At 58.7% G+C, this 41,192-nt stretch carries 41 protein-coding genes and 12 pseudogenes; 29 read left to right on the forward strand and 24 right to left on the reverse strand.

Annotated features, from left to right (window positions below; translation table 11 throughout):
• Positions 1-366 precede the first annotated feature (366 nt).
• Positions 367-786, forward strand: a complete 420-nt coding sequence (locus tag HGP14_RS36530) for a hypothetical protein (protein WP_312862211.1) — start codon at positions 367-369, stop codon at positions 784-786.
• A 98-nt stretch (positions 787-884) separates the two neighbouring features.
• Here the strand turns inward: HGP14_RS36530 and HGP14_RS36535 are convergent.
• The 7 genes and pseudogenes from HGP14_RS36535 to HGP14_RS28605 all read right to left on the reverse strand — a co-directional run.
• Positions 885-1,202: pseudogene (locus tag HGP14_RS36535) on the reverse strand (ISL3 family transposase); the annotation flags it as partial.
• Between the two features lie 98 nt (positions 1,203-1,300).
• Entirely contained in the window at positions 1,301-1,432 is a 132-nt protein-coding gene (locus HGP14_RS36540) for a hypothetical protein (RefSeq protein ID WP_312862209.1), read from the reverse strand.
• A 244-nt stretch (positions 1,433-1,676) separates the two neighbouring features.
• A pseudogene (gene istB, locus HGP14_RS28590) lies at positions 1,677-2,224 on the reverse strand (IS21-like element helper ATPase IstB); the annotation flags it as partial.
• A gap of 355 nt (positions 2,225-2,579) precedes the next feature.
• Complete coding sequence (locus HGP14_RS36325; protein WP_281408131.1) at positions 2,580-2,702, reverse strand: hypothetical protein; 123 nt, start codon at positions 2,700-2,702, stop codon at positions 2,580-2,582.
• Positions 2,703-2,758: 56 nt separating this feature from the next.
• Positions 2,759-3,097: pseudogene (locus HGP14_RS36790) on the reverse strand (hypothetical protein).
• 788 nt (positions 3,098-3,885) lie between these two features.
• Positions 3,886-4,041: a Thivi_2564 family membrane protein gene (locus HGP14_RS28600; RefSeq protein ID WP_168833197.1), complete on the reverse strand. Its 156-nt coding sequence runs from the start codon at positions 4,039-4,041 to the stop codon at positions 3,886-3,888.
• A 300-nt stretch (positions 4,042-4,341) separates the two neighbouring features.
• Positions 4,342-4,851 carry a hypothetical protein gene (locus tag HGP14_RS28605; RefSeq protein ID WP_168833250.1) on the reverse strand — a complete coding sequence of 170 codons (510 nt, stop codon included), beginning with the start codon at positions 4,849-4,851 and terminating at the stop codon, positions 4,342-4,344.
• Between the two features lie 626 nt (positions 4,852-5,477).
• Between HGP14_RS28605 and HGP14_RS28610 the strand changes: the two genes are divergently transcribed.
• The 3 genes from HGP14_RS28610 (at position 5,478) to HGP14_RS28620 (ending at position 6,214) form a co-directional block, all read left to right on the forward strand.
• Entirely contained in the window at positions 5,478-5,624 is a 147-nt protein-coding gene (locus HGP14_RS28610; RefSeq protein WP_168833251.1) for a hypothetical protein, read from the forward strand.
• Between the two features lie 97 nt (positions 5,625-5,721).
• Positions 5,722-5,979 carry a hypothetical protein gene (locus tag HGP14_RS28615; RefSeq protein ID WP_168833252.1) on the forward strand — a complete coding sequence of 86 codons (258 nt, stop codon included), beginning with the start codon at positions 5,722-5,724 and terminating at the stop codon, positions 5,977-5,979.
• 70 nt (positions 5,980-6,049) lie between these two features.
• Positions 6,050-6,214 (forward strand): DUF1488 family protein, encoded by a 165-nt coding sequence (locus HGP14_RS28620; protein WP_168833253.1) that lies wholly within the window; start codon positions 6,050-6,052, stop codon positions 6,212-6,214.
• Here the strand turns inward: HGP14_RS28620 and HGP14_RS28625 are convergent.
• Both HGP14_RS28625 and HGP14_RS28630 read right to left on the reverse strand, forming a co-directional pair.
• Positions 6,157-6,486 (reverse strand): annotated as a pseudogene (locus HGP14_RS28625) (transposase family protein); the annotation flags it as partial. The gene HGP14_RS28620 and the pseudogene HGP14_RS28625 overlap by 58 nt on opposite strands.
• A 2-nt stretch (positions 6,487-6,488) precedes the next feature.
• Entirely contained in the window at positions 6,489-6,860 is a 372-nt protein-coding gene (locus tag HGP14_RS28630; RefSeq protein ID WP_168833254.1) for a hypothetical protein, read from the reverse strand.
• 935 nt (positions 6,861-7,795) lie between these two features.
• Here HGP14_RS28630 and HGP14_RS28635 point away from each other — a divergent pair.
• Positions 7,796-8,146 carry a DUF3307 domain-containing protein gene (locus HGP14_RS28635; protein WP_205927386.1) on the forward strand — a complete coding sequence of 117 codons (351 nt, stop codon included), beginning with the start codon at positions 7,796-7,798 and terminating at the stop codon, positions 8,144-8,146.
• A gap of 181 nt (positions 8,147-8,327) precedes the next feature.
• On the opposite strand, the gene HGP14_RS28640 is transcribed toward HGP14_RS28635, so the two are convergent.
• Positions 8,328-8,528: a hypothetical protein gene (locus tag HGP14_RS28640; protein ID WP_168833255.1), complete on the reverse strand. Its 201-nt coding sequence runs from the start codon at positions 8,526-8,528 to the stop codon at positions 8,328-8,330.
• A 123-nt stretch (positions 8,529-8,651) separates the two neighbouring features.
• On the opposite strand from HGP14_RS28640, the gene gp10 reads away from it, so the two are divergent.
• The 6 genes and pseudogenes from gp10 (at position 8,652) to HGP14_RS28665 (ending at position 11,058) form a co-directional block, all read left to right on the forward strand.
• Positions 8,652-8,993 carry a capsid staple protein gene (gp10, locus tag HGP14_RS28645; protein WP_168833256.1) on the forward strand — a complete coding sequence of 114 codons (342 nt, stop codon included), beginning with the start codon at positions 8,652-8,654 and terminating at the stop codon, positions 8,991-8,993.
• Between the two features lie 14 nt (positions 8,994-9,007).
• Positions 9,008-9,073 (forward strand): annotated as a pseudogene (locus tag HGP14_RS35810) (terminase small subunit); the annotation flags it as partial.
• A 71-nt stretch (positions 9,074-9,144) separates the two neighbouring features.
• Complete coding sequence (locus HGP14_RS28655; RefSeq protein WP_246704635.1) at positions 9,145-9,765, forward strand: glycoside hydrolase family 108 protein; 621 nt, start codon at positions 9,145-9,147, stop codon at positions 9,763-9,765.
• Positions 9,762-9,938, forward strand: a complete 177-nt coding sequence (locus HGP14_RS35815; protein WP_246704636.1) for a hypothetical protein — start codon at positions 9,762-9,764, stop codon at positions 9,936-9,938. Before HGP14_RS28655 ends, HGP14_RS35815 begins: the two co-directional genes overlap by 4 nt.
• Positions 9,919-10,200, forward strand: a complete 282-nt coding sequence (locus HGP14_RS28660) for a hypothetical protein (protein ID WP_168833257.1) — start codon at positions 9,919-9,921, stop codon at positions 10,198-10,200. The genes HGP14_RS35815 and HGP14_RS28660 overlap by 20 nt, the downstream gene beginning before the upstream one ends.
• Before the next feature lie 231 nt (positions 10,201-10,431).
• Positions 10,432-11,058, forward strand: a complete 627-nt coding sequence (locus HGP14_RS28665; protein ID WP_168833258.1) for a hypothetical protein — start codon at positions 10,432-10,434, stop codon at positions 11,056-11,058.
• A 1,427-nt stretch (positions 11,059-12,485) separates the two neighbouring features.
• Here the strand turns inward: HGP14_RS28665 and HGP14_RS35820 are convergent.
• Positions 12,486-12,622, reverse strand: a pseudogene (locus HGP14_RS35820) (thermonuclease family protein); the annotation flags it as partial.
• A gap of 457 nt (positions 12,623-13,079) precedes the next feature.
• On the opposite strand from HGP14_RS35820, the pseudogene HGP14_RS28670 reads away from it, so the two are divergent.
• From HGP14_RS28670 to HGP14_RS28725, 13 genes and pseudogenes are all read left to right on the forward strand, one after another.
• A pseudogene (locus HGP14_RS28670) lies at positions 13,080-14,584 on the forward strand (transposase).
• A 126-nt stretch (positions 14,585-14,710) separates the two neighbouring features.
• Positions 14,711-14,998, forward strand: a complete 288-nt coding sequence (locus HGP14_RS28675) for a group II intron maturase-specific domain-containing protein (protein ID WP_246704641.1) — start codon at positions 14,711-14,713, stop codon at positions 14,996-14,998.
• A 38-nt stretch (positions 14,999-15,036) separates the two neighbouring features.
• A complete protein-coding gene (locus HGP14_RS28680; RefSeq protein ID WP_168833259.1) occupies positions 15,037-15,522 on the forward strand; it encodes a DDE-type integrase/transposase/recombinase in 486 nt (161 codons plus the stop codon).
• 307 nt (positions 15,523-15,829) lie between these two features.
• Positions 15,830-15,988: pseudogene (locus HGP14_RS36795) on the forward strand (GntR family transcriptional regulator); the annotation flags it as partial.
• Positions 15,989-15,997: 9 nt separating this feature from the next.
• Positions 15,998-16,435: a GntR family transcriptional regulator gene (locus tag HGP14_RS28685; RefSeq protein ID WP_312862210.1), complete on the forward strand. Its 438-nt coding sequence runs from the start codon at positions 15,998-16,000 to the stop codon at positions 16,433-16,435.
• A gap of 59 nt (positions 16,436-16,494) precedes the next feature.
• Positions 16,495-17,229 (forward strand): ABC transporter ATP-binding protein, encoded by a 735-nt coding sequence (locus tag HGP14_RS28690; protein WP_205927392.1) that lies wholly within the window; start codon positions 16,495-16,497, stop codon positions 17,227-17,229.
• An 8-nt stretch (positions 17,230-17,237) separates the two neighbouring features.
• A complete protein-coding gene (locus tag HGP14_RS28695) occupies positions 17,238-18,008 on the forward strand; it encodes an ABC transporter permease (protein WP_168833262.1) in 771 nt (256 codons plus the stop codon).
• Between the two features lie 19 nt (positions 18,009-18,027).
• Positions 18,028-18,930, forward strand: a complete 903-nt coding sequence (locus tag HGP14_RS28700) for a polysaccharide deacetylase family protein (RefSeq protein WP_168833263.1) — start codon at positions 18,028-18,030, stop codon at positions 18,928-18,930.
• A 51-nt stretch (positions 18,931-18,981) separates the two neighbouring features.
• The gene (locus HGP14_RS28705; RefSeq protein ID WP_168833264.1) at positions 18,982-20,016 is read left to right on the forward strand and encodes an ABC transporter substrate-binding protein; all 1,035 of its coding nucleotides are present in this window, start codon (positions 18,982-18,984) and stop codon (positions 20,014-20,016) included.
• A 189-nt stretch (positions 20,017-20,205) separates the two neighbouring features.
• The gene (locus HGP14_RS28710) at positions 20,206-21,102 is read left to right on the forward strand and encodes a polysaccharide deacetylase family protein (RefSeq protein WP_168833265.1); all 897 of its coding nucleotides are present in this window, start codon (positions 20,206-20,208) and stop codon (positions 21,100-21,102) included.
• Between the two features lie 9 nt (positions 21,103-21,111).
• Complete coding sequence (locus HGP14_RS28715) at positions 21,112-22,101, forward strand: asparaginase (RefSeq protein ID WP_168833266.1); 990 nt, start codon at positions 21,112-21,114, stop codon at positions 22,099-22,101.
• Between the two features lie 161 nt (positions 22,102-22,262).
• A complete protein-coding gene (locus tag HGP14_RS28720; RefSeq protein WP_168833267.1) occupies positions 22,263-23,471 on the forward strand; it encodes an LVIVD repeat-containing protein in 1,209 nt (402 codons plus the stop codon).
• Complete coding sequence (locus HGP14_RS28725; protein ID WP_168833268.1) at positions 23,471-24,535, forward strand: GTP-binding protein; 1,065 nt, start codon at positions 23,471-23,473, stop codon at positions 24,533-24,535. Before HGP14_RS28720 ends, HGP14_RS28725 begins: the two co-directional genes overlap by 1 nt.
• A gap of 3 nt (positions 24,536-24,538) precedes the next feature.
• Here the strand turns inward: HGP14_RS28725 and HGP14_RS28730 are convergent, their stop codons facing one another.
• The 10 genes and pseudogenes from HGP14_RS28730 to HGP14_RS28775 all read right to left on the reverse strand — a co-directional run bounded on the left by HGP14_RS28730 (position 24,539) and on the right by HGP14_RS28775 (position 36,150).
• Complete coding sequence (locus tag HGP14_RS28730; RefSeq protein WP_168833269.1) at positions 24,539-25,225, reverse strand: hypothetical protein; 687 nt, start codon at positions 25,223-25,225, stop codon at positions 24,539-24,541.
• Between the two features lie 258 nt (positions 25,226-25,483).
• A pseudogene (locus HGP14_RS28735) lies at positions 25,484-26,460 on the reverse strand (IS5 family transposase).
• A gap of 371 nt (positions 26,461-26,831) precedes the next feature.
• Positions 26,832-28,043 carry a M20/M25/M40 family metallo-hydrolase gene (locus HGP14_RS28740; RefSeq protein ID WP_168833270.1) on the reverse strand — a complete coding sequence of 404 codons (1,212 nt, stop codon included), beginning with the start codon at positions 28,041-28,043 and terminating at the stop codon, positions 26,832-26,834.
• 129 nt (positions 28,044-28,172) lie between these two features.
• Entirely contained in the window at positions 28,173-29,597 is a 1,425-nt protein-coding gene (locus HGP14_RS28745; RefSeq protein ID WP_168833271.1) for an amidohydrolase, read from the reverse strand.
• Positions 29,598-29,648: 51 nt separating this feature from the next.
• On the reverse strand, positions 29,649-30,524 hold the full coding sequence (locus HGP14_RS28750) for an alpha/beta hydrolase (RefSeq protein ID WP_168833272.1): 876 nt from the start codon (positions 30,522-30,524) through the stop codon (positions 29,649-29,651).
• A gap of 7 nt (positions 30,525-30,531) precedes the next feature.
• Complete coding sequence (locus HGP14_RS28755; protein WP_168833273.1) at positions 30,532-31,572, reverse strand: ABC transporter ATP-binding protein; 1,041 nt, start codon at positions 31,570-31,572, stop codon at positions 30,532-30,534.
• On the reverse strand, positions 31,569-32,567 hold the full coding sequence (locus tag HGP14_RS28760) for an ABC transporter ATP-binding protein (protein WP_168833274.1): 999 nt from the start codon (positions 32,565-32,567) through the stop codon (positions 31,569-31,571). Before HGP14_RS28760 ends, HGP14_RS28755 begins: the two co-directional genes overlap by 4 nt.
• Entirely contained in the window at positions 32,564-33,484 is a 921-nt protein-coding gene (locus tag HGP14_RS28765) for an ABC transporter permease (RefSeq protein WP_168833275.1), read from the reverse strand. Before HGP14_RS28765 ends, HGP14_RS28760 begins: the two co-directional genes overlap by 4 nt.
• Positions 33,481-34,458, reverse strand: a complete 978-nt coding sequence (locus tag HGP14_RS28770; RefSeq protein ID WP_168833276.1) for an ABC transporter permease — start codon at positions 34,456-34,458, stop codon at positions 33,481-33,483. The genes HGP14_RS28765 and HGP14_RS28770 overlap by 4 nt, the downstream gene beginning before the upstream one ends.
• A 72-nt stretch (positions 34,459-34,530) precedes the next feature.
• Positions 34,531-36,150, reverse strand: coding sequence for an ABC transporter substrate-binding protein (locus HGP14_RS28775; RefSeq protein ID WP_205927388.1), 1,620 nt, complete (start codon positions 36,148-36,150; stop codon positions 34,531-34,533).
• Between the two features lie 122 nt (positions 36,151-36,272).
• Between HGP14_RS28775 and HGP14_RS28780 the strand changes: the two genes are divergently transcribed.
• Positions 36,273-37,130 (forward strand): MurR/RpiR family transcriptional regulator, encoded by an 858-nt coding sequence (locus tag HGP14_RS28780; RefSeq protein WP_168833277.1) that lies wholly within the window; start codon positions 36,273-36,275, stop codon positions 37,128-37,130.
• Between the two features lie 330 nt (positions 37,131-37,460).
• On the opposite strand, the pseudogene HGP14_RS28785 reads toward HGP14_RS28780, so the two are convergent.
• Both HGP14_RS28785 and HGP14_RS28790 read right to left on the reverse strand, forming a co-directional pair.
• A pseudogene (locus HGP14_RS28785) lies at positions 37,461-38,120 on the reverse strand (ATP-dependent DNA ligase); the annotation flags it as partial.
• A gap of 83 nt (positions 38,121-38,203) precedes the next feature.
• Entirely contained in the window at positions 38,204-38,677 is a 474-nt protein-coding gene (locus HGP14_RS28790; RefSeq protein ID WP_168833279.1) for a hypothetical protein, read from the reverse strand.
• A gap of 193 nt (positions 38,678-38,870) precedes the next feature.
• On the opposite strand from HGP14_RS28790, the gene HGP14_RS35825 reads away from it, so the two are divergent.
• Positions 38,871-39,302 (forward strand): hypothetical protein, encoded by a 432-nt coding sequence (locus tag HGP14_RS35825; protein WP_246704637.1) that lies wholly within the window; start codon positions 38,871-38,873, stop codon positions 39,300-39,302.
• Between the two features lie 17 nt (positions 39,303-39,319).
• Here HGP14_RS35825 and HGP14_RS28800 read toward each other — a convergent pair whose 3' ends face one another.
• Positions 39,320-40,369, reverse strand: coding sequence for an IS110 family transposase (locus HGP14_RS28800; protein WP_168833280.1), 1,050 nt, complete (start codon positions 40,367-40,369; stop codon positions 39,320-39,322).
• Between the two features lie 51 nt (positions 40,370-40,420).
• Here HGP14_RS28800 and HGP14_RS36800 point away from each other — a divergent pair.
• The 3 genes and pseudogenes from HGP14_RS36800 to HGP14_RS28810 form a co-directional block, all read left to right on the forward strand.
• Positions 40,421-40,729, forward strand: a pseudogene (locus tag HGP14_RS36800) (hypothetical protein); the annotation flags it as partial.
• Positions 40,730-40,746: 17 nt separating this feature from the next.
• Positions 40,747-40,950, forward strand: a pseudogene (locus HGP14_RS28805) (ATP-binding protein); the annotation flags it as partial.
• A 133-nt stretch (positions 40,951-41,083) separates the two neighbouring features.
• The coding region (locus HGP14_RS28810; protein ID WP_168833281.1) for a transposase at positions 41,084-41,192 on the forward strand (109 nt) is incomplete at its 3' end.

The raw sequence follows: 41,192 nt of genomic DNA on the forward strand, positions 1-41,192 counted from the left end.
AGCCGAGTTTTACCGCTTCGATTTAGAGCGGCGCCGGGAAAAGCTGCAGTTTGGTGACGTAGTCATGTGTTTGAACCGCGGTTCGTCATCAAGGCTGTCGTAGGGCCTGACGTACCGACCGCATTCAGCGCAAGGGTAGACTGAACCACGTCGGTAAAGAGCGTCATTGATGTGACAATCCTCAAGCCGGCCCCTCAGGTTTCGCGGCTTTGCCATGACGATCTTCGCCATCCATCCCTCCATTGGTGACCCATGCCAGTCCTAAAAACGCACTGCATAATCAGTTTGTTCAGGCTGCAGGCCAGAGGCAAGAGGGCGTAGTGCAATGGCCGGAGATCGCCGAGGTCGAGGAAGACTGGAAAATGGATGCTAAGCCAGCAGGCCGATGCTGATGCCAACGCGAAGGCGCTCGATGCCAAGCTCAAGCAGGACGCTTTCGCCCGCGATACGCAGATCAAGGGCCAGCTTGCCGATCATGACGCCGAGATGCGGACGTACGAGGCATCGGAAAAGGTCCGGGCGATCCTGCTGGAAAGCCAACAGCGCGCCAAAACGCGCGCTCAGGAGATGCAACTTCGCGAGCTCGATATCCGCAAGAAGCAGTTGGAAGTCGAGAAGATGGACGGCCAGATCGATGCTCAGGCGCAGAAGCGAACAAGCTTGCGGCTATGGCCAGTTTGCCTCACGATTTGCCTGATTGAGATCCCCTTTTTCGACAGTTCCAGGATAACCTTATTCGTCTCCTGGCAACGCAGATATCCCTCGTACTGCAGCCTTTCGGCATAGGTCAGAAGCTTGGGATCTACTATATTGCTGCCCACCGTCCGTCTGATCTGGCGCATAGCCTTGCTAACAGCATCGAGAAACGCTCGGCTCGAGTTTTCCATGAGGTGCCAACGGTCTGCAACTTGGTCAGCATGCGGCAAAGCCTTGGCGATCGCCTCGCCATATCCGCCGCCTCGATCGCGAGCGACGATTGATATAGACGGGCGCTCGGCGAGCCAAGCCCGAGAAGTATCCAGCGCGCAATCCGGCAACAGAGTGACGGGTCTGCGGCGCTCCAGGTCGCAAACAATCGTTCCGTAGGTTTGGCCGCGCCGAAAGGCAAAATCATCGATGCCGATGACAGTCAGTTCGTCACTCCGTTGGACGACACGCCGACGAACCACCCGCAACAGCGTATCGTTACTAACCGGCATCATAAGGCGGTTGGCGAAAGCTGCCGCTGGCCTGCCGCCTAGTGCGAGGCCAAGATGATGGATTATCGTCTCGAGTCTCTGCGTGCGCCGGCCGTAACGAGCTAAGACGCCATCATCAAATTGCTCGCAGAAAATGCGTCGCCGCACAGAACACCATCACACCAGAACCGACGCGCGAGGATAGTCAGTTCCACACGCCGACCACCGAGCGGCAGGTCCGCTGGTCGACGCACATATCGGCTTTGAACTCTTCGGCCTTGTCGCCCGCAGTCTGGACAAAGACAAAAAGGCCGACGCGATCGCAACTGGATTTGAACGTTCGCTCCGACAACTTTGACCGCATCTACTGCAAAGCCGTCTGGCGCGAGGTTCGCGTGCTGAAATCAATGGCACCTCCACTGATCCTCCAATGAATCAGCGAAAGCGTCATCTTCAACAGCAGCAAATGTGAGTCAGAGCCGAGAATTGACCCGCCTCTTAGGTATGTTTCGGGTCGGTGGTGGTGGTCAAGTTTTTGCTTTTCTCCTTTGCGGTTTTGGGTTCGTGCGCTGAGCTGTTTTTGAAGCGGAAGCTATCGTTTCCGGTTTCGAGGATGTGTGGCAGTGATGGGTAAGCCGGTCGAGCAAGGCGGTGGTCATCTTGGCGTCGCCGAAGACGCTTGCCCATTCGCTGAAGCTCAAGTTGGTGGTGATGATGACGCCGGTGCGCCCGTAGAGTTTGCTCAGTAGATGGAAGATCAATGCACCGCCTGATGCGCTGAATGGCAGGTATCCGAGTTCGTCGAGGATGACGAGATCGGAGTGGACCAGACGGCTGGCGATCTGGCCGGAGCGACCTTGGGCTTTCTCCTGCTCGAGCGCGTTGACCAGTTCGACGGTCGAGAAGAACCGAACCCGCTTATGGTGATGCTCGATGGCCTGCACGCCGATCGCGGTGGCAACATGCGTCTTGCCCGTTCCAGGGCCGCCGACCAGGACGATATTGTTGGCCTCGTTGAGAAAGTCGCAGCGATGACCCTGCTCTAGCACGCGCGTTATTCCTTCGGCCAGATTCTTCATATCGTCGGCGAGCGCCGTCAGGAGGAAAGCAAACGGTGCGGCCACAACAGAGACCACCAGCACCGTCATAGCTGCGGCGGCAGCCGCCCGGTTGCCTCCCACAGCACGTTCACATCGGCGGTAGATAGGCCATGTCGAGAAACAAATCACTGCGGCCCACATTATTGCCGACAGGAAGGGTCAAAGGACGAGAGCCAGGGCGATTTTATGCGCCTGAGCTAATGTCGGGATAACTTACCAGCTTTATTCAGCGGCGCGGCACCCCGAACGTCATCCAGCATGTCTCCAGCTTCATGAAGCGGATGCACGCATGATCAGACAGCTAAAGGATGCTTCCGAACAGGACCGAATAGACAATCACGGCAATCGCCAGCGTGAAGGCAAGCGATACGAACAGGCGCGTGAAATCGTACGTGTAGAAGCGAGCGGGAATGAGGCTTTTCATAGCGACCTCCTAATTCTTCGTTCTGGTTGATCTAACTACGCGGCATCCGCTGCGCTTCAGGATAGTGAGCGACTGCAACTCATGCTGACCTTGCCGAGGACGTCCACTGGAACTTGAATAGCGGCTATAATGCTGCTACCAGTTCGTCACGCTTCGCACGGTGGTCGTAGCCTTAAAACTTGCAAGGTCGGCGCTGCTGGAAGTAGCCATTCGCCGGCCGCAGTTCAACAGACGCCCGTACGCGCATCCACTCTGGCCGTCTCTGCGGCCAGAGTGCCGGTAGTGGTGGTGGTAATCCATCCAGCATTGAAACGTATGATCGGTGCGGCGATAAGCCCAACGACTAGACCAATCGCGTAGGGCTTTGTCCGTTCATGAATTTGATCGAGTGCCATTATTTTATTCCCTCTAATCAGGTTGATTATTGGGATCGTGGCGGGCCCGCGCTCGGACCAGGAAGCCAATGGGAGTCCGGATCTTTATACTGCGCTTTAAAAGACCCGATGTAAACAATCGCATAAACGTTCATTCAAAGAGGTATTCAAGTAATGATCATTGTACTGTTGGACCGAAATTAAACGTTCAATTGTCATCGATGTATATAAATGCCGAATACAAACGGCGAACATGTTTTCTGCAAACAGTTTTTCAACAATAAATCGTAGTAAAAACGGATTACTGATATGCAAAGATATGATCTTTTTTGAGGCAAGCTTGGCTTTTTGCTTCATCAGAGGCGGTATACCGTCAAACTCACCAGTTTCGATTCCGCATCTCCAAGTGCACGGCCGCGCCGCGCCACGGCGTTCCTGTCCAGTTCTTACGAGGGCGTCAGGGATACAGGCGGAAAGCGCGCGCCCACTGGCCCCTGACATGGCCGCCGTGTCTGGACGTTGTCAACCGCGAAGGCTGGGGCGCGCCCACTGGCGACGCCGTGCCGATCGAGATCCAGAAGGCCCGGCTGAGATCGCTTTGCGTGTTGGAGTGTCCTCCATGAACCAGGACTTCCTCGCCTCCGGTCAGCTGAAGCGCGAGAAGGTCGGGCAGCTGGAGGTGGAATACCTGTACGTCAATACGTCGGCTGAGTCCGGCCGGTCCTCTTGATCGTGCAGGACATCACTGGCCCGCTGTTGCGCGCGCCGGTGCCGAGAATAGCCGGGTGGGGAGCGCATAACGGGTAGGACTAGAAGACTGCTAGGTATCTGAGCAGAAAAACGATGCCGGCGATGATCACGATGGCTTGGACGATCTGCCGGGTGCGGGCGTCGAGCGGAAGACGGTTGATGAGATAAAGAGCCAGCACGATCACGAGGAAGATGATCAGAACAGACAAGCCCACCGGCCCCAAGCTCCTTCGTCATGGCGCATAATCGCACTGGTTTAATTATGGGCATCGGTTGAGAAGGAAAGCGCTACGGCGAAAATTCCCTCTACTCCCGTCTGCAAGGCACGGCGGAACGTCTGACCGCCAAGTTAAAGCGAGTCACCTCCCGATTCTGAAGTGGTGAAGTGGCAGGCCCGATCTCCTCGACTGACCGGCATTCCCGTTGTCGCCTCATAGCAAAGCGCGGCGGCAGTCCAATAGGGGAGCGGTCGCCAGTCGTCAATAATCGTAGCCGGCCTTCTGGGCGGCCTCTGATCACAGATATCCACCGTCTTCGTGCTTGAAACGATCGATCTGGTTCTGTGCCTTGAAGTAGGCCTCTCTCCAAAGCGTGAAGTGCACAGGATCATTCTTGGGATTGTAAGGGTTGTCCCCTAGGTACTTGCCAGTCCTGGGCGCCAGCGACCCCGAATGTCTGGCCTGCCAGTGGCTTGTTTTGCTTTCGTCGGGGATTGTGGAAATACCCTCGCGCCGCAGTACCGTACGACGGAGTTCTGCCGGAAGACCTTGGACTGCAAAGCGAGGAAGCGCGGCGGCCAAAGCGGCGGCCTCTTTGTTAGGCTTGCCGAAGTGTCGATCAAGCTGGATGGTAAGGTCGGCGGGAGCCGTCATTCCCTCTCTAAAGAGGCGGATCATCAGCTTGGTTGCGAGGTTGAAGCGCCGGGGCTGCGTAATATCGTCCGTAGAGCCGGCATCGTTCAAAACGCCATACAGCATGTTCATGTTGTCGTCAGTCAGATTTTGGGTGGAAACTTCGGAAGACACGATGTCCTCCTTCCGGTCGAGGCTAGGGTCTGGCGGCCCTCAAACAGCAGCGCCCGTAATGATGACTGCTGGAGGCGGTACCATGCGCCTTCGTAGGTAGCAAAGCAAACGGTATCTTTCGAAGATGCTAAGACGCACCCCGCGCTAATCGCTTGCGTCATGTGCTCCCACCAAATGGCGCGGCACATCTGATCCAGAGGACTTCGGGGCCAGCCAAGGGAAAGGAAGAGACAAAAGTAGGTTCGCCACACGGTCCCAATACCTAAGCTCAAACTTCCGCTAATGTTCCGGTTCAAGTAACGCACCGTGTGCCGCCTAGTCGAGAAGGCGGAACAGCGCCGCCAGACTGCCGATTACGCTGGCAATCGCCCAAGCATAGCCAGTCCCATCAGCAGCCACATTCCCCAGCCAGGCTGCCGCGGCTCTCCCTGATCTTCCGGCCTCACGCGCTGACTTCCCTTCTTTAAGTGATCGCCCTTTTCGCCTCTCCGACAGCTCGGGAAACGCAGGGGGCACATTGCAATTGTTCTGTTGGTACACCACTTGTAAGCTATCGGCAGCTTCTGAAACGGGCGCTGCCGGGTGCGGACGCCAATAGCGTTCCAGCCCCAACAAAGGAGGACGACATGTCTTCCGCCTCCATTATGTACTCCAAGGACAATCTGATGCGAGCCGCTCTTCGGTTTCGCTACATGGACTTTCTCGTCAAATCAACACCAGCACTGAGTCTGGCGTTCATTCTCTATGTCACGCTCAAGGGTGTCTTCTGGTAGCGCAGCCATTTTGGATCTGCCCACGGCAACAGCCTCGGCTGGTGCCGTGGCTGTCGATAGACCCGCAAAATCACCTCACGCTGGAATCACATTCAAGATGGAACGGACCACAGAAACTGAAATAACATTCGCCCGTCCCTTCGCTCTCAGTTCGTTGATGGTTCCCCTTGAAGCGGGGACGTACCGCCTGATTGTTGAGGAGGAAGAGATCGAGGGCCTGTCGTTTTCCGCCTTCCGGAGAACCAACACCCAACTTGAGATACCGGCCATTACGACAGGCGTGGGCACCAGGCAGCGCCTGCGAGTTTCTATGCAGGAAATCGAAGCGGCTCTGGCGAAGGATGCCGAGCTCTAATGACCGATCGCTGACCGCTGCGATCTCGTCGGCATCGCGTGTTTACGACAAGAAGATTGAGAGTTCTCTCATGGCAATTGAATTTCACAACGGAGCCAGAAGCTATGACGAGATCTCCAGACGAGTTCGCTTCCTCGGCCATGACGGCATGTTCGAAATTCGCTTCTTCGTGGATATCGACGTATTGGCTAAAGGACCGGGCGAGACGGCGACCCTCCTTGTCCTGCGGGCGTAGGGCGAGGCTATCACCGGGACCGGGTCGGTGAATGTTTGCCGTTTGCACTGCCGATACGTGCAACGCCAGCGGCTTAACTGAAGCTTTACCGTCACTTCATTGCCTTGGATCGGCAGGTCCTGGAGACTGCGGTACGACCAGCCGTGCCGACTTCTGCTCTGATGTCGGCAATCTGGGCATATGCCCGAGGATGGTCCGCAAGCAGACACAACACAATCACCATCGTCGGATCGATACGGCGCATTGGCCCGGTCCCGAAGTGGATCGGGCACCATCACAGCCAGCCGCGAGAGATCGGAGGCGGGTTTTCTATCGCGAGGCTTTTTCGCCAACCAGCAGCGCGAGCTTCTGCCTCGGAGCAGAACCAACGCTCGCCGTATTGGGGTGAGATCTTGGTCTCAGCGTAAAACTTCTGGCCGGGAACGTGGTAGATGCGCTCGCCACTGTTGATGCTAACATTGCCCTTGATGTCGCAGGCGCCGCCCAGGTTCATCGTTGGGGCGAGGGAGTTGATCACGTCGACACCGACGTATCCAAGCAAGCCGGCGCCGATGATCGCCAGATAGAACGACTGCATCGTGAAGAGCGGCAATGCCTGCTTCTTCGTCTGGTATCGATGCGGCGGAAACGAACGGTGTGTCGGCATGGGGTGACGATGCTCTTTCGCCTTAAAGATGCAAGGTGAAGTTGAGCTACAGGTAAAGTGCCGGTTGGCGAAATCGCTAAAAGGCAATCAGTTCACGCCGCATAGCAATACGAGGGGAAGCCGACGCGCCCCGCCCATAGAGAACGCTGATGCATGCACCAGCGCCGTCGGCCAGGCCGGGAGGGTAGCCCGGCACCAATTCGAGGCCAACTTTATAGCAAACCGGCCTTTCGCTATAGGGTGGCGCATCAGATTATAGTTTGCAGCCCGTCAGCACCCGGTGGCGGGCTTTTCATTTGGAGAGCGACCCGCTTCAGTTTGGAGCTGGTGTAGTTGGTGCGGGGTTAGCCGGCGGTGTGGTCTCAGTAGAAGCGGGGGGCGAGCCCGGAGCTGTTGCGGTCCCACTTGGTCGCTCGCGTCCGAAAAGCACCACCAAAGCTACTATGATGATGATAACAACGACGATTCCAATGATCATGTTTCGATTCATGACTTGGTCCTCCAAAAGTTACGCGTCCGAGGCCTATTGGACAGGTAGTTGTTAGCATCTGATTGTCCATAGGCGTTCTCGATCCCGTATCTGGGTGAACCAGCCATTTCTGAATGGAGCGGAGACTCCGATTTGTCCGAGGTCAGCTCGGAAGCTGCGAGCTTAATCGCTCAGGTGTGGCGCTTAGGTCTGATCAGCGCCTCCAGATCGCCGCCGCTGACGATAGGTTCCGGCATTTGCCCGGAGTGCACGAAGACCTCGATGGCTTGGAGGTCAGCTCGTAAGCTTGCCCGGCGGCTACGCGTTCTCGGTCGCGACCAACGTCCTTCTTATCGTCTGCCATTGCGTCCTCCTCCATTGGAGCGGAGGAACGCACGACACGTGGAATTAGTTCAGGCAGGCAAGCCCGCGCCGCCGCTCCGGAGTTAGCCATTCAGGAGAGATCATGGAAAGCATTCTGACGCTGGCGCTCATGCTCCTCGCAGTGCATTGGCTGCTCGACTACCCGCTGCAGGGTGACTTCCTCTCCAAGGCCAAACAATCAGGCCCGCTGCGCGTTTATCACCTGATCGCACATTCCGGTATTCAAGGCGCCGGCGTAGGGCTGGTCACCGGCAATGTGTGGATCGGGTTAGCGGAATGGCTGGCTCACACGATCATCGGCGAGGCAAAGGTGCAGGGCAGGACGACGTTCGCCCAGGATCAAGCCTTACACATCGCCAGGAAGGCCGTCTGGCTCGCCTACCTCCTCCTGTCCGCAACGCATGGATCGTCTATCTCGCCTTGGTGGCGTTGATGTTCTTCATGAGCTCGCTGCCTATGTGGTGGCAGCTATGACTCCCCGTGCAGAACGCGCGATCCTCGCGCTTCTCTGTGCTGTTGCTGGCGCCTGTCTCGTCTATGCCGTGTGGTCCATTTGGTAGAAAATTCATATCGCGAAATGCGACGGCCTCACCGGCCAGTAGAAATGATTTTGCTCAGGAGGCCCAGTAGAGTTTGCGCGCTCGCCAAGCGTCTTTCATCTTCTCTAGGATTTCAGCTTCGGTTCGATGCGGAAACTGAGTGTGTAGGGCTGCAGCCATGGCTAAGATATCGACGTTATTGTTTTTTTCGACCTTAGCCTTATCGGCAGCGCCATTGATTTGATCCGCCAACAGCGCGTCTTCGTCTTTGCTCATTCCATCCTCCTAAGATCACCCATGCCAGTCCTGACAAACGCAGGCATGAGCGTTTCGCCCAAACGGTTGCGAAAGGCAAGACGGCAACAAGGAGGCTGGATAACTCCAACAAGGGATAACACCATGGCAACGATGGTCGACCTCGCGCGCACTGCGGCAGAGAAGAAGGAAGAACTCGACCGCTGGGAGAAGGGGCCGACCGAATCCGATCGTCCGGACTATGCCTACGGCCTCACGCTGTTCCTCGATTACACGACCCTCAAGAAGATGAGTCTCACCGATCGCGACTTCGACAGCGGACAGCCGGTCACCATCATGGCCCACGCGATGATCACCGAGGACCGGATCGAAATCGTCAACGGCGAAAAGAGACACTCGATCTCGCTGCAGGTCCAGAAGATGGCCCTTGAGCAGGAGACGAAGGACGTGGCCGATAAGTTCTACGCCGAAAAGGCATCGGCTTGATATCGAGGTCTGGCATGCTCGGTGTAAAGCAGCTTCGTTTTGTCGAAGAGTATCTGATTGATCTCAATGCCACCCAGGCTGCGATCCGCGCCGGGTATAGCGCAAAGACCGCATCCGAAACAGGCATCGCGCCTGTTAGCGAATGTCAAGGTTGCAGAGGCCAACTGGCGCATGGACTTCGTCGCGTGACCCCGCAAACGAATTCGCACGCTCTCTCGCCAAGGTGCTTATCATCCAAGGCGGCTATTCCAACAATCCGAAGGACCCCGGCGGCGCGACGATGAAAGGTGTGACGCAGGGTGTCTATGACGAGTATCGCCGCACGCACGGCCTACCCCTCATGCCGGTAAAGAACATCAGCAATTCCGAACTGGAGGCAATCCACCGCAAAAAGTACTGGGACGAGATCAAGGGCGACAAGCTGGCGCCCGGTGTCTCGTATGTCGTCTTCGACGGTTCGGTGAACTCCGGTGTTGCTCAGTCCGTCAAATGGCTACAGCGCGCGCTTCAGGCGATGGGACTTTATCAAGGTCTCATCGACGGCATTCTCGGGCAGGGGACGCTTCTGGCACTCGGTGGCGTCAACGACAATGACAGCCTGATTGCGCGCATCCTCGACCGCCGTCTGGCATTGCTCAAGGCGCTGAAGACATGGAAGCGTTCGGCAGGGGCTGGACGGCCCGCGTCAACGGCGTGCGCGCTGTCGGGCAGGCCTGGGCAACCGGCTCCGTTGGCCCTGAGATCGAGCTGCAGCAGGCCCAGGATCAATTGACGCTCAGCACCAGCAGCGAGTTCATCGGCAAGCTTGTCGCGGGGCTCATCATCGCCAGCGCCGTGTTGACGATCGGCGGCCTTGCCTATCGCTGGTATGCGAAGCGCAAGAGAGATGAGCTGCAGGATGCTCTCGATCTGAAGGTGGCGGTCAATGCTCAAGCTGCTGCCTGAATGGCTCAAGATCGGCGCGGGAGCGGCCTTGGGCGCCGCGCTGGTCGTCTATCCCGCAATCCTCATTGGGCGCTCTGAGGGACGCCAACAGGCCGCAACCGTCGCACTGGAAGCCGCGGTCAAACGCTTTGCCGAAAAAGGAAAGATCAATGGTCAAGTCTCTTCTCTTGATGCTGCCGCTCTGTGCAATGATTTCGGGCTGCCAGACCGCGACAAAGCCGACTGCATGCGCCGGGTTCGAGAAGCTTCAGCCAAGCCTTGAAACGTCGGTCCTCATCCTCAAGACGGATCGGCCGTTTGCCAACCAGGTGGCGTCACACAATCGCTTCGGCGCCTCTCAGGGCTGCTGGTAGCAAGGGCCCGGCCTCCTCGTCAGGCCGAGCCCTCCTGTTGCCGCCTCAAAGCTTGCTGAGCACGGCGGCGGCGAAATAGTCGATCGGCTTTCGCCGGTCAAGCACGCATAGAGCATTGAAGGGCAGGGGCGGCGGATGACATGAACAACAATGATGCACACCGAGTTTATACGGATGCAGTGACAGCCCAGCTCGACGAGCGGGTGACCGATCTCGGACGCCGGCAGACCGATCTTGAACCGGAGATGCGGGCTGGGTTCAAGGGGATCGATGCCGCCGTAACGGCGCTGGCGAACGAGACGAGAGCATCGATCGCAGCTCTGTCGACGAACCTGGCAGAGCGGAACAAGCCGCAATGGCAGGCCCTCGGCGTGGCGCTGACGTTCGCGGCGATGCTCGGCGGCCTTGCTTATCTCCCAATCCGGGAGGCAACCAGCGACCTGAAGCGATCCGTCGGGATCCTCGCAGAGAAGATGGTGACGCAGAGCGAGCTTGAATGGCGCACACAGCGAAGCGCCGAGGATCGCGCCAGGACGGACGGCAGCGTTAAGGAGCTTCGTGATGCTGAGGTACCGAGGGAAGAGCTCGACCGCGTCTTCGCCAGCTATGATCAGCGGTTCACCGACCAGCAACGGCAGCTCGACGACGTCAAGCAGGCGCAGGGCAACGTCTACGGTGCGAGGGCTATCCTTTTGGACCTTCGGGAGTGGATCGATCGTATCGAGCGTCAGCGGCTATCTGCGGGGCAGACAGGCCCGTCGCAATGAAACGTAGAAAGGCGACCAGGGGGCTCGTCCAAAAATGGCGAGCCTCGTCCAGAAATGGCGAGCCCCTGGTCTAATGGCGGCCGCGGATATTGGGTAACGTGGCCGTCACGGCGCTGTGCTTTGGGGGGGGCTCCAGCGCGGCAAACTAAAGCTCCGGGGAGCCTGATCGTCAATAATCAATTAGGGTTAAGCCAGTCGTTATCGGCGGATCGAAGGGCCCGCTCCTACGGAAAAGCGAGCCCTTGCCGCGCCTCCTGTATCCCTTGCCATTCAGCGCGGAATTGACCACACGGCACCAGGGAAGAGGGCTGCGGCTCCAACATCACTGGCGACTAGGTAAGGAAGACTACCGCGCGGCCATATTGATAACGGGTTTCCTCAGCGAGCGTTCCGGTCCGCTACCGTACAGTCACAGAAAAAGCCCCGCCGAAGCAGGGCAGTTCTCATCAGCATTCAGGGATCGCGCAACCGATCCCAACGCAGGAAACGAATAAGGACCCCCCAGGTTCCAGCCCGACCATTCGATCAAAAAGAAGCCCCGCCGAAACGGGGCAGTTTGACGAAGAAGGATCGCGCGACTTTCCAGTAAGGGCAAAGGAAGGGTCTATCAGCGAACCACGCCCCGCGATCCCAACAGCTAGAACACCGAAAGCATTCACAAGGTTCCGGTGCGGTAGCGTACCGATCGCAATCGGCTCATATGACGTTGAACAGCGCGGCCAAGCTCCCGGTGACTTCGGCAAATAGCTCGCCTTACTCAGGCGGTGGGCCGTCATTCCCCCGGCTGCCAAGCCGAGCCTCACGTAACCTCGCGGTCTTGGCTTCGCGTTGAAGGCGTTCCGTTTCGAGGATGGTTTTGGCAACTTTATTTGTTGCTTCCAGCCTCGCTTGTTGCTCGCTTGCAGATCGGCTACCCAACTGTTCCTCCGTTGCAACTGGTATCATCCCGCGATTGGGGGATGCTGTGTTAACGGGCTGCTTAAAAACTTAGCCCTGCGCGGACCTGCTTCAAGCATCGGTCCGTTGCCGTACGGTGGCAGCCCGCCTCAAGACTCTGGGATACACCAGTCGTTTCGATGCCCGGGCCGCCACTTTCGAGCGAAGCCTTCCCGCAACAGCGTCTTGCCGATCTCTTGCGTGGGCATAGCCTATGTTATGGAGACCGCACGACGTTGAAAGTTCGTTGTCGGATTTTCCGATAGTGACGCCGCCGGTACCGCGATTACGCCTTTTCGCATGAGTGGCTTTTTAGCCTCACGCATAAACCATTCGTTGAGACCAGCAATTTTAAACTGCTTCCATTTCAAAGATGGATTTCATCATGCCTGATTTGTTTCGATACATCGTTTTCATCGGCTTTATCGCATTGGGTTTCGGGTGTGCCCTGGTCACTTACTGGCTTTCTTCCCGGCGGTGACATACGCTCACGCCAGCTTCCGTTCCTTGATGCACTTCGCGTGCGATCCGATCTCCGGTGTATCAATGCCCGAGACGAACGGAACACCTTCCCCCAGCGATCGCATATCGGCAGGCATTTCACCGTATCGCCGTCCACGGCAATCATGGACGCGCATACCAGCAGTCCGGATATCACTGCATCCCCCATGGAGCGAGCGACAAACTGCCGCTCCTGTAATCTTCAGCATCGCTACTATCTTTTGGCAATGTCCAAAAGTTCTGTCCACGTTGCCCTTTACGTTGTCAGTTTGGTCCTCGCTCTGACCGCGCTGGCTCTCGCTTTGAGAATGGGACACACGCCGTCGTCGATCCCGATTTAGAGACGGTCACCTGTTAGAGCGATGCGGCGGCAGCCCGCGATAATTCAACGGCTGATGCTTCCGGCAATACCAGAGCGTGATTGCCTTGCTCTCCTCGAAGCAGTAGCAGCCCCATTCCGTGCCGGCGCGTGCGCGGCGACAATCACGATGAGACGCGCATTGCCTCGCCTGAAATGTTCCTGAACTGTTTGTTGTTGCCTCATTTGATTTGCTCCCGGTCGACAGAAACCGGAAGCGAATCAAATGAGGCAGATCAGCATGGCGACGAGAAGGGAACTTGCAGGAGCAGTAGGGGAGCGATACCGCAGTGGGAATCGGAGCGAGAAGTCACGGATACTCGATGAATTTGTGGCGACCAGCGGCCTTCACCGCAAGCATGTGATGCGTCTGTTGCGCAACGATTGTGGATCGCGTGATCCTGCACGTCGTCGACCGCGGATCTATGACACAGCAGTTCGTGAGGCGCTGGTGGTACTGTGGGAGGCGTCGGACCGGATTTGCGGCAAGCGGCTGAAACCTCTGTTGCCAATATTGATCGAGGCGATGGAACGTCACGGTCAACTCGATCTTGCTGCGGAAGTTCGAGAACCGTTGTTGGCGATGAGCGCGGCGACGATCGACCGGGCACTGCGCGACGTGCGTGAAGCGGCCGGTGGTCGCAGGCGCCGCAGAACAGCCTCCTCCTCAGCGCTTCGCCGCAGCATCCCAATCCGGACCTTCTCGGACTGGCAGGACCCTCCGCCTGGCTTCGTCGAGGCGGATCTCGTTGCCCACAGTGGACCAATGGCGAGGGGCAGTTTTATCCAGACGCTCGTGCTCACCGATATTGCCTCCGGTTGGACTGAGTGCGCTCCGCTGCTGGTCCGGGAACAAAACTTGCTGAGCGAGGTGTTGACGGAACTGCGTCGTCTTCTGCCGTTCCCGCTCCTGGGATTCGACACGGATAATGACAGCGTGTTATGAACGAGACGATCCGCGACTACTGTCTGAACGCCGGGATTGTGTTCACCCGCTGCCGACCATATCGCAAGAATGACCAGGCTTTCGTTGAACAGAAGAACGGCGCGGTGGTGCGGCGCATTGTCGGCTATCGCCGCTTCGAGGGGGTGCAAGCTGCGGCGTGTCTGGCTGCGCTCTACCGAACGGTGCGGCTCTTCGTTAATTTCTTTCAGCCCTCCTTCAAATTGAAAGAAAAGTACCGTGACGGCGCGCGCGTGAAGAAACGCTACCATCCTGCGGCTACTCCCTGCCAGAGATTGCTGGATCATCCGGAAACGCCGGAGGCAGTGCGGGCCGATCTGCGTGCTATGAGCGCGTCTCTCAATCCGATCAAACTCCTGCAAGAAATACGGCTTGCCCAGCAGCGCCTCGCTGACCTTGCCGACCGAACCGGCGCATCACCGGAAGCCTCGGACCTCGACAGCTTCCTGCAGGGTCTGCGCTCGGCATGGCGCGAGGGGGAGATACGGCCAACGGCGCGGCTGAAACAAAAACAGAAGCGTGAACGGCGCCGACCGGATCCACTCATAAAGGTGACGGATGAATTGAAAGCATGGTTCGACGAGGAACCATGGCTGACAAGCCGGGAATTGCTGGAGCGCCTCCAAGAGAAATACCGCGGTGAATATCGGGATTTGTTACTGCGCACATTGCAGCGGCGGGTCAAAATCTGGCGAAAAGAAAGGGCTCCCGCCATGGTATTTGGGGTATCAGGCCTCCAGGCATCGTCCACACCCGCTGTCCTATGATAACGATGCGGTCGGGAGCAAAAAGATGAGGCAATCGATGAAAGCCTCAGGAACATCCTTAGCTGAGGCAATACGAGTCTCACCTTGATTGTCGCCGCGCACCGGGGCACTATCCGTAGTTGGTCCTTGCACCTTCGCAGTGACAAGGCTCTCGATGATCTGGCGCGGATGTTCAACTCGTACATCCGCGGCTGGGTCAACTTCTATGGTCGGTTCTGTCCTTCAGCTCTCCAACCTACGCTCTGGAGCATCGAACGATACTTGGCTCGATGGGCTTCGGGAAAGTACAAGTCCTTGCGTGGGCACAAGCGGCGATCCCGGCATTGGCTCTTGCGCATCGCGCAGCGCCAACCTCGGCTGTTCGCCCATTGGCCACTGCTTCATGGATACGGCCGGACAATGGGAGCCGGATGATGCGAGAGTATCACGTCCGGTTCTGAGAGAGCGCGGGGGTGCAACTCCCCTGCGCCACTCGCCTCGTCATCACCATTCAAGGAAAGAAACCCTGGCTGTGGCGGGCCGTGGATCAGGAGGGCTTTGTTCTCGACGTTCTGGTGCAAAGCCACCGCAATGCCAAGGCCGCCAAGCGTCTGATGCGAAAGCTCCTCAAGGGTCAAGGCCGTTCGCCGCGTGTGATTACTGACAAGCTCCGATCCTATGGCGCGGCAAAGCGCCAGATCATGCCGGCGTCGAGCATCGTTCGCACCACGGTCTCAACAACAGGGGCGGAGAATTCCCATCAACCGGTCCGACGACGCGAGAAGATCATGAAGCGCTTCAAGTCAGAGCGGCACCTCCAGCGCTTCGTGTCCATCCACGATCCGGTCGCCAACTTGTTCCACATTCCCCGACACGACATTTCATCTGTGCATCATCGCGAACTGCGAGCAATTGCCATGCAAATGTGGAGTGCAATCGCGCGCATCGAAGCCGCCTGAGCCAAGGCCATCCTCCATGATTCTGGCCGGGAAACATTAACTTTACGGTGCCAATGGGAGCAATCGCCTCAGCAAAAACTCGTGCAACAACTCAACTGATCGGGGCCTGAAGCCTACGAGTAATCCTCTGCGACGCACTTAAAAGGGCATAGTGCCTATAGTTTAGGCAATCTCAAAACTGCACAATTTATACCCTTGAAATGTACTCGGAAGTGTGTTTTGCTAACCAATATATTGGATATCGGAAGATAAACGAATGCTCCTCGACGAAACTGTCCAGCCTGTTAGCCGAAAGGATGCGGTCCTGATGGTTTTGCGGCGCGCAATCATTGAAGGGCGGCTAGCACCTGGCGAAAGACTTGATCCCGCCGGCATCGCAGCTCAACTGAATTGCAGCCGCATGCCAGTCCGCGACGCGCTGAAGGAACTCGAAGCCCAAGGGCTGGTCACCTGCTATCCATCGAGGGGGACCGAAGTGTCGCTGCTTGACGCTAAAGATCTCGAGCAAATCTTCGCAATCCGACTGGCTTTGGAGAAGCTCGCCCTCGAGCGCGCGATCGGATTGATGACGGAGAGCGATCACGGATTGCTGCGCAGCATGCTTTTGCGGATGGACCACTGCGAAACACTCAAGGAGTGGCTGTCCATCAACGAAGACTTTCACGGCCATATCAATGCCGCCTGTGGCTGGCCGCGCCTGGTCAGCCAGATCGAGCGGGAGCGCAGCAATATCGAGCGGTATATCCGCCACCGCATCAGGCTCGACGGTCGCGATGAACCACGCAAGGAACACTGGGCGTTGCTAGATGCCTGCATCGCACGGGACGTGACGAAGGCCTGCAGCGTTCTTGAAAAACATCTTTCAACAACCGCTCGACGTATCGTCGAAGAACATAACGAAAATCAGATATGAACTCCATAGAAACCGAAATTTCTGAAGCGCCTCTACTGGCCGATCTCAGTAATGTCAGTATGCAATACGGCAGCGGTACCCTGGCGCTGGCGGACACGTCGCTCAAAATCAGAGAAGGCGAATTCATTGCCGTCGTCGGTCCGAGTGGTTGCGGAAAGTCATCGCTTTTAAAGCTTGTGTCCGGCCTACACCCACCCAAAAGAGGTCAGGTGGTCGTTCAGGGAAAGCCGGTCACCGCGCCCATCAACATATGCGGCATCGCCTTTCAAAACTCGAACCTTCTTCCCTGGCGCACTACATTGGAAAACGTGCTGCTGCCGCTGGAGATCGTCGAGCCTTATGCGCGCAATCTGCGCCGTAACCGCACAGAATATGAAGAACGAGCCCGCGCCCTATTAAAAACGGTTGGCCTGCAAGGCTTCGAGCAGAAATATCCCTGGGAATTGTCCGGTGGCATGCAGCAGCGGACATCGCTTTGCCGCGCCCTGATCCACGACCCCCGATTGCTTCTGCTTGACGAACCCTTCGGCGCGCTCGACGCGTTTACCCGCGAAGACCTCTGGGAAACACTGCAGAAGCTCTGGTTCGAAAAACGACCGACAGTCATTCTCGTTACTCATGATCTTCGCGAAGCTGCCTATCTGGCTGACACGATTTACGTCTTCGGCCCGAGGCCCGGTCGGATCGTTGCCCAGACCAAAGTCGAATTTCCCCGTCCTCGAACCCTCGAGTCCACTTTCGAACCCGACTTCGTCGACCTCGTCCATTCCCTACGCGGCAAGATCGCACATTGAGGCAGCCAATGCTTGCAAACGTCTCAAAGAAATTCTCTCCGGTATTGATTACGGTCGGCTTTTTCCTCTTCTGGGAAATCGCCTGTGTGGTCTTCCAGATCGATCGGTTCATTCTGCCGCGCCCGTCTGAAGTGGCGGTCGAGTTGGTGAGCCAGTTTCAGGCCCTGTGGCTGAATTCAGTTTTCACCTTCTACACCACGCTCGCGGGCTTTGCCGTCGCCGTAGTGGTGGGAGTGTTCCTCGGTATGCTCGTCGGCGCTATGCCGTCCGTCTATCGCGGCCTTTACCCCATCATGGTCGGCCTCAACTCTATTCCGAAGGTCGCTATCGTTCCCATCCTGGTGATCTGGTTCGGCATCGGCATGATGCCGGCAATCCTGACGGCCTTTTCGATCGCCTTCTTTCCGATCATGGTCAACGTGGCGACGGGACTTGCGACGATCGAGCCAGAGTTGCAGGACGTTCTTCGCGCCCTCGGAGCCAGCCGCTGGCAGATCTTGAGAAAAGTCGGCCTGCCGCGAGCCATGCCCTTCCTGTTCGCCTCACTCAAGGTCGCCATCACGCTCGCGTTCATCGGCTCTGTGGTTGCCGAAACGGTCGCGTCTGACAGGGGTATCGGATATCTGATGATGTCGGCCAGCGCGCGTTTTGACGTGCCACTCGTTTTCGCCGGCCTATTCGTCATCGCGATCATGGGTGTCGTTATGTACGAACTCTTCGCCTACGTCGAGCGCCGCATGACTTTCTGGGCGACGCGCTCCAGCAACGCCGTTTCCTGAAAGTGAAAGTGACATAGACATGCTTCCCAAGCACGGACGTTATTCCTTTTCGCCGATCTACGATCGCCCCGACTATTTGTGGCCAGGCAACAAGCGGCTGGCAGTCTGCGTCGTTACCAACCTGGAAGTCTATGCCTACCGGAAGGGTACCGGCTGGGACCCCGCCAAAATCGGCGAGCCGCAAAACCAGCGGAACTACGCCTGGCGCGATTACGGAAACCGGGTCGGTATCTGGCGGCTGTTCGACCTGTTCGATCAGCTTAATATTCCCGCGGCGCATAATTGCAATTCATTGCTTTATGACGACCATCCGCAGATATTTGAGCGGATCAGAAAGCGCGGCGACGAAATTGTCGCGCATGGACGCACCAATGCCGAACGCCAGGGAGATCTCTGGGAGTTGGACGAGCGCCGCCTAATCGACGATGTCACAAGCGCAATCACCCGCAACGAAGGTCATCCGCCGAAAGGATGGATGGGTCCTGCAGCGTCGGAAAGCAATGCGACCCCCGATCTGCTGAAGGAAGCCGGCTACAAATACGTCATGGATTGGCCGGCGGACGATCAGCCCTTCTGGCTAAAGACGCGCTCAGGCCCCCTTCTGTCGGTGCCCTACCCGGCGGAGCTCAACGATTCCGCATCAATCATTCATCGCCGCAATACGGCGGATCAGTTCGCCGACATGATCGTCGCCCAATTCGACGAGATGATCGAACAATGTGCAGCGCAGCCGCTCGTCATGACGATATCGCTTCATGCATTCGTCATTGGCCAATCGTTCCGGCTCGGCGCCTTGCGCAAAGCCCTGCGTTACTGCGTCGAGCATCCGAAGGCGGACCGCGCTTGGTGGACGACACCCGGAGCAGTAGCCGACCATTGCTACGAACTTCCCCCCGGCGTTGTTCCCGGCGACGCCCCGTGACCAAGCAGCAGCATAACCGCGCAAACCTCATAAAAACATAAGGTGGAACAGATGAAAATGCATTTAACGGCAGCGGCAATAGCAATCGGCTCTATATCGCCGGCAATGGCGCAATCGGTCGAAACGCCCGATGTGAAGATCAGTCTGGACTGGGCTTTCCAGGGGCCGCAATCGGTCTTTCTCTACGGCGTAGACAAGGGCGAGTTCACGAAACTGGGAATCAATGCGCAGGTCGACCGCGGCAACGGTTCGGGAGACACGGTGACGCGCGTCGCATCCGGAGCCTATCAGTTCGGCTGGGCCGACATCGCGACGATGGTGAAGTTCAACGCTCAGAACCCCGGCAAGGAACTGGTCGCCATCTACGTGACCGGCGGTAATTCGCCGCTTGCCGTCGTCACGGTTGATGGACGCGGCATTAAGAGTCCGAAGGATCTGGAAGGCAAGAAACTCGGCGCCACGGCTGGCAGCGCTGCGCTGGCACTGTTTGACATCTTCGCAATGGATGCCGGATTCGATAGCAAGAAAGTGACATGGCAACAGTTGAGCGGTGCCCTGCGCGAGCCAATGATGGTGAAGGGCGAGGTTGCTGCTGTCGCAGGCTTCACGACGTCGAGCGTGATGAGCGTCGTCGATCTCGGTATACCGCTCGATAAGGTCGTGACGTTGAAATACAACGATTTCGGTGTGCGGCAATATGGAACCGCTATCGTCGCCCAACCCGAATTTGTCAAGAAAAATCCGAAGACCGTGGCCGCCGTCGTCAAGGCGATAAATGCCTCCTTCATGGATGCGATCGCCAATCCAAAGGAGTCCGTTGCGGCAATCAAGTCGCGCGATCCTCTGGTCAATCCCAGCACAGAGTGCATCCGCCTTGTCGACGGGCTTCGCGACCTGACGCTGACCGACGAGTTCAAGACGAATGGCATTGGTTCGTTTACGACCGATCGCATGGCGGACTCCGTCAAGGAAATCTACCAAGCGTTTGATTTAAAGGGAGATATCTCGGTCGATAAGATCGTGGTCAATGATTTCCTGCCGCCCAAGGAAGAGCGCATTCCGCCGGCTCTTGGGTCCTGCAACTAAGGCCCGCAAAGACATACCACGCCGGCGCGAGCGGTGTAGAGGCTGCCGCGCTGGCGATACCGATGACACCGATTGCGATGTCAAACGAAAATCCTGACCGATCGCATCGCGATGACGCTACCCGCAGGCTGCCGCCGGAAGCAATCCGAAGCCCATCCGGCTCTGCCCAATTTTTAGGAGATAAGAACCATGTCCGACAGTGTCGGCAATTCCGTTCGCAACCGTCTGCCCTATATCCCGATTCACGAGAGGCCGACGCTGACTTTGCCAGGCAATGCTCGCGTCGCCGTATGGACGATCGTCAACGTTGAAAACTGGAGCCCTCTTGGCGCTATGCCGCGCGCCGTTCTGCCGCCACCCATGGGCCAGCCGCTGATCCCGGACGTCCCGAACTGGGCCTGGCATGAATATGGTATGCGCGTCGGCTTCTGGCGCTTTTTGGAGACGCTTTCGTCCCGAAATCTAAAAGCAACTTTCGCGGTGAACGGCACCGCCTGCAAGCTTTATCCGCAAGCTTGCGCGGCTGCGAGGGATGCCGGCTGGGACTTCATGGGGCATGGCTTCGTTCAGCGGCCGATGCATAAGGTGGAAGACCAGCAATCGGCGATCCGCGACACAATTGCCGCGATCCGCGAATTCACGGGCTCGGCACCCAGAGGATGGGAGAGTCCCGGCATCACGGAGACCGACGAGACGCTCGACCTCTTGGCGGAAGGTGGGATCGAATATGTCGCGGACTGGGTGCTTGATGATCAGCCGGTGGAACTCAAGACCCGCTCTGGTCCTATCGTCTCGGTCCCATACACGGTGGAAATCAACGACGTGGTGATCAGCGCTGTCCAGCAGCAGCCTTCCGACGAAATCCTTCGCCGCGGCAAGGATCAGTTCGATCGGCTCTACCTCGACGGCGCCAAGGCGCCACGCGTCATGGCGATTTCGATCCACCCCTACCTGACCGGCGTGCCACACCGGATCAAATATCTTGAGGCCCTTTATGACTACATTCTCGGCCATGACGAAATCGTCATGTGGACGGGGGCCGAAATTCTTGACTGGTACAAGTCGCAGCCAAAGCCTGCTATTTAGGGCAATCACATGACACTGCCGAAGGTTCTCGTCGTCTCTCTTGGCGGCACTATCACCATGACGAAAGGCGCGGGTGGGGGCATTGCTCCGACCCTCGATGCCAGCGATCTTGTTGCCGCCGCTCCGGAATTGGTGGCGCGAGCAGAGATCGACACTGCCGCGCCGCTCAGGCTTCCGGGTGCCAATCTGACTCTGAACATGCTGACAGAGGTCGTTAGTATGATCGATGAACGGTTGGCGTGGGACTGCGATGGAGCCGTCGTTGTCCAGGGAACCGACACGATCGAGGAAACAGCCTGGATACTGGATTGCCTCATCAGGTCCCACAAGCCGGTCGTGGTAACCGGCGCTATGCGCGGAGCCGACGCTCCCAGCGCGGACGGACCGGCCAATATCCTGTCCGCCGTCACCGTTGCCGCCAGCAAGAAGGCGCGGGGCCTGGGCTGTCTCGTCGTCCTCAACGACGAAATCCATGCCGCGCGCTATGTGCAGAAAACCCATACCGTGTTGCCAGACACCTTCATGTCGGCTGGTACCGGACGGCTGGGACTTGTGGCCGAGAGCCAGCCGTTCTTCTTTTCGCGCATCGACCGGCTGCCGCCGATCCAGCCCAGCTCGCCATTCGATGTACGGGTGGCCTTGTTGACGGTCGGCCTGGGGGACGATGGACGTCTGCTTCATGCCATTCCATCGCTCGGATACGAGGGGCTCGTGATCGCCGGCATGGGCGTCGGTCACGTTCCCGCCGTGTTGGTTCCGGAAATCGAGAAGATCGCTAAAGATATTCCTGTCGTTCTGGCAACTAGGATCCCGGCTGGTCCCTCGTTGAAATCGACCTATGGCTTTCCGGGATCGGAGCGCGATCTCCTTTCAAGAGGACTCTGGTCGGGGGGACGCCTGTCCGCCCTTAAGGCGCGGCTGACGCTGGAGATGCTTCTCGCGTCGGAGCCCGAGAGAATGCGGGTAAAAGATCGCTTCGCCATCTACGCGGACCTGTAACCCTGAGTGGAAAGAAAAGCTGGGGTCGAAGACGCATTTTTCGACAAACGCACACCAATCCGGATAGCATTGGAATTTCATGCATCTGAATGAACTTCTTAAATATTTCGAGGACCTATGCTCAGATTTCTCGCAAGGATAACACTACAGAAGAGGGCTGCATGACGATCGAAATTTCCGGATTCTCTCTGGTCAGCCAAGATCCGATGATGGGCTATGGCGCAGTCGGGGAAGGCATGTCGATGCAGGTCGCGCGCGACGGTCGGCGCATCCTCTGGATAGCACATGAGGGGCCACCGAAGAATTTCACCGGCATTGACGTTTCCAATCCGAAACGTCCGAAGGTCGTCGTGCAGACCGATCTGCCACACGGGCGTGTGCGGTCGAATTCCCTCGAAGTGGTCGGCGACATCATGGCGGTCGCTTATCAGACAGTTGAGCCGGGCTTGACACCCGCCGGTTTCGAACTGTTCGACATCAGCGTTCCGGAGCAGCCAAAGTCGATCAGCTTTTTCGATTGTTCAGGACCTTATTCCCGCGGTGTACATCAACTGTGGTTCGTCGACGGCCGCTATGTCCACTTCGCCGGTGGCGCCGCCGATTTCCAGCCGCGCGACCAGAAGGACGACCAGATTTATCGCATTGTCGATATCGCGAATCCCGCTCGGCCTGTGGAAGTGGGGCGCTGGTGGCTGCCGGGGATCCGCGAAGGCGATGCGGGGGCGCCCCCAAAGCGCTTGAAGATCGATTCCGGCTTTCGCGCGCACAACACCAACGTCTATCCGGATCGGCCCGACCGCGCCTATATCGCCTTCCTGGACGGGGGCGCATTCATTCTCGATATTTCCGACATGGCGCGGCCGAAGGTCGTCTCATCCTGGAACCCTCATCCGCCCTATCCAGGTTTCACCCACACGGTCATGCCGCTTTTCTCGCGAGACCTCCTTCTGGTGACGGACGAATGCGTCCTGGACAATGGCGCGGACTGGCCGAAACTATCTTGGGTTCTGGACGCCCGCGAGGAAACCAATCTCGTACCGATTTCCACCCTTCCGCTACCGTCGGTGGAGGCGTTCGCGCCGCGCGGAGGACGTTACGGCTCGCATAATCTGCATGAAAACCGGCCCGGCGAAACCTCCTTCCACTCCGAAAATCTGATCTTCGGCTGCTTCTTCAGCGGTGGCGTCCGCGCTTACGACCTATCCAACCCTCTTCAGCCAAAGGAGATTGCGCATTTCGTGCCGGATACGCCAAAGGGATCACGGGTGACGTCGGCGCAGATCAACGACATCTATGTCGACGAGAACGGCATCGTCTATGCCGGTGAGCGGCATACCGGAGGGCTCTACATCCTCGAACCGGATTTCTGATGGCGAACGAACCGAACCGCATTCCCGTCATTTTGGTCACCGGTTTTCTTGGCAGCGGCAAGACGACCCTGCTGAACGCTCTGCTGCGGCATCCGCAGATGGCCGACACGGCGGTTGTCGTCAACGAGTTCGGTGAGATCTCCATAGATCACCTTGTCATCGAAAGTGCCATCGAGAACACGGTGGTGCTGGAAAACGGCTGCATCTGCTGCACGGTTCGCGGCGATCTGGTCGACACGCTCGGAAACTTGAAACAACAGGTGGCACGTGGAGAGGTGCCCGCATTTTCCCGCGTCGTGATCGAGACGACGGGCCTGGCCGAACCGGCGGCGATTATCCAGACTCTCGTTACGGATCCGATGCTCGCCGGCGAATTTCGGCTGGGCCTGGTGGTCACCACCGTCGACGCACAACACGGATTCGGCGAGATCGAGCGGTTCGAAGAGGCGGTCGAACAGATTGCCGCCGCCGACCTCCTGCTGGTGACGAAATCCGATCTCGTCGTGAAAGCCGCACTGCAAACCCTGACGGAAAAAGTTACTGCCATCAATCCGGCCGCGGTCAGGCGTCTGACGGTTCAGGGCAATCTCGATCCGGATTGGTTCATGACCATGGTGCCGCCGGTCGACGATGAAGAAGAAACACTCCGACGCTGGAGCGAGACGCTCTCGACCTTCGAGCATGAACACCGCGGGCACCATGAACACGACCATGGTCACGATTATGACCATCATCATTTCCATGGCGCCGCCTCCGGAATCGAAACCTTTTCGCTTGAACTGGACCGGCCTCTTCCCGCGGATATCGCTATGGAATGGCTGGACGGGCTGTTGTCGCTGAGGGGAACGGATATCCTGCGCCTCAAGGGCGTGCTGGCCCTCGAAGGCCGCGACGGACCGGTTCTGATCCAATGCGTGCAGCACACGGCTTATCCACCGGTGGCGCTCGATCGCTGGCCGGACGGTCCGGGCAGGACGCAACTCGTCTTCATCACCCGTGGCATCGACCGCGCAGGCATCGAAGCAAGCCTTCGCGCAGCGCTGCGGGCACGAGCGAATCCGTGATGTTCAAAGCCGGAAACGTGGGAAGGCAAGGCCTGAGGGAACGTCCTCGCCAGCCCAAAACCGCAATTCATCCAGCGTAAAAATCGATCTGAAGAAGGTATCGCCGGCGCGCAGGTCGTCGGCCGAGAACTCCCGGAGATCCACGCCGTCATCCTGGAGAGCCTGCTTTAGTCTCCGGGCTGCACCGGGCATCAGCCGGATCGGCTTGGCGAGTAGGGCGACCCACCGGCCCGTGAGCAAAAAGGCGATGTCCGCTCGCGCCGGCACGTTTTCCAGCGGTTCCGCCAAGTGAGCGCGCGGCAAAGGCAGAGGCGCGGAAAACGACAGATGCTCCGGACGGTAAAGCCCCCCGAACGGCAAGAGCCTTGTCTCGATCTCGTCGTGGTGGCGCTCGATCTCCGACCGAATGAATTCAAAATAGCCGTCCAGAAACGCCCGGGACAACTGATCCCAAGGCGAGCAGAGAGACAGGAGATGCTCTCGCATGGCCCCGAACTGGCCGTCAACCGACATGTCCCGTGGCGGCGGGCTCGGTAGCACGAACAGCTGCCGGCTGATACGCAGGGTGGCGCTGCGATTGGGTTCAGCCACCACATGCGGAAATTCGCTCTTCCGCCGCCCAATGTCGCTATCGTCGACCGGCCAGTCGTCGACACCGAATGGGACGATGTGTTGCATCTGGCCGTTCATGCGTCCTTTCCGGCAGCGATTTTCATACGCTCAAGCTCGACCCAGCGGCCCTCATCGTGGCATGTATGGCAAGCCTCGACGAGATGCAACCCTTTCGCACCGTCGATTAGCTGCCATGAGAAGGACGCATCATTTCGACAATTACTTTACTGAGATTGCCACGAAGACGGTGAAGAGGTTCCCGATGAGAAAAGCCGCTTTGTCTGGCGTTGTTGCATCGGTCGAGGGATGGACGGATTTTACTCTTTGATGCCGTGGCTATGCCGTAGCTGCCTTGCATAGGATGGATTTCGGGCGTGCGCATGCAAGCATTCGGTTGAGGACAGAGCAGCCGATGGCAACTTCGGTCTGCTGTGCACCGAAGGACCGAGCCCCGCAGCCGGTGTCCGACGATCGACTTGTATCGACCGATCGTGGTCTCGACGAGCGACCGCTTGCCGTAGCCGGTTGCAGCTTGCCACTTCATCCGCCCTTCCTTGTTGATCGCCGCGATGTGCCGGTCGCGCTGGCGGCTGGCGGTATCTGTATCCGAACGGTCGACCGCGTTAACCTGAGGTGGAGTGACAACAGCAGCATCGACGCTGTGCCTGGCGACGACGCCGTAGGTCGGATTACCGTCAAAGCGCCTGACCCGATCGGGCCGTCGATCTGGTCGAGCAGCGGTTCGATCTGTGAGGCGTCACCCGTGTCCTGGTCGGTCATGACATGAGCGATGATTTCGCCGCTGTCGGCGTCCAGCGCCAGATGCAATTTGCGCCAGCTCCGGCGGGATTTGGCGCCGTGCTTCTCTTCCAGCCACTAGCACCGTAGACTTCCAGCCCGGTGCTGTCGATGAGGACGTGCACAGGGCCTTTAATCGGATCGTTGCGGGCTTGCCTCCTGTCAGACGATCGCCATTTCCGTGCCCGTCGGCTCAGCGTCGTGTGATCGGGGACGGCGAGATCCAATCCCATCAGGCTCAGCACCGATGCCAGCAAGCCCTCCGTCTGGCGCAGCCGCAGGCCGAATACCAGGCCAACGGTCAAGGCTGTTTCGATAGCCAGATTGGAATAACGCGGCTGGCCACCGCGGGTCGTGCGCTTCGGCGCCCGCCAAGACGACAGCGCTTCTGCCGTCATCCACAGCGTCAGACTGCCTCGCCGGCGAAGGCCTGCGTCATATTCCGCCCAGTTCGTCACCTTGAACTTCATCTTGCCAATGCGATGGCGGCGAGCGGCATTGTGTTTGAAGGGCATCGTTGCGAGACCAGTGATTTCGTTTGCCGATCACCTACGCCAACGCGATTAACGATCCGCGCACCAACTCTCCTCTTGGGTGCAATTCCCAATGCCCTAATGCTAGAGTTCTATCCTAAGCGGGTCGCGTCCAGCGCACAGGACGTCTTCCTTTATGGGGCTACTATTAACTCGGATGGAACCGTCACGGTCCCTGAGGTGCCAGGGATCGGATGTGATCCCAACGAAGACGTGCTCAAGCGAATGGATCGGCTGTCTTAGACCTTCGGGTGTTGGCGGTGGCGCTTTCAGGCGCCACTGCGTAGACTATTGAGCGGTGAAGGAGATATCATGCAGGCCAACCCCATAGCGGGACACGGCCGAGCTTGCATCTAGGATATCCGCATCCCGACGGTCCCGAGAATTGTCGCCAATCCTGCGGAGAGGCCCCGCAGCGATAGCGTAGGCTCGACGTCAATCCATTCCTCCAGCGAATGGGCACGACCGCCAGTCCCACCGGAACCGAGCCTGATTGCGGGCACGCCGAGGCTCATAGGGATATTTGCATCTGTAGAGCTGGCTTCGCAGCTCGGCTCAAATCCGAACGCCTGGAGTGCGGTGAGCGCTGCCTGAACGATGCGTGTGTCGTGATCGGTGTAGCCTGCCGGTCGATTACCGATCCGCTTCGCCTCAGCCGTGATTTGCCCTTCGGTTGTGTCCCCGCGCGCGTTTTCCTCAGCGACGGCGCCTTCCATGAGTGCATGCAGATTGGCGTCCAGCCTGTCGAGCTCGGCCTGGCTTTCGGAACGCAGATCGATTTCAACCCAGACCTCGTTCGGGATCGCATTGATCGAGGTGCCGCCGCCGAATACCGCCGCGCAGAAGGTTGTGCGTGGATGGGAGGGCACGTCAAGCCGGGAGAGGCCTTGTACGAGGCCGGCCATCGCATGGGCTGGATTGACGGTGCCGAAGGCGTTGAGCGAATGTCCGCCCGGGCCGCGGAAAGTCATTCGATAGCGGTAGGATCCGACAGCGGTCGTGGTGATCTTGTCGAGTTCCAGCCCATCGATTGTGAAGAACGAAGCGATTCTATCGCGATAATGCCCTTCGGTGAACACATGCCGGATGCCGCGCAAATCGCCCTTGCCCTCTTCACCCACGTCGCCGATGAACAGGAGGTCCTGTTCGGTCTCGATCTGCGCTGCATCGAGTGCGCGGATGAAGGCCAGCAACACGGCCAATCCGCGCGTGTCGTCCCCCACGCCCGGCGCATAGAGCTTCGTACCTTCCCGTCGCACGGTGCAATCGGTGCCCTCCGGAAACACGGTGTCGAGATGGGCCGCAACGGCGACCATCTGCCCGTTGGCTCGACCGCGCCTCACACCAATGACATTACCCATCGCGTCGCGGCCGACGTCTTCGAGTCCAAGCTCCCGGAATTTAGTTTCGTAGGCAAGCGCCCGGCGTTCTTCCTTGAACGGCGGGGCAGGGATCTCGGTCAGGGCAATGATTTCTTCCACCAGACGGTCATGCTGGCGACGAAGCGTATCTGCGGCTGCCTGGAACTGTGGCGAGGCGATGATTTCGGATATTTCGTAGGTCATTAGCATTCCCTCATGTCATTCGCCGCCACGACGAGATGGCGTGATTGTCTTCTGCATGGGTCTTTGGAACTGATGTTCGGCAGGCACGGTGTTGCCTTGGGCGATGGAGCTTGGGTAGAGGCTACGCTATTAGGCAGCCGGAGGGGGCTGGAGAGGAGGCCGAACCTCCGGCGGGATCGGGCAGACATATGGCTCATTTGCCAGCCGCGCCTGATGATCCTTCTTGGCTTCCGCCAGAAGCAACTCATCCGCAAACAGCATGCGCCCGACCGATCCCATCACTCTGGCGGCATGGATCATGCCCTTATGGGCGGCCGGGGCTTTTCCCTGTGCTGTGATTTGCCAGCTATGGCCGGGCGTTCCGATTGCGTGGGTTGCGACGCGGGCCTGCACGGTGGGAACAGCCCAGGAGACATCGGCGACATCCGTCGAGCCCATCATCTTGGCGCCGCCGCTGTGCTGCGGGACGACATAATCGCAGAGGGGTTCGCCACGGCGCAGGGCAAGGCCGGCGGAACGGTAGCTCGCAGCGATGTCCTCTGGTGAAAGCGTCGCCTGTATCGCCGTAGCGAACTCGCGGTCCTGCGCGTCGAACTCGACGCCACCGAGGGTGTCAAAGGCAATTTGCATAGCCTCTTCCAAGGGCGTATTGCCGAGCATGTTCGAAACGGCCGAGATTACCGATATCTGGACCTCGGTGCCCGTCATCATGGCCGCTCCCCGAGCGACCTGCTGGACCTGCTCGTTGAGGACCATCATGCCGGAGAGAGTGGTGGAACGGATGGCGTAGCGTACCTTGGCACGCCCCTGAACGACATTCGGCGCCGTGCCACCAGCATCAAGATAGGCATAATGTATGCGACTTTCCTGAGGGATATGCTCACGCAAGTAATTGACGCCCACGGACATCAACTCTGCTGCATCCAGCGCGCTGCGGCCGAGGTGCGGAGTAGCAGCAGCGTGGCTGGAGCGGCCGATGAACGTGAAATCCATGCGGGTATTGGCGAGGCTGCGAGCCTCGTCGACCTTGGTCATTGCGGAGGGGTGCCAGGTGATCGCGGCGTCAACATCATCGAATGCTCCGTCGCGTACCATGAATGCCTTGGCCGCTCCGCCCTCCTCGGCAGGACAGCCATAGTAGCGCACCCGACCGGGCGTACCGGTGGCCGTCAACCAATCCTTGAGGGCGCAGGCGGCGAGCAGCGCCGCGGAGCCCAACAGGTTGTGGCCACAGCCATGGCCGGCACCGCCTTCCAGGACAGGCCTCGGCTCGGCGACGTTCGCCTCTTGGCTAAGACCGGGCAGCGCGTCGTATTCGCCGAGAACAGCGATCACGGGGCCGCCGCTGCCGGCCTCGCCGACCACCGCTGTGGGAATGCCGGCCACCTTCTCCGTCACGCGAAAACCCTTTTCATGCAGCGTCGCCTTATGTTCGGCGCAAGAGCGGTATTCTGCATAGAGTGTCTCCGGCATGCCCCAGACACGGTCGGCTAGCGCAACCAAATCGTCTTTATGCCTCTCCACATGAGGCAGGATTGGATCAGTGTTTTGCATCTCGAACTCCATTTCTACACGGGAAACTGGCACCTGACGGTGGTCGCACGATCAGGCAACCACGGCGTTCGGCCGGGCGCCAAGCTGTGCCGGATCGGGCAGGCGACCCTCGAACCAGATGCCGGCTGCGGCAACGGACATGGCGCGGCCGTCATGAGCCACGTCGGGCACTTCCGTAAACTGCCAGTTGAAGCCGCAGTCCAGACGTTCGGCAGCAGCCTTCGCTTTTGCGAAATAGTTGCGCGCCCGCTGGAGACGGCCCGGGCCCTGCGCGATCGCCTCGGGCTGGGAAGGAAGATGGTCGGCCGTCGCCTCGCAATCCTTCAAACCAGCCATCACATGAAGAGGCGTTTCCAGCAATCGCTTGAGGTCGACCTCAGCGAGCCCGGTCTCGGCCAGGCCGGCAGGGAACGGCTTATCGAGCGTCGGTAGCGAGTACCAGCCGGCATTTGCGGCCGCTACCGCCTTGAAGGGGCCGAAGCCCACGAGCGACACCATTCGGTGCAGGAATTGACTACCCGCGGAATGACCGAAGATACGCACCCGTCCTTCGGTGATCACGCCGGCCTCGACCAACGCCGCGGCGACCAGCGCCGGAACGTGGTAGATCCAGCTCGAAGGCGGGGTGACCAGTCCCCCGGCATCACGCACCATGCCGTCGTTATAGTTTTCGGCACCCTTGAAGTCCGCGTCGGGAAATGTCGGCGCCACGATCAAGAGGTCGTGCCGGTCGGCAGCCGGAATCCAAAAGTCGCGATACTCATCGCCGTTGCGCAGCATGCCGTGCTGGACGAACACCACGTCCTTGCCCGGAGCGTAGCCGGCCGACTTGTAGGTATGGAGAATGATGCCACGGCCGGGCTGTCTATCAAACGTGAACGGAATTGCGTTGCGACCATTGCGGTCAAGAAGCGTTTTCAAAGTCATATGGGCCTCAATCGAAAAGGTGACAGGATACTGTTCGTCCAGGACCGATCGCACGCGGCAACGGTGCGTCGATGCGGCAGCGGGCGAGGGCGGCGGGACACCGCGGGTGGAAAGCGCAGCCGGTTGGCGGATGCAGCGGCGAGGGAAGCTCCCCCTTGACCGGATTGAACGTGCGCCGGCGCTTCTTGACCGAAGGTATTTCGGCAAGGAGGGTGCGGGTGTAGGGGTGGGCCGGCTCGGCAAAAAGCTCGGCGGCGGGTCCGAGTTCGACAATCTTGCCCAGATACATGATCGCTACGCGATCGGCGATGTGATGCACGATCGAGAGGTCGTGACTGATAAACAGATAGGTCAGTGCCCGCTGCGCCCGCAGTTCGAGAAAAAGATTGATGACCTGCGCCTGGATGGAAACGTCGAGCGCGGCGATCGGCTCGTCGCAGACGAGAAATTCGGGCTCGACGATGAGCGCCCGGGCAATTCCGATCCGTTGACGTTGCCCGCCCGAGAACTGATGCGGATAGCGGCTGCGATAGGAAGGGTCTAGGCCGACCTCGGCGAGGGCTGCATCGACGCGTTCGCGAATGGCGAGTTTTCCCTTAGCCAGGCCATGGACCCGTAGCGGCTCGGCGAGGATATCGCCGACGCGCTGACGCGGATTGAGAGAGGCGTAAGGATCCTGGAAGATCATCTGGACGCCGAGCGTAAAATCCCGCCGGGCCTGGGTCGACAACTCGTCCAACCCCACATCGTTGTATCGGATCGTACCTTCGCTGGGCCGAATGATACCGCTGATCATTCGCCCGAGCGTTGACTTGCCGCAGCCGGACTCTCCGACGAGACCCAAGACCTCCCCACGGCGCACGGTCAAGTCGATTGAACGGACCGCGCGCACTTTCGAAATTTCCGGCGGGCGTCCGAGGAGCCCAAGCAGGCGCTCGGCAAAGAGCGGCTGCCGCGTGAAGGTGCAGCCTAGAGCATCGAGCTGGAGAATGGCTTGGGGAACAACTGCTCCAGGAGCTGCAGGATCTAATATGGGCGCGCCGTTCATGCGGTATACTCCGGTGCCAGGGGATGGTGGCAGCGCCAGACTTGACCGAGCGCGTTGGAGGTTTCAGGCGGCTGGGTGCTGCGACAGAGGTCGCTCGCGCGGCCGCAACGGGGGTGGAAGGCGCAACCTGCAGGCCTTGCGGCAAGCGGCGGAGCGGTGCCGTCTATCTGGCGCAGTTTCTCGCCGCGCGCCGTGTCTCCCGGCACAGAATTCAGGAGTCCAAGCGTATAGGGGTGACGAGGCCGGTCGAGGACATCATCGGTCATACCGATTTCGACAATTTCCCCGGCATACATGACGGCGATACGGTCGGCTAGTTCGGCGACGACACCGAGATCATGGGTGATCCAGATCATGGCCGTTCCAGTTTCACGCTGCAGCGCCTGCATTTCCGCGATGATCTGGCCTTGGATCGTCACATCAAGGGCGGTCGTGGGCTCGTCGGCAATGATCAGGTCGGGGTTGTTCAACAGCGCGATGGCAATCGCCACCCGCTGGCGCATCCCGCCCGAGAGTTCGTGCGGATATTGCAAGATACGGGTCTCAGGCGAGGTGATACCAACCTTGCGCAAGCCCTCGATGCATTGGCGGCGGGCCTCGGTGGTGTCAATCGACGCGTGCTCCTGGATCGTCTCAATCATCTGCTCTCCGATGGTCAGAACCGGATTGAGCGTGGTCAAAGGGTCCTGGAAGATCATCGCAAGTGCCGCGCCCCGAAGCCTACGCTGTTCCTCGGGCGAAAGGGCAAGAAGGTTGTGGCCTTTGAAGATGACCTCGCCGCCGGTGATCTCTCCCGGCGGGTCGATCAGGCCAAGGATGGAAAAGCCGGCGACCGATTTGCCTGAACCTGATTCACCGACAAGGCCCAGGACCTCTCCGGCATTGAGCGTGAGGTTCAGCCCGTTCACGGCGGGCCAGGCTCCATCAAGATCGTGGAAGACGGTCTGCAGGTTTCTCACTTGAAGTACAGGGGGAACGGATTGGTTTTCAGTCATGTGTGCTTCGGATCCAGTGCGGTCCGCATACGGTCACCCACGAGGTTGAGGGAGAAGATGAGGATTAGCAGCGCGATGCCGGGGTAGAAGCTGATCCAGTAGTCACCGCTCATCAGATAATCGAAGCCGGTTGCGACGAGGAGCCCGAGCGACGGCTGCGTTACCGGCACGCCGATTCCGAGGAATGAGAGCGTCGCCTCAAGAGTGATAGCCGAGGCGACCTGCACCGTGGCGACGACCAGAACCGCATTCAGACTGTTCGGCATGATATGCCGGAACATGATCCGGCGCTGTGGGTAGGCGAGATTGTAGGCGGCTTCGACATACTCCTTCGTGCGTTCGCTGAGTGCTGCCGACCGCATAATCCGGGCATAATTGGCCCATTGCACCACGACGATGGCGATGATGACCTTGTCGACGCCGCGTCCGATGACGGCCAGCATGACCAGTGCCACGAGGATGGTGGGAAACCCGAGGATGAAGTCAACGAGCCGCATCAGCAAGGAATCGATGCGCCCGCCCAACACCGCCGCAACGAGGCCGACCGTCACGCCAACCACGAGCGAGATCGCGGTGGCGATCAGGCCGACGAACAGGCTGATGCGCATGCCATAGAAGATAGCGGATAGAAGATCGCGCCCCTGACTATCGGTGCCAAGCCAGTATGTGGTTCCATCCATGCCCTGCGACCCGGGCGCCAGGCGGCTGTCCATGACGCTGAAGGAACTGAGATCATACGGATCCTGCTGCGCTAGCAAGGGCAGCAACAATCCGATCACCACGATTGCGGCAAGCGCGATGAGTGCACTGCGGACATTGGGGCGGCGCTTCAATCGAGCCAGGATCGCCCGTCGGGCGGGTGTGTCGATCAAAGGCGAACGCAATGCCTCGGTCTTGGGCGGGCGAGAGGATTTCATGAGACGCCTCCGACCAGCTTCACGCGCGGGTCGAGTGCCGCATAGGCGAAGTCCACCAGCAGGTTCACCGTGACGAAGATGAACGTCACAAGCATCACATAGGAGACGATGACAGGGCGATCGAGCTGATAGATGCTGGTGATCAGCAGCTTGCCCATGCCGGGCCATGCGAAGACCGTCTCCGTGATCGTCGAGAAAGCGATCAGCGAGCCGAATTCCACCCCCATGACGGTTATGATCGGGATCAGGATGTTGCGCAGGATGTGCCGGCGCACGATGCGCTTGTTGGTCACGCCTTTGGCCCGAGCGAATCTGACATAATCCTGGTTGCGGGCCTCGGCCGCGCCGGCGGCCGTCAACCGGATCATCAGGGCGATGTTCGGGATCGAAAGGTTCAGGATCGGCATCGCCAGATGCCGGAGACCGTCGTAGGTCAGGAAGCTGAAGGGAATACCGAGAACAGACACTGTCTGCCCGCGACCAGAAGCTGGTAGCAGGTGAAGCCAGACAGCGAAGATGAGGATGAGAACCATGCCTTTCCAGAAGCTTGGGATTGAATAGCCGAAGATTGACCCGGTCATCACCGCCCGGGCCGCGCGGGTGCCGTCATGCAGGCCTACCCAGAGACCGATTGGAATGCCGACAGTGCTAGCGACAAGGAGCGAGAGAACGACGAGTTCTAAAGTCGCGGGCATTCGGCCAAGGATGACGCGTAGCGCAGGCTCCCCGTGGACGAATGAGGTCCCCATGTCGCCGTGCAAGGCGTTCCAGAGGAAGGTCAGGTACTGGGTCCAGATCGGCTGATCGAGGCCGAGCCGCGCGATCAGTTCCTGTCGCTCGAGCTGTGTTGCCTCAGGACTGATGAGAAGATCGGCCGGGTTGCCGACCGCATAAACCGCGAGGAACACGGCCACGGAGACGGCAAGGAGGACTGCCATGCTCTGCAGAAGCCGCTGGATTGTGTAGAGGGTCATATCAGCCCGTCCGGATGCAGGGGAGAGAGCCCGGCGCCGTGAGGCGCCGGGTGCGGTCGCAAACCTGGCCGGTCAGTTCGCTTTATCCGAAGTGATGTCAAAGGCCAGTGTGTACTGGTCCATGCGCCCGGTATAGTGCAGCCCCTTGCGGAACGCCCAGAGCGTGCTTTCGAAATGCAGCGGGATGAAGCCGACCTTGTCGACCGCCATCTGTGTTGCCTGGCGCAGGAGTTCAGCGCGCTTGGTTTCATCGACAGTCGAGATCGCCTGGACTAGCACATGGTCAAACGCAGGGTCGGACCAGGCGCCGTAATTCGAGGCGCCGATGCCGAGCTCGTCGTTGTCGGTCGTCACGTATTGCCGCAAGAACGAGGCCGCGCCGCCCTGAGTCGAGCCCCAGCCGCCCATCGCGAAGCTGAAATCCCGCTTGGCGCGCCGTGTGAAAAAGATGGAACCATTCATCGCATCGACCTTCGCCTTGATACCGACGCGAGTAAGGTACTGCGCCACCGCCTGCGCAACCTGCGAATCGTTGATGTAGCGGTCATTGGTTGCATGCAGCGTGAGCCCGAACCCATTCGGATAGCCGGCTTCGGCAAGGAGTTTCTTGGCCCCCTCCGGGTCATATTTTATCGGCTTGGGATCCGCCAGTGCCCCGGACATCGTGGTGGGTACGAATTGATAGGCGGGTTCTGCGAAGCCATCCATGATCCGGTCGACGATTGCCTGCCTGTCGATCGCCATCGACATGGCCTTGCGTACGCGCTCGTCCTGCAACGGATTTGAGCCGTCCTTGGTCTCCACGAACGGACTGTGATCGCGCCCGATGTCCATCTGCAGAAAAATCACACGGCTTGATGGCTTCGACGTATAATCCAGTTCGGGGCGTTGCTTGATCTGGGCGATGTCGCGGGCGGCAGGACCTTCGATCACGTCATAATCGCCCGAGAGCAAGCCGGCGAGGCGGGGGCCGGCGGCCGGCACTGGGACGAACTTTACGTGTTCCCATTCAGGGGCCTTGCCGAAATAGCTTGCGTTGCGGCTCAGCGTGATGCTTGCGCCCTTATCGAACTTGCTGAGCACAAAAGGTCCCGTGCCAATGGCCGCCTTGCCGGTATTGAAGTCGTCAATCCCGGGCCAAGCGCCGGTAACGCCACATTTATTTGCAAGGTCAAAGCTGATCTTGCCGTGATCGACGATCCGGTCGCTGAGGATCGCGATCTCGGACAGAAGTTCCGGCAAAAGCGGCTCTACCGCCTTGGTGGTGATGCGCAGCGTGTGGGAGTCTGGTGCTTCGACGGAAGCGAAGTTCCTGACGTCATCGGAGAACGAGGCGTTGACGCTGCCCTCGTTGTTCATGACCCGGCAAAACGTGAAGATGACATCATCGGCGTTGAAGTCCGATCCATCGGAGAACTTCACGTCGTCGCGCAGGTTAAAAACCCAGGTATGATCGTTCTCCGGCTTCCAGGACTTGGCAAGGCCGGGCTTCACGATTTGGTTCTCGTCGAATACGCCCAGGGCGGAGAAGATATGATCGGCCAGAGCATTGTTCGGAGATACGTCGTGGTAATGCGGGTCTGCGGCCGTCGGCTCGGAAGCCAGTCCGATGGTAATGTCCTTTGCCTGCCCTACGCTGATCCCGAGCAGGAGAAACGCAGCCGCGCTTGTCGCCCAACGAAATGTCTTCACCTTAGTATCCCTCCGTTTGTGCCCGCCTTTGCGCTAGGCTGTTTCGTCGCAGGTTGACGAATTATTTTTTTCATCGCAATGAAATCCATGAAAATCGTGTAAGTCAAGGGGGTGGGATAGTGATGGACCGAGTGTACTATTCCGAGGTCGCGCAATTGGTCGCGAAGGCCTATGATCGGCTAAGCCCGGGTCATAGGCGCATTGCCGAATTTATTCTTCAGCATCCGGCCGAGGCGGCCATGCTCAACAACGTCGAGCTAGCGGCGCGTTGCGAGGTCTCAAATGCCACGGCGAACCGCTTTCCCAAAGCATTGGGATTTCCCGGATTTGCCGAATTCCGCAGTTCGCAACGCGATGCTCTACGCACAGACTTATCGCCCGCCAACAAACTGCGGGACGAAATCGACGAGAGCGCGAGCCATTTCGAAGTGATCCGCAATGGGCTGCAGCAGGACCTGGGCAATCTGGAGACGACGCTGGCAGGGATTGATGAGGCGAGCTGCGCGCGCGCGGTCGAGCTGATCCTGAGTGCGGAACGAATTTTCGCCTATGGCGCGGGACTCAGCCGGTACATCGCGGGACTGTTGATCCACGGCCTCGAGCCCTTCTGTCGGGGCAACGCGACGGACATCGGCGCCGCAGGCGGCGCCAACTCCGCGCTACGTCGAGTGGTGCATTGTAATAAAAAGGATCTGCTTATTATCGCTTCTTTTCCGCGCTACGCCGCTGATACGCTCGAAATCGCTAAAATCGGCCGCGAGAACGACGCGACGATCATTTGCCTGACAGACCGCCCGACGAGTCCTTTGTCGAAATACGCTGACATCGTCTTCTACGCTCAGGCCGACCGGAAGCTACTGCCCAACTCAGTCACCGCAGCGGTGGCGCTGGCCGAAGGAATTATAGCCGCCGTGGCAAACCGCCGGTCCGAGGGTATCAACGTGCACATGCGGCTGGCCGAGAACCAGCGTCAGGACTAAAGCGTCGGGAAGAGAGTTAGGGCAAAGTCGCCCGGAATCCAAAATGGGATCGTAGGCCCTCCGGAAGACCTGCCTTGCCGTTTACTGTCGTGAAGGCCAGTCCGTCAGCCACCAGTCCAGCGTTTATAGTGTTCCTGAATCCTAATATTCAATCAACGGCGGTCCCATACCTTCAGAAACGGTAAGCCGCCCATCTTTGCCGCTTCTTCGGCGACCTGCTCGCATGACCGTGGCTCGAGCCAATCGCAATCAGACAAAAGATTGCACATAGTAGGCTATCTGCTCCGCTCAGCTCGAATGGAGACAATCTAGCGTATGGCGCTGATTTCGCTAGTCGAGCCGGAAGACGTCGGCATTGTCCTGGCGTTCTCGTAAGCCCTTGTAGGATGGATGGCGCAGTTTTCCGTCCGTCGTCCAGGCGCGAAACTCGATCTCGGCGATCAGGGTGGGCTCGACCCAGACAACATCGGTACTTCCGGAACAGGGCAGGGGCGGCTGCTTTCGCTTCCAGCGCAGCTTATCCAGCATCTTGCGCAATTTGATGGCCTCGGCTTCCTTGAATCCCGTGCCAACGCTTCCGACGTGGACGAGATCGGCATTGCGATAGGCAGCAAGCACCAACGAGCCGAAGCCGGCAGGGGGCGCCGATGACATCTCATAGCCGACGATGAAAAAAGCTTCGCTCTGCACGCATTTGACTTTCACCCAATCTCCGGTCCGGCCGGAGCGATAGGGCTGATCAAAATGCTTGCCGACGATCCCTTCCAAGCCGAGGCCGCAGACATGCTCGAGCAGGACGGCGGGATCGGCGTCGAGTGTCTCCGATAGACGGATGGCACCGTCCTTGCCGTCCAGCGTGTCTTCGAGGAGGTGCCGGCGCGAACGGAATTCGACACCGCGAAGATCGTGCCCGTCCAGATAGATGAGATCGAAAGCGTAGAGGATGGCGTCCGAGGCACGGTTTCCGGGCTTCTTGTCGGACGCGCCCAGCGGGAAGGAGACGTTGTTCATCTCGTCGCACAGCAGCTGTTATGGCGGAGGCCATGTAGGAGGTCGAAGCTGCTCTACCAATTTTATCGATCACTCGCGAACTCCACCGATGATATTTCGACCGACCAGTCCAGTTCCTGCGGTGTCAATTTTTCCGGCAAAGTCTGCAGGCCTCTATATTGGTTCAGCGCCCAGCAGTCGTCGTAGGTGCCGCCAGGCGCGATAATTTTATAGCTCGTGAGATAATCGGAATAATACTCGACGCTAAACCCGCGACGTTTTGCGATCAGTTGGAAGCGAACGACATCCACCTGCTGCTTCGAACCGTTGAGAAGCCGGACGAAAACTGGCTTAGCGGGGTCGACGCATCCGTCAGCCCCACTGCTTGTACCTTTGATCGAGGTAATCGATCCATCACGGCTGGACTGCTGGAAGTAGATGAAGGTTGCAATGCCAATGCCCACGGCACCCAGAGCGGTGATGGCAATCAGTGTCGGTCTTGGAAACAGAAAGAAGAAGACCACAACGATCACCACCGCGACTATCAGTACAATCATATGGCGGTTCTCGTTTCTTTACTTTCGTACCATCGAATGGACAATGTAATTTCTGGGGCCTTGATAGTCGTTTAGCGTTTGGCCGCTTGCATCAGTCGCGAGCGTCATGTTTTGCCATCTCAACATGTAGGTGTTCGTTGCTTGGGCTGCCAGCCGGTTTTGGGGATGCCGAACGTATCAAAGGAATTTGAGATTGAGCACAGCGTTCACCAAGGAAGAAAGTGCCGAAACGGCGTCGGAAATTCTGCTGCCCGACCGCACAATTTCACCCCACCCGAACCTTGTTACGGAAGCGGGATTTAAAGCGTTGGAATTGCAGCTCCAAATAGCTCGCGAAGCCTACGATGCCGCAAGTCGGCGATGTCATGTCTGGATGTATATGGACCCCGTCCGATTGCAACAGGTATGGCAGTATCAGGATCGCTGGTCACGACTGCTGATGTATATCCGGCTTCGTGATGCGGCTGGACGATCGTCGCCGCGAGCCTCGATGGGTTTCCGCTCGCTTCCACCTGAATGGCGCCAAGACATTGACCGTAGTCATGCCGATCCAGACATCAGGTTCGGGAAGCGACGGGGTGACCGCTTCACCATCTTCTGCCATGTATTGCAATTGCCGAGGTAGGAACACCTTGTCCTTTGCTATGCGGCGGTGAAGCGGTGTGCTTGCACCGACAGTGCTGGCTCGTAGAGCGTGTTGCCGCAAAGCATGGCCCATACGATGCGAGCATTCTTGTTGGCGAGTGCGACGGCGACAAGTTTGAAGGGCTTCTTCGACAGAAGCGACCGGGCCCAGTTCGCCAGAGGCGTATCACTGCTTGCCTTCCTCATCCGGTAAAGTGCGGCATGCGCCCCGACCACGAGAAGCTTGCGCAGGTGCCTGTTGCCCATTTTGGAGATAGCGCCCAGCCTTGGCTTGCCACCGGTTGAGTGTTGTCTGGGGACGAGGCCCAGCCAGGCTGCGAACTCACGGCCACCTTCAAACAGCTTCGGGTCCGTGACGCTGGCCGAAAGACACGTGGCGATGATCGGACCTATTCCGGGCACGGTCGCAAGCCGGATGCTGACATCGTCGTTGCGATGAGCAGCAAGGATCGCCTTGTCGAGTTTGGCGATCTGCTCCTCCATCTCTGTCAATGCCGCGGCCAAGGGCATGAGAGCAACGCGAACAGACTGCGGGCTGTGTTGTTCATCTTCAAGGATGGCGATCAGTTGTCGGACATTGCGAGCCCCCTGCGGGGCGACGATGCCAAGCTCGGCGAAGTGGCCGCGCAAGGCATTGATGAGGGCAGTCCGTTGCGAAATCAGGAGTTCGCGCGCGCTGTGCAGCATCAACGTCGCCTGTCGCTCCTGGCTCTTCACAGGGACAAAACGCATCGACGGCCGCGTGACGGCTTCGCAGATGGCGGCCGCGTCGGCGGCGTCGTTCTTCTGCCGCCGCAGATATGGCTTGATGTAGCTGGGTGGGATCAGCCGGACGTCATGGCCAGCATCCATGAGCGTTCGCGCCCAGTGATGGGCAGTCGCGCAGGCTTCCATGCCAATCCGGCAAGGGGAAAGCCTCTCGAAGAACATCTGCATCTGACTACGTCGCAACGGCTTGCGCAGGACAACCTGTCCATCTGCATCAACACCGTGAACCTGGAAAACATTCTTTGCGATATCAAGGCCGATTGCCGTAATCTCTCTCATGGTGGGTGGCTCCTCTAAAAGGTTTTGCAACAACCTACTCTGGCACACTCGATGCAGTCGGAGGGCGCCATCCACCACATCACGTTGTGGCTTAACGGTTCGCGGCTAATGGGGTGGAGATGGGCGAACCCACCGTCAGCTATAAGAACCACCGCTTTCCGTTGCAGATCATCGCCCATGCAGTCTGGCTGTATTTAGGTTCCCTCTGAGCCTGCGGCTGGTTGAGGACATGCTGTTGGAGCGTGGGATTGTGGTGAAACGATCAGGCGATGGGCTAAGAAATTCGGGCCGGCTTACGCAAAGCAACTCCGTCGCAGGCAGCAGTCGCGCCAGGACGTCTGGCACCTCGATGAGGGTGTGCCGCGAGGCACCCGTAGCATGAACGGGCCAGTGTGGTCATCACCACCAATTTCAGCTTCAGCGAATGGGCAACCGTCTTCGGCGACGCCAAGATGACGACCGCTCTGCTCGACCGCCTGACCCACCGTTGTCATATCCTCGAAACCGGGAATGACAGCTTCCGCTTCAAAGCCAGCTCGGCCGCGCAGCACAGAAGAGAGGAGAAAAAGCCAATCCCTTGACCAAACCGTGAGCAGAAAACCATAGTCAAAGGTGGCCCACCTCTCGGTGGAAAAACCGGCTCAGTTCCGCTGACCTGCCACGGGTAATTTCCTCCAAAGTTCATTAGAGTCCGGCCCATTGAAGGACGGACGCATGAAGAAGCAGAGATTTACGGAAGAGCAAATTATTGCGGTGCTGAAGGAGCAGGAGGCTGGCGCGAAGGCGGTGGACCTGTGCCGGAAGCACGGGATTTCAGAAGCCA

Origin of the sequence: Rhizobium sp. P32RR-XVIII (assembly GCF_012641395.1) — a bacterium.
Taxonomy (GTDB): domain Bacteria; phylum Pseudomonadota; class Alphaproteobacteria; order Rhizobiales; family Rhizobiaceae; genus Rhizobium.

Excerpts from the sequence above, each read along its gene's own strand:
- HGP14_RS36530 (WP_312862211.1), top strand. The coding sequence starts at position 367 with ATGCTAAGCCAGCAGGCCGATGCTGATGCCAACGCGAAGGCGCTCGAT.
- HGP14_RS36325 (WP_281408131.1), bottom strand. The coding sequence starts at position 2,702 with ATGAAAAGCCTCATTCCCGCTCGCTTCTACACGTACGATTTCACGCGC.
- HGP14_RS28610 (WP_168833251.1), top strand. The coding sequence starts at position 5,478 with ATGTCTTCCGCCTCCATTATGTACTCCAAGGACAATCTGATGCGAGCC.
- HGP14_RS28615 (WP_168833252.1), top strand. The coding sequence starts at position 5,722 with ATGGAACGGACCACAGAAACTGAAATAACATTCGCCCGTCCCTTCGCT.
- HGP14_RS28620 (WP_168833253.1), top strand. The coding sequence starts at position 6,050 with ATGGCAATTGAATTTCACAACGGAGCCAGAAGCTATGACGAGATCTCC.
- HGP14_RS28630 (WP_168833254.1), bottom strand. The coding sequence starts at position 6,860 with ATGCCGACACACCGTTCGTTTCCGCCGCATCGATACCAGACGAAGAAG.
- HGP14_RS28635 (WP_205927386.1), top strand. The coding sequence starts at position 7,796 with ATGGAAAGCATTCTGACGCTGGCGCTCATGCTCCTCGCAGTGCATTGG.
- HGP14_RS28640 (WP_168833255.1), bottom strand. The coding sequence starts at position 8,528 with ATGAGCAAAGACGAAGACGCGCTGTTGGCGGATCAAATCAATGGCGCT.
- gp10 (WP_168833256.1), top strand. The coding sequence starts at position 8,652 with ATGGCAACGATGGTCGACCTCGCGCGCACTGCGGCAGAGAAGAAGGAA.
- HGP14_RS28660 (WP_168833257.1), top strand. The coding sequence starts at position 9,919 with ATGCTCAAGCTGCTGCCTGAATGGCTCAAGATCGGCGCGGGAGCGGCC.
- HGP14_RS28665 (WP_168833258.1), top strand. The coding sequence starts at position 10,432 with ATGAACAACAATGATGCACACCGAGTTTATACGGATGCAGTGACAGCC.
- HGP14_RS28690 (WP_205927392.1), top strand. The coding sequence starts at position 16,495 with ATGCAATACGGCAGCGGTACCCTGGCGCTGGCGGACACGTCGCTCAAA.
- HGP14_RS28695 (WP_168833262.1), top strand. The coding sequence starts at position 17,238 with ATGCTTGCAAACGTCTCAAAGAAATTCTCTCCGGTATTGATTACGGTC.
- HGP14_RS28700 (WP_168833263.1), top strand. The coding sequence starts at position 18,028 with ATGCTTCCCAAGCACGGACGTTATTCCTTTTCGCCGATCTACGATCGC.
- HGP14_RS28705 (WP_168833264.1), top strand. The coding sequence starts at position 18,982 with ATGAAAATGCATTTAACGGCAGCGGCAATAGCAATCGGCTCTATATCG.
- HGP14_RS28710 (WP_168833265.1), top strand. The coding sequence starts at position 20,206 with ATGTCCGACAGTGTCGGCAATTCCGTTCGCAACCGTCTGCCCTATATC.
- HGP14_RS28715 (WP_168833266.1), top strand. The coding sequence starts at position 21,112 with ATGACACTGCCGAAGGTTCTCGTCGTCTCTCTTGGCGGCACTATCACC.
- HGP14_RS28720 (WP_168833267.1), top strand. The coding sequence starts at position 22,263 with ATGACGATCGAAATTTCCGGATTCTCTCTGGTCAGCCAAGATCCGATG.
- HGP14_RS28725 (WP_168833268.1), top strand. The coding sequence starts at position 23,471 with ATGGCGAACGAACCGAACCGCATTCCCGTCATTTTGGTCACCGGTTTT.
- HGP14_RS28730 (WP_168833269.1), bottom strand. The coding sequence starts at position 25,225 with ATGAACGGCCAGATGCAACACATCGTCCCATTCGGTGTCGACGACTGG.
- HGP14_RS28740 (WP_168833270.1), bottom strand. The coding sequence starts at position 28,043 with ATGACCTACGAAATATCCGAAATCATCGCCTCGCCACAGTTCCAGGCA.
- HGP14_RS28745 (WP_168833271.1), bottom strand. The coding sequence starts at position 29,597 with ATGCAAAACACTGATCCAATCCTGCCTCATGTGGAGAGGCATAAAGAC.
- HGP14_RS28750 (WP_168833272.1), bottom strand. The coding sequence starts at position 30,524 with ATGACTTTGAAAACGCTTCTTGACCGCAATGGTCGCAACGCAATTCCG.
- HGP14_RS28755 (WP_168833273.1), bottom strand. The coding sequence starts at position 31,572 with ATGAACGGCGCGCCCATATTAGATCCTGCAGCTCCTGGAGCAGTTGTT.
- HGP14_RS28760 (WP_168833274.1), bottom strand. The coding sequence starts at position 32,567 with ATGACTGAAAACCAATCCGTTCCCCCTGTACTTCAAGTGAGAAACCTG.
- HGP14_RS28765 (WP_168833275.1), bottom strand. The coding sequence starts at position 33,484 with ATGAAATCCTCTCGCCCGCCCAAGACCGAGGCATTGCGTTCGCCTTTG.
- HGP14_RS28770 (WP_168833276.1), bottom strand. The coding sequence starts at position 34,458 with ATGACCCTCTACACAATCCAGCGGCTTCTGCAGAGCATGGCAGTCCTC.
- HGP14_RS28780 (WP_168833277.1), top strand. The coding sequence starts at position 36,273 with ATGGACCGAGTGTACTATTCCGAGGTCGCGCAATTGGTCGCGAAGGCC.
- HGP14_RS28790 (WP_168833279.1), bottom strand. The coding sequence starts at position 38,677 with ATGATTGTACTGATAGTCGCGGTGGTGATCGTTGTGGTCTTCTTCTTT.
- HGP14_RS28800 (WP_168833280.1), bottom strand. The coding sequence starts at position 40,369 with ATGAGAGAGATTACGGCAATCGGCCTTGATATCGCAAAGAATGTTTTC.